This is a genomic window from Nonlabens xylanidelens, assembly GCF_002934445.1.
Classification (GTDB): Bacteria; Bacteroidota; Bacteroidia; order Flavobacteriales; family Flavobacteriaceae; genus Nonlabens; species Nonlabens xylanidelens.
This window is the reverse complement of the sequence record NZ_PTJE01000001.1, coordinates 403,699-461,369: the sequence shown is the minus strand read 5'-3', so window position 1 is coordinate 461,369 and position 57,671 is coordinate 403,699. Positions and strand designations below refer to the sequence as shown.

Genomic DNA, 57,671 nt, shown 5'->3' with positions numbered 1-57,671 from the left:
TCTAATGTGCCTGCGTGACCTACTTTTATTTTCTTAATCTTATATTCTTTTCTTATCAACCAGCGCAACTTGTTGACCACCTGAAAAGAAGACCATTCTAGTGGTTTATCGATTAATAATACTTGGCCTTTTAAATATGGATTATCTAGATCTTGCATAGGTTGCAAAGGAAAGAAATTTGTAATGAAAAAGGATTAGACCAGGCATTTGATTTATGATTTAAGTAAATTTTAAACTTAAACTTAAACTTAAACTTAAACTTAAACTTAACTCATGCCACGCTCTTTACGTATGGTTTCATAAGCATCTTGCACCTTGCGAAATTTTTCTCCAGCGCCTTTGCGATAAGCCTCATCCATATCCATTAATTTATCTGGATGGTATTTTTTTGCCATAGTCCTGTAGGCTTTTTTTACCTCATGATCTGGTACGGATTTATCTATTTCTAGAATCTTGTACGCGTTATCTTGATCTTGAACAAACATGGCTTTTATAGAAATAAAATCACGCTCTGTAAGTCTTAAATGACCAGCTATTTGTTGTATAACACGTATCTCGTCTGTACTTACATGACCATCGGCCTTTGCAATACCGAATAAGAAATGAAGAATTTGCAACCTAGACTCGTATCTAGTTCTTGCGTTGAGGTAATTACATATTCTAGCAGCACTTACTTCTCGTTTTTTAACAACGTCGTTAAATACTCTAAAAATGGCATTTGCCTTTTCTTTACCATAAGAACTCACAAAGTACTGTCTTACATAATCTAGCTCAGTTTGTGTCACTTTACCATCTGCCTTAATGACTAGTGAGGTTAAAGAAAGTAAGTTCAATTCAAAATCTTGCGGACTTACTGTAGTGCTTCTTTGATATGGATTACCTGAGTAAGTTGTTCTTCTTTGTTGAGACCTTCCATCACTTAAAAAAGTGTTGTAAAGCCATCTAAGAACAAAAAATATAGCGATATAGCTTAAAAATTGCATATGGTAGGGTGCTGGTTGTAATTACGAGAATACTCTCGTTTCTAGCATATTCTTTTCAAGGAATGTGCCATTAACAAATGTCTATTATAGCGTGACAAAATGGCGATCGCAGTTATTTTTTACGTTTATAAACTGGTACAGAAGAGCAGGCCTCACCATACATAATAGAACGAGCAACGGTCTGTAACTTTTCAGTAATCATACCATAGGCAGCAACAGGAACAGGTTTATTAGAGCAACCTTTTACTATAACCGGTGCGTCTTTAAACTCGCTTACATCTAGGTTTTGAATCACCTCTCTGTAAATTTCAGTTTCTAACTGTTCTAGAGAACCGTAAACTACTTTATTTGCGATTCCTTGTAAATGACTTTGCACTAACATCCATGCCCATTGTGGTACAATAGCGTCTGTGCTACATATTATAGCAACGTAATGTTCATTATAAACTGTAAAGTCTGTTGTGTTTAAGCTTTCGCGAAAGCGGGATTCTATCAAAACCATTCCTTCTAATAGCCATTGAGATATATCAATAACTGTACGAGAACCTGGCGCGTAGAAATCTTCTAAGTCAAAGTTCTTTAACTTAGAGTTTGCTACGCGATTAATGATTTCTTCTTGCATTTTAAAGCATTCCTAGTTCAAGTTTTGCCTCTTCACTCATCAATTCTTTGCTCCATGGTGGGTCAAAAGTGATCTCTACCTCAGCATCAGTTACCTCTTTAAGTGACTTTACTTTTTCTTCTATTTCTACTGGTAGCGTTTCGGCAACTGGGCAGTTAGGAGATGTTAGAGTCATGAGTATTTTTACTTCGGCATCGCTGCTTACCATAACATCATAGATCAAACCTAGTTCATAGATATCTACAGGTATTTCTGGATCATATATAGTTTTAAGTACTTTTACTACTTTCTCTCCTAGTTCTTGTCCGTTTACTTCTTCCATCTTAATTTACTTGAGTTTGATATGCAACCGCATACATTTTTAATTGTTTAATCATAGACACGAGACCATTTGCACGTGTAGGAGAAAGGTGTTCTTTAAGGCCTATCTCATCTATGAAATCTGTGTTTGCAGTAATAATATCTGCAGGTTTCTGTCCCGACCATGCTCTTATAAGAATGGCGATTATACCTTTTGTGATAATAGCATCACTGTCTGCAGTAAAAGCGATTTTACTATCTACAAGCTCTGCATTTACCCATACTTTAGACTGGCAGCCTTTAATGATACGGTCTTCAGTCTTAAGACTCTCATCTATTAATGGAAGACTTTTTCCTAAATCGATCATATATTCATAACGCTGCATCCAGTCGTCAAACATAGAAAAGTCCTCTACGATTTCTTCTTGTATTTCTTGAATACTTGCCATTACTTAGTTTCTTTTTTTACTGCAACTATGATTACCTCACCATCTTTGTTAAGTAAGTCTAGTCCAGTCTTAGTTTTATTTACAGCAGTTACTAGAGATAGATGATTTAAATAATCTTTTTCTACGGCTGCAGTTTCTTTACAGTACATTTTTGTGCCTGCCATCATTCCTATTTCTACTTGATTATCTTCAGGGTTTTTAAAAGTACCGAAGTATCCATTACAAGCAGATTTACCAGAAATCTTATTTTCTTTTCCCATTTCTATAGTCATGGTAATATCGTGAGCAGAGTAGTCGTTGCTACCTACCATTGTGATATCATAATCACCATTAATAGCATCTATATCTTTACAGCTGGTAACCATAAGGGTCATTAAAACGAGTATTGCAGTAGTTAGTTTCATATAATTTGTTTTAAATTATCTTAAAAGTTAAGATAACATATTTACAGCACGTTGCAAAGCTTGTACCATAACATCTATTTCTTCTTTAGTATTATAAAATGCAAAACTAGCTCTTATGGTTCCAGGTATTTGATAACGCTCCATAACTGGTTGTGCACAGTGGTGTCCAGTTCTTACAGCAACACCTAGTTTATCTACTATGGTACCTATGTCATAAGGATGTAGACTAGCAACGTTAAAACTTATTACGGCAGCTTTGTCAGTCACATCTCCAAAGATCTTTGCTCCTGGAATGGTTTTAATTTGCTCTGTTCCATAAATAAGCAACTCATTTTCATAGGCAGCGATGTCATCCATGCCTATTTCATTTAAGTAATCTATAGCTGCGCCTAAGGCAATACCACCAGCTATGTTAGGTGTTCCTGCTTCAAATTTATGTGGTAAACCAGCATAGGTAGTTTTTTCAAAACTTACCTGGTCTATCATCTCACCACCGCCTTGATAAGGAGGCAATGCGTTTAATGCTTCTTCTTTACCGTATAAGATCCCTATTCCTGTAGGACCACACATTTTGTGACCAGCCATGGTATAGAAATCTGCATTGAGAGCTTGTACATCTATCTTCATGTGTCCACAAGATTGTGCACCGTCAATAAGTGTCATTGCTCCATGCTCGTGTGCTGCATCTATAATTTCTTTAACTGGATTAGTAACTCCTAGCGCATTAGAAATGTGATTTACAACTACAAAAGCTGTTTTAGAATTAAGTAATTGATGATAAGTTGCCATGTCCAGCTCTCCATTATCTAGTACAGGTATAACTTTTATAGTTGCTCCTACACGTTCACATAACATTTGCCATGGAACGATATTAGAATGATGTTCTACAGCACTAAGGATTACTTCATCCCCTTTTTTTACAAAGGCATGAGCGCCGTTTGCTACAGCATTTATAGAATGTGTGTTACCTGAAGTAAAGATGACTTGCTTAGTATGAGCAATATTAAAAAAGGCTCTTACTTTCTCGCGGCTTTCTTCAAATAAATCTGTTGCTTCCTGACTTAATGCGTGTACACCACGGTGTATGTTTGCATTATATAATGTATAATACTCAACGATTTTATCAATAACCTGTTGTGGTTTTTGAGAAGTCGCAGCATTATCAAAATAGATTAATGAATGTCCATTTACCTTGCGGTTTAGGATAGGAAAGTCAGCTCTTATTTTCTTGATGTCTAGCATACCTGCAAAGGTACGATCTAGTCGTGAAGGCATTGTTAAATTGGAGGAAGATATTCTGTTGTACTCGAGTAAAATCTCTCTATAAAAAATGCCTCATCAAAAGATGAGGCATTTTTTAATATATAAGTAATTAGTCTCTCTTACAAATCAAAACCGATCTCTACGCCTAGTTTAGTGGCAATAAGTTTAGTGATGCGAGATTTAATCTCTGGTATTTTTACTGTTTCTAATACACTATTTGCAAAAGCAAACATCAATAGCGCACGAGCTTCCTTTTTAGGAATACCACGAGCTTGCATGTAGAACAATGCTTCGTCATCTAGTTGACCTATAGTACAACCATGAGAACATCTTACATCGTCTGCAAAGATCTCTAATTGAGGTTTTGCATTAATAGTAGAAGTATCGCTTACTAATATGTTATTGTTTTGTTGATAAGCGTTGATCTTTTGAGCAATCTTATCTACAAGAACTTTACCATTAAAAACTCCTACAGCACGCTCGTCAAAGATTTGCTTGTACTCTTGGAAACTCTCACAATTAGGCGCTGTGTGGTGTACTAGTGTAGAGTGATCTACATGTTGTTTACCTTCTATAATAGTAACACCGTTAAGTACAGAGTTACAGTGCTCACCACGCTGATAAAAACTCAAGTTATTACGAGTTATTTTACCACCGAATGAGAACGTGTGAATACGCACCTCAGAGTTGTCTTTTTGCTCTGCAAATGTGTGATCTATTAAAGATGCACTCAATTTATCATTCTGGATTTTGTACCAGTCTACAAGAGCACGCTTTGCAGCATATATTTCTGTAACACAGTTAGTAAGTACAGCATTATCGCTTAGACTTTGATGTCTCTCTATAACTTGTACTTGAGAATTTTCTCCTACTACTACTAGATTACGAGGTTGCGTCATCATCTCTGCCTCGTTACCTGTAGAGAAATAAACGATCTCGATAGGCTTTTCTACCGCTATGTTTTTTCCTATGTGTATGTAAGCACCTTCTTTTGCAAACGCTGCATTTAAAGAGGTAAGTCCATCCTTAGTCGCTAGTTTGTTATAATAATTCTCAATTACAGATGCATATTTAGGATTATTTAATGCGCTAGACATTAAACAAACGTCAAATTTATCATGCGTAGTTTGAGAAAGATGCGAACTATAAATACCGTCTATAAATATAATGCGGTAAGCATCAATTTGATGGATAAGGTATTTTTTAATATCTCCATAATCGATAGATGTTTCCTTTTTAGGAAACAGACTATAGTCTTTATTAAATAAAGATTTTAATGAAGTGTATTTGTATGCTTCTTCTTTACGTTGTGGAATTCCTAGATTTTCAAAATCTTTCAATGCCTCACCACGTAGTTTATGCACGTAGTTATTAGTTTCTACCTCATTTTCTAAGGCGATAAAAGAAGAAAGAATATGGTCTTTAAAACTCATAATTGTTGTTGTTTAAAGAGTTGGATGTTGTTTCCGCTTTCGCGAAAGCGAGATCATCACAATCCTATTAAATTTATGCTTCTACTTCTTCTTTGATCCAGTCATAACCACGCTTCTCTAATTCTAAAGCTAGTTCCTTACCACCAGATTTTACAATACGTCCATTATATAGTACGTGTACAAAATCAGGAACGATATAGTCTAGAAGTCTCTGGTAGTGTGTGATAACTATAGTTGCGTTATCCTTGTTTTTCAACTTATTTACACCGTTTGCAACGATGCGTAGTGCGTCGATGTCTAGTCCAGAATCAGTCTCATCAAGAATAGCAAGTTTAGGCTCTAGCATGGCCATTTGAAAAATCTCGTTACGCTTTTTCTCTCCACCAGAAAACCCTTCATTCAATGAACGAGAAAGGAATTTACGGTCTATTTCTAAAAGCTCTGACTTCTCACGTATCATCTTTAACATGTCCTTTGCAGTCATGTCATCTTTACCTTGAGCCTTGCGAGTCTCGTTGATAGCGGTTTTCATAAAGTTAGTTACAGAAACACCAGGAATCTCTACTGGATACTGAAAGGAAAGAAAAACACCTCTGTGAGCTCTTTCTTCAGGATCTAAATCTGCAATGTCTTCACCTTCTAGAGATATTTCTCCACCAATAACTTCGTATTCTTCACGACCAGCGATAATATTTGCTAGTGTAGATTTACCAGCACCATTAGGTCCCATTATTGCGTGAACTTCTCCTGGGTTTACCTCTAGGTTGATTCCATTAAGGATTTCTTTTCCCTCTATAGTTGCTTTAAGGTCTTTAATCTTTAACATATCTGTTATTTAACTTCTTTAATATCTAACGTTTTTCCAGTCTTAATCACGTTTGCACTTGTTGCTGGAGTTACTTCTATAATCTTTGTGATGGACACCATTTGATCCCATCCTTCACCTATTTCAGCTTTTACTGGATTAGGTTGTATTGTTCCATGTATAACGACATTTACCATGTCAAATTCCGTTTTTTTCAATGCTTTTGCCACCTCATTGAGTTCGTGCATTTTATCATTGATCTTTACGGCATAGATCTCGTTTCTTGTAGTAAGAACAGCAGCGTCTTTTAGGTAAATAAATTCACCTCTATAGAGTTGTTCTCCTTCTGGAAGTGCGTTTTCTGTCACTTCTTTTGTTACTACAGTTTCTTCAGTAGACTGGCTCTCATTTTTACAAGAGGCAATACTTAATGCTAAAAAACTAAAAACGATTAATCGTTTCATATTTAATAAATTAATTGGTTATCGGTTTTTATCCTACAGATCCTTCTAGACTTATTTCTAGTAGTTTTTGCGCTTCAACCGCAAATTCCATAGGTAACTTATTTAATACTTCTTTAGAAAAACCATTTACGATAAGCGCAATTGCTTTTTCTGTATCAATACCACGCTGGTTGCAATAGAAAATCTGGTCTTCACCTATTTTACTAGTTGTAGCCTCGTGTTCTACCTTAGAAGTACTGTTACTATTTTCTATGTATGGAAATGTATGTGCACCACACTCATTACCCATTAATAAACTATCGCACTGCGAGAAGTTACGAGCATTAGTCGCACGAGGACCTATCTTAACAAGGCCACGATATGAGTTTTGAGATTTCCCAGCACTTATTCCTTTAGAGATAATAGTACTTTTAGTATTCTTACCTAGGTGAATCATCTTAGTACCGGTGTCTGCCTGCTGGTAATTATTAGTTACCGCGATAGAATAAAACTCTCCTACAGAGTTGTCACCTTTAAGAATACAACTTGGGTATTTCCAGGTTACAGCACTACCAGTTTCTACTTGTGTCCAAGATATTTTTGCGTTTTTCTCGCAAATACCACGTTTAGTAACAAAGTTAAATACACCACCTTTTCCTTCGGCATTACCAGGGTACCAGTTTTGCACTGTAGAATATTTAATCTCTGCATCATCCATAGCGATTAATTCTACTACAGCAGCGTGCAGTTGATTTTCATCACGTGATGGTGCCGTACAACCTTCTAGGTAAGAGACAAAGCTGCCCTCGTCTGCAACAACTAGTGTTCTCTCGAACTGTCCAGTACCACCTTCGTTAATACGGAAGTATGTAGAAAGTTCCATAGGACATTTTACACCTTTAGGAATGTAACAAAAAGAACCGTCAGAAAATACCGCGCTGTTAAGAGCTGCATAATAGTTGTCTTTTTGAGGAACTACGGTACCGAGATGTTTTTTAACTAATTCTGGGTGATCTTGTATCGCTTCAGAAATAGGACAGAAAATAATTCCTTTTTCGGCTAGAGTTTCTTTAAATGTAGTCGCTACAGAAACTGAATCTATCACAATATCCATCGCTACACCAGCAAGTTTCTTTTGCTCGTCGATAGATATCCCTAATTTTTTAAATGTCTCTAGTAATTCTGGATCTACTTCGTCTAGGCTGTCGTATTTAGGTTTAGAATTAGGAGCAGAGTAATAAGAGATAGCTTGTAAATCTGGTTTATCATAATTTACGTTTGCCCATTCTGGCTCTTCCATCTCGATAAATACACGATAGGCTTGTAATCTCCAGTCTAGCATCCATTGTGGTTCATTTTTCTTTGCAGAAATAATGCGTATGACATCTTCACTTAAACCTATAGGAATAGTATCTGATTCCATTTCGGTATAGAATCCGTACTCATATTCCTTATTCTGAAGCTCTTTTTCTAATTGTTCTTCTGTATACTTTGACATATATTTTCTTTTAATTCCGCTTTCGCGAAAGCGTCACTACCTACTGTTTTTTATAGAGAAAACGATTCTCCACAACCACAAGTTCTTTGTGCATTTGGGTTGTTAAATACAAAACCTTTACCATTAAGACCGCCACTAAATTCTAGTGTAGTACCTACTAGGTAAAGAAAACTCTTCTTATCTACGACTATCTTTACATCGTTTGCTTCAAAAACCTTATCGGTTTCTGTAGTTGCCTTATCAAAATTTAAATCATAAGAAAGTCCACTACATCCACCACTCTTAACACCTACGCGTACAAAGTCCTGACCTATAGTAAAACCTTCTTCACTCATTAATTGAGTAAGTTTAATCTTTGCAGTTTCTGATACACTTATCATATAAATTGCTTGTTTAAAATGCATACAAATATACGACACTAAGAACGGTAAACATTGGAGAGTCATGATATTCTCATATAGTGATATACAATCTGTTTATTGCTAGCTATATTTTAAAGATTAGGTTCTTTTTATGCTGTCATTGTGGGCTATATCGTAATTTTGCAACATGATAGAAGATAAAAATCCACAACGTACTCCTGTAGAGAACCTAGGCGAGTTTGGCCTTATTGATTTTATAACTAAGAATTTTGAGATCACTCATTCTTCTACGGTTACAGGTATAGGTGATGATGCCGCTGTATTAAATCATGCTAAATCTACTGTAGTTACTACAGACATGCTGGTAGAAGGTGTTCATTTTGACCTAAGTTATGCTCCTTTAAAGCATTTAGGGTATAAAGCGATTATGGTAAATTTATCTGATGTTTATGCCATGAATGCAGTTGCTACTCAGGTGACTGTTTCTATTGCTATTTCTAACAGATTCCCTGTAGAGGCTGTAAAAGAACTGTATGAAGGTATAGAAATGGCATGTAAAACTTATAATGTAGATTTAATAGGTGGTGACACAACAGCTTCTAGAAGTGGGCTTGTTATATCGGTAACGGCTATAGGTGAGCAAGATGCAGATAAGATAGTGCGTAGAAAAGGAGCTGCTGATGGTGATTTATTAGTGGTTTCTGGTGATATAGGTGCTGCTTATATGGGACTTCAAATTCTTGAAAGAGAAAAAGCTGTTTTTAAAGCAAATCCACAAAACCAGCCAGATATCGATGCGTATAGCTATTTATTAGAACGCCAGTTAAAACCTGAGGCAAGAAAGGATATTCCTAAATTGTTAGAAGAGTTAGATGTTCTACCTACTAGTATGATAGACCTGTCTGATGGTTTAAGTTCTGAAATTATACATTTATGTAAACATAGTGATGTAGGAATTACTATCTATGAGGATAAAATACCTCTAGATCCTACAGTAATTACTGCTTGTGAGGAGTTTAATCTAGATAGTACAACTATTGCTTTAAGCGGTGGTGAAGACTATGAGTTATTGTTCACTGTAAAGCAGGAAGATTTTCCTAAAATTAAAGCAAATCCTAGTCTGTCTATAATCGGGCATGTGGTAGATGCATCTCTAGGCAGTAATCTAGTGACGCGTGGTGGTGAGCAAATCCCAATAAGAGCTATGGGATGGAATAGTTTTCAAGAATAAGAAACGACTAACCCTGCTTTTTGTCTTTTACGAGCCATGTCGTTTAACGCTTCATTTATTTGTGAATGTAAGTCGTTAAGCGGCACGACTTCTCCATAAATAGTATTAGTGATTTGTTTACCGCACTTTGAACAACACATTTCTTGTACGCGTTCATTAACTACATGAGAAACTTGGTAGTTGTGCTTTGTAATGGAGCATCTTGCGGCCTTAATTGGGGAATATTTTTTACGCATCGATAGGGAGAATTAGAGTAATAGTATTCTGGTTAGAATTAAGCCAACTAATATAAGTCAAATTGTTAATAAAATTTGTCTAAACGCATAATTATTCGATAAAATGCATTTTTTTAAGGATGTCTTCAGCATTTGTCAACAATGACATGTGACCACAATCCATCTTTGATGCTTTACAATTAAGGTAGTTAGCTTCTTTTTCTATGCGATCAGTTGTGATTATCTGGTCTTTTGTGCCGTAAACGTAATTCACTGCTACTAGAGCGTTTTGTAAATCGATAAGATGGTCTTTTCTATCACGCATACATACCAGTGCATGTACAATACTCTTAATAGTAATGGAATGTGCTTGCTCTTTCATGAGTTCTATGCGATCACTATATAATTCTCTTTCTGTAGTAGTGAAAAGATTGCCTATTGCCATGTTTACATAAGCTTCTTGGTGTTTTTCTATGAGATTAATAGATCGGTCTCTCATTATCTTCCTCTCTTTTAAATCTTCTCCAGCTATACTATTTAATAAGGTAAGAGAAGATGTTTTTTGAGGTCTCGCTTTCGCGAAAGCGGAACCCAAATATCCTCCCATACTATGACCTAGAATAGCTACTTTTTCAATTTTTTCTTTTATCAGTATGTGGTCTATTAATAAGGTAAGCGATTCTAAAGTGTATGGAGATGTGAACTCTGGGCTATTACCATGACCTGGGAGATCGATTTTTAAAAGGGAATAATGTTTAGATAGTCCATTTTCAAGATAATCCCATTGTTCCATACTGCCTAAAAAGCCATGTATTAAAAGTAAAACAGGTCTCTGGTTCTTTATATATTCATAGTGTAATCTATCCATGTGGCAAAGGTAGTCTCTGGAGCGAGTCTTAAATATCACAAAAATATCACGACTGTGAAATTTTAGTTAAATTAGCCGTCAAAACCAGCCTACAATGAAGAATTTTTATCTATTAAGTATAATATTTCTACTTCTTATATCTTGTGATGATACGGACGATTATGAAATAGCTAGGTCAGAATTAGATATACGATTAGATGATTTATTAGAAGAACGTGCAAATGGTGAGGGAAAAGGATTTTTTATTTTACCAGAAAGTGATGATTTTAACGCCATACCTCAAGATCCTTTAAATCCATTAAATACGTATAAGGTTGCATTGGGGCAATTTTTAGTTCATGAAACAGCTGCTGGAGGTGTTCCTAAAATGGAGCAAATGGAAGGAACTTATTCTTGTGCGTCCTGTCATCCTGTGGCTTCTAGTTTTTATGCAGGTGTGAGACAAGGTGTGGGAGAATCAGGTATTGGTTTTGGATTTGCAGGAGAAGGTAGACGTATAGATCTAACTATGCCGCTAGATTCTGTAGACTTACAACCGGTGCGACCACCGACTTTGTTAAATGTAGCTTATCAAGAAACAGCTTTATGGAATGGTATGCTGGGTGCAACAGGACCTAATGTAGGTACAGAATCTAGATGGACAGCTGCAGGTATACCAGAAAATAACTTAGGTTTTCAAGGGGTAGAAATGCAAGGTTTAATAGGGCAAACAACACACAGACTTAAAATAGACGAAGAGTTCATTAATAATAATGGTTATAGATGGTTGTTTAATAAGGCATTTGAAGATGTTGCAGAGGTAGATAGATACACACCGCAAAATGCAGCGCTTGCTATTGCAGCATTTAATAGAACCCTGCTAGCTAGTCGTTCTAGATGGCAGTTTTATTTAAAAGGTGATTATACAGCACTTACTGATAAAGAGAAAAGAGGTGCGATAGTATTTGCAGATAAAGGGCAATGTATGAACTGTCATACTGGTCCTGCTTTAAAAGACCAGGAATTCCATGCATTCGGTTTTGGTCATTTTGATGATTCTATTGATGCTGTTGTGTTAGATGACGCTGGTTTTGATGATGTAAAGAAAGGAAGAGGCGGTTTTACTGGTAACAGTGCCGATGATTATAAATTTAAAACACCAACATTATATAATTTAAAAGATGCAGGATTCTATGGACATGGCTCTACATTTAGTACTATAGAAGAAGTAATCCGTTATAAGAATGGTGCTTCACTTCAAGATAATAATGCGATTAACAACATAGCTGTAGAAAAAGGTACGCTTAATTTAACTGAAGAAGAGATTTCTGACCTAGTATTCTTTGTAGAGAATAGTCTTTATGATCCAGAGTTATCGCGTTATGTGCCGGAGTCTGTTAAGTCAGGAAATTGTTTTCCTAATGCAGACGACCAGAGTAAATTAGATCTAGGCTGTGATTAAATAACCTAAGAAAAGCTAGTTGCATATTAAAATACCAAGCGGTATCTTTATGCCATGAGAAATCCAAAGCATACTAAAGCAACGATTTTAAAAGAAAGCGCAAACCTATTTAATGTGCAAGGTTATAAAGCCACATCTTTAAGTGATATCACTACAGCGACTGGTTTAACTAAAGGTGCTATTTACAAACACTTTAAGAACAAAGAAGACCTTGAGCAGCAAGCGTTGAGGAGTTTAGGGCGTCAAATGTTTGATATTCTTAATAAAGAAATTAAAGACGCGACTAGTTATGAGTCTAAGATAGAGGTGTTTTTTACTTTTTTTAAAAATTATCTAGTGAATCCGCCATATGCTGGTGGCTGTCCTTTACTTAATAGCGCAGTAGAAAGTGATGATGCAAACCCAGTTTTAAGGCAGCAATCCTTCGGCATGCTGGTTACTTTTAAATCTACATTGCGCAGGATAATGGAAAGTGCAAAAAAACGAAATCACATTAAAGAAAATACAGATGTGGATCAAATGGTCCACGTTTATATTGCCACGCTAGAAGGTGCTATGATGATGAGCAAATTAGAGCGCAATAATGATGCAATTACTACATGTATAGATTTTTTAAGAAATTTAAATCAAAGCATTTTAGTTGCTGTAAAGTAACCAGAGAATAGAATAAACTCAATAATTTAATTAACTCTCAAAGTAATACACTAGCTTAATGATCAAGTAATTGATGAGGTAAAATATGTAGTTTTCATTGTGTTGAAAATATATACTTAGTTATCGGTATTATTTTTTTAAGAACATAGTATCCTTTAAATTACTTTATGAATCATTTTAAAAGCTTGTTAGATAGATTACATTTGAAAACTAAAATATCTTCAGTTGTCCATACCATCACAGTCATTTGAACAGTACACGATTGCTTTTTATAACGTAGAAAACCTATTTGATGTAATTAACGATCCTTCTATTATGGATCAAGAATTCACAGAATTTGGTCGCAAGCAATGGACAGAAAGTAGGTATCAAAAAAAACTAGTAAGAATAAGTGATGCTATTAGTAGAATAGGTTATGAACAAACCGGTAAACTACCTGCGATAGTAGGACTGGCAGAGGTGGAGAATAAAAAGGTGCTTAACGATCTAGTCTCGCAACCCAAACTGGCCAATCATAATTACGATTACATACACTATAACAGTCCAGATGAGCGAGGTATCGATGTAGCTTTATTGTATGATACTACTGTTTTTAAGCCCACACATTCAGAACCAGTAAATATTCATCTAGAAGATGAGCAAGGTGTCATAGATACTACTAGAGATATACTTTATATAGAAGGTGTTCTAGCTGGTACACCTGTGCGTATCTATGTGAATCACTGGCCGTCCAGACGTGACGGTGCAGAAACTACCGACCATAAAAGAGTAGAAGTAGCAAAACAATTAATGCATCACATAACAACTAAGGATGTGGAGTCTAAAAGACTTAAAAGCGATCTAAAAATAGAGGCGTCTCATCATGTCATTATTATGGGAGATTTTAATGATGACCCTGAGAATAATAGTATTAGAGAAGGGATATTACCTAACGGATTTGATAACGTCACTGCGCCATTAAAGAAATTTCATCGCGGTTCTTTAAATCATCAATTTAAGTGGAATCTTTTTGATCAGATTATGGTTAGTGATAGTTTACATAACGACGTACCAGATTCCCTTTACTTTTATAAGGCAGATATTTTTGATGATATCATGTTAAGACAGTGGAAAGGAAAATACCGTGGACAGCCTGCAAGAACATTTGTAGGTCGCAATTATAAAGGTGGATATAGTGACCATTTTCCTGTTTTTGCGATATTCAGACGTAATTAAACGTTATTTGACTATGAAATGCAACCCTTAATCTATTATGAAATTGTTAAATAGAACTAGGCTTAGATTTTTTATATATTCACCATTCTAGATATATGACTGGTATCTTTTAAACAGAATTTTATTGTTAGATTGTAGTTTCGCTTTCGCGAAAGCAAAAATAAGAACAGTAGAAGTCCTTTAATTGGAATAATTCAGACTATATTTAGCCAGACAAAACTATAACACAACCTTAAAACTAACTTTGTGAGAATGAAAAAATTACTTGCAATGGGGCTCTTTTTCTCTATCGCTGCTACAAGCGTAGTGCACGCACAACAAGATCCTCAGTACACACAGTACATGTACAATCAGAATGTTATCAATCCAGCCTATGCTGGTACACAAGATGGCCTAAATATAACCGCATTATACAGGCAGCAATGGTCTGGTGTTAATGGAGCGCCAGAGACTATTACAGTGTCAGGTAGTTCACCTATAGGTGAGCGCACAGGTTTAGGTCTATCTGTAATTTCTGATAATGTAGGCCCGGTTCACGAGACTAATGCCTATGGAGACTTTTCATACAGACTTCAAGTTGGTAAAGAAACTACTCTAGCCTTAGGTCTTAAAGCAGGACTTACCTTTTTTGATGTGAATTTAAATACCGTACAGACTACGGTACCAGGTGATCCACTTTTTGCCGAAGAACTTAATGAGACTTATCTTAATTTAGGTGCAGGTGCATTTTTATATGGATCTAACTGGTATGCTGGTTTTTCTGTTCCTAACATGTTAAAAAGTACTCACTTAGATGAGGACGGTTTAGAATTCGGAAGTGAAACACAACATTACTTTGTAACAGGTGGATATGTATTTGATGTTGCAGACAATATTAAATTAAAGCCACACGTATTAGTAAAAGGTGCATTTGACTCTCCAGTTAGTTTTGATTTAAACACAAACGTGTTATTCAATGAAAAATTTGAAGTAGGTGTTTCTTATCGTCTGGAAGATTCATTTAGTGGTTTAATAGGAATGAATGTTACTGATAATGTAAAAGTAGGATATGCTTATGACCGTGTAGTGTCAGATATCTCTGTGGTATCTAACAGTTCTCACGAGGTGTTTGTAACCTTCGGTTTAGCTTTCCCTCGTAAAGTGATGCAGTCTCCACGTTTCTTCTAATTCAAACAGCAAAGAATACAACCATGAAAAAACTATATATACTCTTAATTTTATGCGTTGGTTTTGCGATGAGCGCGCAAGCCCAAAGTGATAAAACTGCAAAAGCAGATAAATTATACGAGCAACTACGTTATGTAGATGCTGCCAAAGCTTATGAAAAGCTTTTAAGCAACGGTGTAAGAACACAGCATGTTTATACTAAACTAGCAGATTCTTACTATTTCAATAGTGATTTTAAAAATGCAGAGAAGAACTATGCAAGAGCTATAAAGCGTGATCCTAAAGCAGAGTCGCTTTACAGATATGCACAGTCTTTAAAAGCATCTCAAAAATACGACCTTTCTAACACGATTATGAATCAGTTTGCAAGTCTTGCACCTGGTGATGACCGTGCAAAAGAATACAAGTCTAATCCTAACTATATTCAAGATATACAAGGGATGAAAGATGCATTTACTACTCAGGCTCATAAATTTAATACAGAAGCAAGTGACTTCTCAGCACTTCAAATAGGTAACAAATTATATTTCTCTAGTGCTCGTAATGAGAGTAGAGGTAAATATGGATGGAACAAAGAACCTTATTTAGATATCTATGAGGCTACTATCGATGACGCTGGTGTTGTTGGTAAACCAGCGCTTTTAGAAGGTGACGTAAATACAAAGTATCATGAAGGTACTATGGATATCACACCAGATGATAAATACATGTTCTTTACTAGAGTAGATTACTTAAAAGGCGATTATGAAAAAGCTACAGATGGTGAGAGTAAATTAAATATTTACCGTGCTATTAAAGCTGGCGGTGAGTGGAGAGATGTAGCAACTACTTCTTTAGAATCACAAGAATATGGTGTAGGTCACCCTTCTATTACTAAAGATGGTTCAACTATTTACTTTGCTAGTGAAGCACCAGGTGGATTAGGTGGAACTGATATCTATAAAGCAGATCTTAAAAATGGAAAAATTTCTAACCCAGTAAATTTAGGTCCTACAGTTAATACATCTGGAGATGATTCTTTCCCACATGTTGCAGACGATGGTACTCTATACTTCTCAAGTAATGGTCACTTAGGTCTAGGTGGACTAGATGTATTTAAATTTATGGATGGTAAAGTAACTAACATGGGTGCGCCTATCAATAGTTCTTTAGACGATTTTGGATTTACTTATTCTGATGAAACAGGTAAAGGTTATGTATCTTCTAACCGCGCAGGTGGTAAAGGTGGTGATGATATCTACGGTGTAGAAAGAATCGAAATCTGTGAAGTTGCTGTAACAGTTAAAGCAGTAGACAAAGAAACAGGAAAAGCTATTCCAGGTGCTATAGTATCTTTACAAGATGCTGCAGGAAACAGTATGCCAGGACAGACTACAGATGCTAACGGTGTTGCTGTATTTACTACAGACTGTAACCTAGAGCTTACTGCACGTGGTGCAAAAGATAAATATGAAAGTGGTGAAGCTACTCTAACAGTTGCTGAAGAAGAAGCTGCTATGGTAGAAGTAATGATGGCTCCAGAACCAGAAATTGTTGAGGATAAAATTATCTTGAATAAGATATACTTTGATCTTGCAAAATCTAACATACGTCCAGATGCTGCACTTGAGTTAGATAGACTAGTAGGTCTTATGAAAAAATACCCTACTCTAGAAGTTCTTGCAGAAACATATGCAGATATTAGAGGTTCTGACTCTTATAACCTTGCTCTTACAGAAAGACGTGCAAATAGCATTATCAAGTATGTAGAGTCTCAAGGAATTGACGGTTCTAGATTAACTGCTGCAGGTCGTGGAGAAGCTAATCCAGTTGTGGATTGTGGATCTAAAAAATGTACGGCAGACGAATATGAATTATCTCGTAGATCTGAATTTACGATCACAAAAAGATAAAAAGTATTACTAACCAGCCAATGCTTTTAAAAGTCCATTTGCAATTGCAAATGGACTTTTTTTATTTCTAAAAGCTATGCAAATTTGTTCTCTAAAATGAGCATATTAATTATCTTAACCAGATGAATTCATTTTTAGAAAAAGTCCTTGCAGACTTAGAGAATAACAATATAGATGTCATAACAGCAACTTATGTCGTGCCGTCTAGACGTGTCGGTATTTTTTTGAGTAGGTATCTTGCACAACGCATAGAACAGCCTGTTTTTTTACCTAAAATCTATAGCGTTACAGAGTATATTGAACAATTAGGTCAGGTAGAAATAGTTAATGATCTAGATTTATTACCACTTTTTTATAAGGCTTATAAAAGTGTAGAAACAGAAGGGAATGTAGATAGCTTTGATGAATTCATAGGTTGGGCAACAACTATACTCAAAGATTTTAATGAAATGGATCGTTATCTCGTAGATCCAGAACAGTTTTTTAATTACCTAGGTAGTGTAAAAGAGATGGATCACTGGGCTTTAAATCAAAACCCAACTTTGATGGTGTCTAAGTATTTGAGGTTTTGGAAAAAACTCCACTTGTACTATAATGCTTTCCAACAATTATGTCTAGAAAATGAAACGGTGTATCAAGGGATGGCTTATAGGTTAGCTTTCGCGAAAGCGGAACAATTATCCAATAATTCTACCACTAAAAATAAGACCATTTTCTTAGGGCTCAACGCACTCAACACTGCCGAGTCTAATATTATACAAAAACTCCTTGAGGAAGATCAGGCGTGTATTTACTGGGATATAGATCAATACCTTATGGAATTGTCTTATCATGAATCTGGTAAATTTATACGCAAGTTTAAAAAAGACTGGAAGTATTATGATAAGAACGAACTTAAAATATATGGTAATGAATACCAGTCCAATAAGAAAATAGATATTCATGGCGCAGCTGGTAATTTAAGTATGATCCAGGTTGCGGTAAAGTTAATGGAGCAAATACCTCAAGAAGAGCTAGAAGATACTGCAATTATTCTCGCAGACGAGAGATTGCTTTTGCCATTACTAGACGCTATACCTGATAATATTGCACACTTTAATGTGACTATGGGACTGTCTCTAGACCAGTTACCACTATCTGCATTTGTATATGATATTATTAAAATGCATACCGAGGCTACTGAAGATGGCTATTATTATAAAGGAGTAGTAAATATTCTAGAGTCTTCATTTGCATTTGTTTTAATAGACAGCGACTCTCGTAAATTAGTGAAATATATTAAAGAGAATAACTTAATCTATGTGACTCCATCTAGTTTTGATGAGGTGATAGAAGGTACTATTCTCAATAAAATCATGACACCTATTCAAAACGTAGGTGAGCTTATCAAGTTAATAGAAAACGTTCTTCTAGAGCTTAAAACTAAGTTGTTGCAAGAGGAGAATAGAAGGTTAGAAATAGAGCAGTTATTAGGTATTACAGAGGTAGTACAGAATTTGTCTACCATAGTAGATAATAATGAAGAGATAAAGGATCTTAAAACAGTGGCTTATTTATACAAGCAACTTGTTCCTTTTAAAAATCTGGATTTTATAGGAGAACCTGTACGTGGCTTGCAAATAATGGGGCTTTTAGAGACTAGAGCATTAGATTATAAAAATACCATAATGTTATCGGTAAATGAGGGGATTTTACCAGCTGGAAAATCTACAGCCTCTTATATCTCTAACGATATGAAGTATCAGTTTGCACTGCCTACCTATTCAGAGAAAGATAGTGTCTATGCTTACCACTTCTATAGATTATTGCACAGAGTAAATCATGCAGCATTTATTTACAATACAGAAGGTGATACACTAGGCGGTGGTGAGAAAAGTAGGTTCTTAACACAACTAGAAACAGATCCTAATTCTAAACATATAGTCTCTCACCAGCATTATATTTTTAAAAATAGTGCGGTAAAAGAAGAATTAATGGTGGTCGAGAAAGAGCCATCTTATTTTGAAAGATTGCAACAAATAGCGAGCAGCGGTTTCAGCCCGTCTGCCTTAACGAGTTATGTGCGCAATCCTATAGATTTTTATGCGAGTAAGATTTTGCGCATTTCTCAAATGGAAGACGTAGAAGAAAATATAGCAGCAAATACCATGGGTTCTATCATACATGAGGCGCTGGATAAACTCTATCAGCCCTATGTAAATAAGATTTTAATCAACGAAGATTTTGATAAAATTAAAAAACAGATAAAACCAGAGTTAGATGTAGCCTATCAAGAATGTTATAAGTCAGATTCTACACCGCTAGGAAAGAATAAAATCATTTATGAAGTATCACTACATTATATAAAAATGATGGTGCAAAGCGATTTAGATCTAGTTGCTAGCGGTAGCGAACTAATTATTAAAAGTGTAGAGCGCAAACTAGAAGCTGTAATTGATGTTCCTGAAATAGGAAAGGTGAAAATACATGGTATGGTAGACCGTATCGATCAGTTAGATGGTAAGTTGCGTATTATAGACTATAAATCTGGTGCAACGGCTAAGGGTAATGTAGGTATCGATCCAGAGAACTTTGATATCATAATCGATGATTATGGAAAAGCTAAGGCATTTCAAGTACTCATGTACACATACTTATACAGCCATAATGAGCCTTTTACAGAAGCAAGTGCTGGTATAATAAGTTTTAAGAATTTTGATCAGGGCTACATACCTTTTGGTTTTAAAGCCGGTAGATCTTATAAAGAAAAAATGATCGATGTCGCAGTACTTCAGGATTTTGAACAAGTACTTTTTGTGTTGATCAAAGAACTATTTAATAAAAATATTCCTCTAACAGAAAAGCCCGTATGATAACTAGTAATAATAACATAGTAAAAGGAGAGAACAACCGTGATATACTGTTAGACTATGAATATTTAGAATCTGGTACGCCTTTGCCTGTCGTAGTTTTTTGTCATGGATATAAAGGATATAAAGATTGGGGTGCATGGAGTTTGATGGGTTCGGCTTTCGCCAAAGCGGGATTTCTATTCATAAAATTCAACTATTCACACAATGGCGGCACGGTAAAGCAACCTATAGATTTTCCAGATCTCGATGCCTTCGGAAATAATAATTATAGTAAAGAAGTACGTGATACTGTTACAGTACTGGACTGGATAGAGAACTCTCAGTTGCCTATAGATAGCACTCAAATCAATTTATTAGGACACTCTAGAGCTGGAGGAATCACCACAATTGTCACCGCAAAAGACAATAGGGTTTCAAAACTGATTACACTTGCTGCAGTAGCTAATTATGCAGAGCGTTTTCCTAGCGGTAAAGCACTAGAAGACTGGAAAGAAAATGAAGTGATGTACATCAAAAATGGCCGTACAAAGCAAGAAATGCCACTTTTCTATCAGTTTTATGAAGATTTTGTCCAAAATGAAGAAGCATTAACCATTCTCAAACAAGCCGAAAAAATAAAGCAGCCGCACCTTATTTTACATGGTGAGAATGATGAAACCGTTCTAGTAAAAGACGCTTTGGCTATCCATAAAGCCAGTCCTAACTCTCAATTAAAGTTAATAAGAGAGGCTAACCATACTCTAGGAGCATCGCATCCTTGGGAATCTAGTTTGTTGCCTGCTCATTTAAGAGAAGCAGTGCAGTGCATGATAAACTTTTTGAGATGATTTCTAACATAATTCTATAAAACAAAAAAGCCAAGGATGGAGCTCCTCAGCTTTTTCTAGTAGTCCAACATAACAATATAAAGGACTCTTTTCTATAAATGTCTTTTCTCTCTATTTATCGTTAGAGAAATGCAGCAAGTAAAAGTTAATTTAACTAGTTTAATATTGCTGGGGCGCAAATATAGTTCTTAAAGTTACTAGTTATAGCTATTTTGTAGAGATATTTAATAGGTGGTTGTAATAATTGCGATCCCACTTAGAAACTGCTTCTTAATTTAAGAACAAGGTGTAATCAATATCGGTAATAGCGAGTGTCTCCATAGGTTTAACCGTTTCTTCATTAAGAAGTGATTTAAGCAGCACGATTTCATGTTTATCAAACATCATAGTAAGATTTTGTTGAGTAGAAGGTATTGGTATTTTACGTTTCATAGGCATGCGATCATGCTTTATTTCCCAGTATTCTACCTCTATCTCGTTTACATAAGCTCTTAAATTTCTAAACTGTTTAGGATACAACTCAAAATTTAGATTATTAAAGATAAGTTTATAGACTTTGCATCCAGTGCAGTAGGACAGCTGTCCTTGTTTGTTTTTGGCAAGTGTTTTTACTTTATTACACATAAGTCTATCGTTTTAATAACAGTCGGTAAGTACTTGTCCTCTTTGTTCAAAAACACTTAAAGGTTTACCCAGTTGTTCTATGGTTATTTTTTCTATTGTTGCTAGCACATCATTCATCATTGCAAGAGATCCACAAATCATAATGGGACTACCGTTAGATAGTAGAATTGCTATTTCTACCCTTTGATCCCATATTTTGTGTTGTATATACCTTTTATCCATTTCTCTAGAATAGGCCAGTCGTAGACTAGATAAAGATGTCTGTTTGAGATAAGGCTGGTATAAATCAAAACTACCTGTACTACGACCACCCCAATATAGATGTAGTTCTCTTTTTTTACTTTTCTTCTCATTAATCATTCCTAAGAATGGTGCAATACCAGTACCATTAGAAATCATAATAACTGATCGTTCTTTTTTAGGAAGATGGAATCTTTCATTCTGTTTTATGTAAGCCTCTATTTGATCACCAATTTTTAATTCATTGAGATAAGTAGAGCATACACCGCGATCGTGCTTTTTAATACTTAATAGTATGTAATTATCTATTCTAGCGATAGAATAAGCACGTGGCTTAGTTTCATCTGGTGGCAAAATGTATAATATATCTCCAGACTTATATTTTAATTTTTTATGAGGCTGGATGCACAATAAAAAGGTGTCGTCTAGATTTAATACGGAGCATTCTAATACCTTGAATGTAGAATATGTAGGTTCTTTAAAATCGGCGTTTTTTAATGTTATACCAGTCTGTCTTTTATATTTTTCTAACCACTTTTCAATTTCTTGAGCATCGTTACTATTAATTTTATCTAGTGGTAACATAGGTGTGAAACCAGCTCGTTCTTGTAAAGCTGTGTCTACCTCTACGGCATATTTACAAAAGTGATCATAATCTCTAGAGCCAAATCCTAAGACTGCAAATCGTATAGGATTAGGTTGTTCTATAACAGTTAATTTTTGTAGAAAATGCCTCGCATTAGTAGGTGCATCACCATCGCCATAGGTGGCTGTGAATATGATAAATTGGGTAGCTTTCTCATAGATGCTGTATTCGTTCAGAGAGCTTAAGTAAACTTTTTTCCCTTGTTGAGATAATTGATTTGATATCGCTTTCGCGAAAGCGAACGTACTACCACCTTCTGATCCTACAAGAATTACTATTTCTGCATCTTCTTTATTTGCTAGAGCTATAGTTTTTACAGCTTTTTTGCGTCTTTTTAGGTACATCGCAATACCAGAGAAGATGAAGAATAAAATACTAGCACTAGAGATAAGTAAAATTACAGACCAGATGACGCTGCCGCTTCCTGTGTGCAATGTCATACTCCACGAGGATAGAACATGTGCAAAAGGATGCGATACTTCACTTATGATCTCACCAGAATATTGATCTACTAAAAGATCGCGATCATGTAAGGTAATCTCAAAATAATCCAACTGGTCCTCAGAAAAAGGGAAACTAAGTTGGTCTATTTGCGACATTTTTAATTCCTGAAAAAACGGAATGTCGATTAACTCTCCACTAGATAGTTCTATAGAAGGTTCTTTACTCCAGTTATGTTCTATGGAGAAACTAGGCGTTAGATCAAACTTCTCTGCAGACAGGTAGACGCCTGTTACTGCTATTATTAGAATAGGGAATAACAACCACCTACCTAATATGATATGATAACGCTGATTAAAATCACGTTCTTTAATCTTTCCATATAATTTAAGAAAACCGCCCTGACGTTGTATTAATAATAAAATACCAGTGAAGGCGATAAAGCAAAGAAGTAAAGAGACGATACCTACAAAAATGCGCCCTATACTTTTTAAGAACAAAGATCTATGTAGATTAGTGGTCCATCTATAGATAGGCGCTCTCCCTATTACTAACCCTAATGATGTTCCAGTTTCTGGATGTATATAAACATCTTGACTCGTCCCATCTAGTGTAATAACTGACGCTATCACATAGGAATCTGCAGTTACTTTTATAGATAATACCTCTTCATTGTTTTTTTTTAATTGTGTAAGAGTTCTTGCTAGAGAAACATCTTCTAGATCTACAACATGATAATTTTGCGTAGCATTAGAAATAGGTTCCAGGGCAAGTACCACACCAGTAACTGATGCGACTATTAAAAACAAAGAAGAAAATAATGCGAGGAGTAAGTGACTATATCTCCATAAAGAAAGCGTCATAAAATATAGGTTACTGTGGCAATAGTCGTATGTAACGTATAAAACCGGTTCCTTCTTTTTTACCTTTTAAGTTTGCTGTAGTAAGTTCAAATTGAAGATCTTGAGCATAGTATTCTTGATCTTCTACTGCAGTTTCAAAACGGATGCTGTATCCTTTATCTATTTTATCCTTAGGCAAGTTAATAACACTTATTGTGCGCTCTCCACCACTTATAGTGGCACCAGATATAGCATCTATATCTGGACGGTGTTTACCATAGAATTTCCACCACTGTCCTAGCTCGCTGTACCACTCACTATCTTTACCTTGTACATAGATGGTCTCTTCATATTCTCCTGCTGGATTAAGAAGAGAGATAACTACATAAGCACCTTCTCCAGTATAATTCTTTAACTGGATCATACATTTATAGCTGGCTTTTTCTACTGGTGATATAAAACTGATTAATAAAAAAGAGCTTAATATAAAAACTGGTAATACTTTGAAAAGTGTCTTCATTATTTAAGGAAGTTTAAAGAGGTGTTATTCTTTTGAAGAATTTCATTTTCCATTGCTAGATCATAAACAGATTCTTCAAAATCTGTAGTAAGTTTTGTGTCTGCGCCTTTATCGATAAGGTATTTAATGACCTTATCATCTTTTGCTTTCATTGCTGCGATGTGTAAGGCAGTTAGACCTTCTTCATTCTTTTTATTAATGTCTATTTTGAGACCTTCAAGCAACTGTATTAACTTTAAATCATTCTCACCTGCAGCAATATGATATAAAGTATTACCGCCAGATTGTGTTGCAGTCATAGACACTTTTTTACTTTGCAATAATTTCATTTTTGTTTTAAAGTCTTCTACGTTTCTAGAATTATAAGAATGGACTAAATAATAAGCCAGGTTATTTCCTTTATTATCTGTTACCTGTGCATTTGCTTTATGAGCTAATAAAAACTCAACAACGGCTGCTTTATTTCTACTTACCGCCATAGAAAGTGCCGTGTTACCAGCGCTATTATGCGCGTTTATATCGGTTACTTTTTCAGATAAAAACTGTACAACCTTTAAGTTATTACTTGCTGCAGCATTCATAAAAGGAGAATTTCCGTTATCATCTTTTAGGTTAACATCTACACCGTGGTCTAAGAAATAAGTAAAAAGATCTAGATCTTTGTTTCTATAAGCGATACTGTGCAATGGATTGCGACCGTTATCACCAACTACATTTACCTTAATTCCTAGATTTTCTAAAAAGGCATACACATCTTGAGTATTTTGATAGTTACGTGCACCACGACTAGCCATAAGAATAGCATTACCACCATTCTTATTAGTTGCTTTAAAGTCTACACCTTTATCTATAAGCACTTGTAAAAAAGAAAGGGTTCCTTTTTTTGCAGCATAATGAAAGACATTATTACCATCATTATCTACTGTTTCTAGTTTTAAACCGTATGATAAAAAACTAGACAGTTCTTTCTCATTTTCTAAATGTGGTGCAATAGCTAGTAAGATAGTGGCTCCTTGTTCATTTTTCTCATTTACTAAGTCTACTCCATGATTTTTAAAAGCGTCATAGATAGCAGGATCCTTAGTGCCGGCATTTGCGGCAAACATAAGAGGTGTGTTTCCGTGACTGTCTGGCTGTGTTACAGAAGATCCTAGCTTTAATAATTGCTTTACGATAGTTACATTACCAGAATAGGCAGCCCAATGTAAATAATTACGGCTGTCATGAGTTTTCTTATTAGGTATGTTTCCTTCTATAGAAAGAAGGTGTTCTATAACATCATTATTTGCATGACGTATAATCGCATATACTGTTGCGTCAAAACCGTTCTGATTCATCGACACTGGATCATTTCCTTTTTCTATTAGCGATTTCACCTCATTGAGGCTAGGATTTGTTTTCCAGAAATCACCGGAATAGAAAGTATTTTGTTGAGCAATTGAGCTATAGCCTATCAGCAAGAAGGCTAGTTTCATAAAAATATTTTTCATGGTGATTTATTTTTTTACAAATGATTCAATAATTGGGTCTATTTGTTCCTTTTCAGTTACCTCGTCATTAAAGAGATGTTTGTAAAGAACTTTGTTATCCACTTTTTCTTCCAGAGTTAGGTCTTTATTGCGAGCATAGACATTATCCCATTTAGCTCTTACCAGTTCCCACTTTGCTGTGTTTTCTTTCCACCAGTTTGCAGCAGCTTTACAACGGCTGTCATCTACTTTTACATAAGTGTTATAACCTTTTTCTTTAGCTAGAAGTACATCTTCTTTTCCTTCTTCTTTGATTATTTTATGGTTATCCTGATCGTGTAACCAGCCATAATCTGTAATTTCTTGTCTGTTACCTCTTAAAAGAACATTATAGTCACTACGTGTGGTGTATTCTCTTCTTGCCAGTGGTGCTGGAGTTGTGTTTTCCCAATAACTCTTGCCATCTACATGCACCCACGTAGAACTTCCCTCATATCTCGGGCTGTCATCTACTTGATATACCTTTTGTGTCCACTGTCCTGCAACATCATTTTTTGCTTTATGCTCATAAACCCATTTGTTATTTACATCAAACGTGTATAGATCTTGATTTTCAAACAACCAGTCCTGTCTCCAGTGTTTGATAATCATAGGCTCTGCAGGGTTACCTACTTGTAATAAATGCTGTATTTGAATTTTATCCTCTTCATCAGTTACTAACTGCGCCCATTCTAGTGCCTTATCCACTTTAGTTGCAGACGGTTTATAAAGAGAGTCGTTAGAATAATTAAAGGTCTCTGTAAAATTAAAAGTTACTTCATAGCAACCACACATGTCTTTAATGGCTGTTTGGTCTTGTTGTTTCTTGTCTTGTGCAGTCGCAAACAAGACGGTAATAAAAGTTATTAAGGTAAGATAGCTAGTTTTCATTTTGGATTTTTTTGAAAATTATTCTTCTGCAAAAATACTTATATTTATTTATTCTAAATAATAATAAACTATATATTTGCACTTTATTAAGAATGATTCTAAGTAGTGATATGTGTAAATATTTGTTTATAAGTGTATTGAGTTTTATCGCTTTCGCGAAAGCGGTAGCCCAACAAACTGTAATCGACTCTACAGCAACAGAAAAGCTAGAAGAAATAGTCCTTACAGCAACACGTACAGAAAGACAATTATCTTCACTACCATTACCAGTGACTCTTATTTCTAAAAAGAACATTTTACAGTCAGGAACTATACGACTAGATGAAATTCTTAACGAGCAAACAGGTATCATAACGGTGTCTGATGAGAGTGGTTTTGAAGGTGTACAAATACAAGGAATATCGTCAGACTATATTCTTATTCTAGTAGACGGTGTACCACTAGTAGGACGCAGTGCAGGTAATTTTGACCTTAGTAGAATTACAGTAGGTAATATCAAACAAATAGAAGTGGTTAAAGGTCCGGCGAGTAGTCTTTATGGTAGTGAAGCGCTGGGTGGAGTCATCAATATTATTACTGAAAAGCCTAAAACTGAAAAACTAAATGGAAACGTTTCTTATAGATTGGGCAGTTTTACACAACAAGACATTAATCTAGATGTAAAAAAACGTTTTGATAAACTGAGAATAGGCTTTTTTGCAAATCGTTTTTCTAGCAATGGTTATGATTTGAGTCCAGAAACTGGCGGGCAAACCGTTAATCCTTTTGAGAATTACACTTTTAACACTCGTTTATATTATGATTTTAACGAGAGTATATCTCTATTTACCTCGGCTCGATATTATGACCAGACTCAAGATGCTGGATTTACTTTTGAAGATATAGAATACAAAGGCGATAGCAATGAAAAGGAATGGAACGCGCACGCACGATTAGATCATAAATGGGATGAGAAGCTCTCTACTTCTTATGAGTTTTATTATACTAATTATCGTGCAAACGAGCGACTAGAAGATCCTATAGAAGAAGATGCTTTTACCGATAGTGATTTTAACCAGACCTTGATACGTCCTGAGATTAGAGCAAATTATAAGTTAGAATCGGCTGGTACTATAACGGCTGGTGTAGGATATCAACTAGAATCGCTGGATAGAACATATTTTGACGAGCGTGTAGATTTTAACTCGCAATACGTTTATGGACAGTATGATGTGAATCCTACAGAAAAATTAAATGTTATAGCAGGTGCTAGATTTGATAACCATTCAGAGTACAGTAATCAATTCAGTCCTAAGCTGGCTGCGAGATACCAACTTAGTGAATCTATAGCCATAAAGGCATCTGTAGGTTATGGGTTTAAAGCTCCAGATTTTAGACAGTTGTATTTTGATTTTACAAACTCGGCGGTAGGATATACGGTTTTAGGATATAATGTTGCGGTAGATAAATTAAATGACTTGCAAGCGCAAGGTCAGATTCTAGATGTGGTTGTGCCGCTTAATGAGTTAGATGATCCACTAGAGGCAGAAAGTAGTATAGGTTATAATCTAGGCATGACCTTTAAGAAAGGAAAATGGAATTCAGAACTTAATTTTTTCCGTAATGATTTTAAAAACTTAATTGATACTAGAATTATAGCGCGCAAGAATAATGGACAGAATGTTTTTAGTTACGTGAATTTTGATGAGATATATACTACTGGGTTAGAAGTAAATACTAGCTATAAAGTATCAGATGCTATTAAATTAAGTGCTGGTTATCAATTACTCTACGCATTTGATAAAACTCAAGAAAAAGCTGTTGAAGATGGTAATGTATTTGTGCGCGATGCACAGACTAATCAGACCGTTGCGATTGATCGATCAGAATATTTTGGTCTTGTTAATCGCTCGAGACACAACGGTAATTTTAAAATCTTTTATGATTTAAAAAAATATAAGGCAAACGTGAACCTGCGATTGCTATACCGTAGTAAATATGCCCAATTTGATACCAATGGAAACGGACTCATAGATAGCTATGATACAAGTTTTATAGGCGGTTATGTAACTGCTAACATTGCTGCAAATAAAACTTTTTACCAAGACTTTAATCTTCAAGTAGGAGCAAATAACCTACTGGATTATACAGATAATAACATCCCTACACAGCCAGGGATTCAAGGATACATAAAACTTAACTATCAATTTTAACTATAAACAATTACCCAAAATGAAAACAGTCAACACACTTAAAACTATTGCCATCGCCATTCTTTTTTTAGGATTTGGATCTTGTAGCAGCGATGACGATGTATCACAAGCAGCTATAGAATCTAACACAGTTTCTAATTTACCAGCACCACAAACTGGTGGTCAGGGACAAGAAATAGGAGGTGACTTTACCAAATTTGATTTTTCAACAGGATTAGAAACTACTAGTGATACAGAATGGGATATTGCTTTTAGAGGTACTACCATTGCTATTAATGGTGGAGTATCTACTGGTACTGCAGACGAGCCTGAAAGAAATGGCGACGCAGCAGCAGCTATTGCTACAGGAACATTTGCTAGTGTTGTTACAGCAGAAGGGTTGGTCTTTACTCAAGACGCCAGTGCGGGCTACGCGATTCCAGCAGGTAGCGATAATGGATGGTACAATTATAACTTCATGACTAACGTAATTTCTGCTATTCCAGGAAAAGTATTAGTTATAAGAACTAGAGATGGTAGGTATGCTAAAGTAGAAATCTTAAGTTATTATGAAAACCAAGACACTACAGCTAGCAGTCGTTTTTACACTTTTAATTATGTGTATAATCCTAATTTAGGAGATACCTCTTTATAGATTTTAGTTTGATTAGTTCTTTAAAAGGCTCTTCTATGTAATGTTTGAGGAGTCTTTTAATTAAAATCTGATCATTCCTATTGTTTTAATACCTATTAGCTTCCTAAATTCTCACCCTTCTCAATAAATCAACATGGCTTGTATTAGTAGTTTTAATATTATTAAAGATAGATTTACCGTCTTTCTAGAAGAAAACGGTCATCGCAAAACACCAGAACGATATGCTATTCTCGAACAGATATATAAATCTGAAGAGCACTTAAATGTGGATACACTTTTCTCAAAAATGATAGAGGAGAATTATAGAGTAAGTAGAGCAACACTTTATAATACCCTAGATATCTTAATAGAATCTCGTTTAGTACGCAGGCATCAATTCGGTGATAATGTGGCCTATTATGAGAAATCTTTTTTTGACGGTAAACACGATCATATTATCATGACAGATACTGGCGAGGTATTAGAATTTTCTGACCCTATGGTTCAAGAAATTAAAAAAACTATAGAAGAGGTTTTTGATGTTTCCATAGATACTCACTCTTTATATTTCTATGCTACAAAAAATGAGAAATCTGATAATGAATAGTATCTTAGAAGTAAATAGTTCATTTTATTTTTAAGTGGTCTAAATATAAACTCTTTTATATCAAGTATTTATATTGTTTCTAATCCTGCCTGAGATTATATTTGGTTAACTTAAAATCGAATATTATGTCTATAAGAATAGGAAACAGTTGTGTGAATTGTGAGAATTTAATGGAGAATGAAAATTGTAAAATTCACGGTGTTAAGGTAAGTACGAGTTACACCTGCGATAGTTTTGAAATGAAAGCAGCATTAAAAAACGATCCTAATTGTACATCATGTGCTAGGTATGAAGGACCTACTTGTGCAAACCCACAGAAAGCAGCTCCAGGAATGTTATGTTCTCACTGGGCTCCACAAAATGCGCAAGCATAAAAATAAAATTCAATACTTATAAAAACAGTAGCTGGTTCATTCAGTTGCTGTTTTTATTTGTTTCCATTTTTTAAGTTTCATAAGAGTATGAACAACTTAGGGCAGAAACCGGATAAATTTAAAAAGCCATCTAGTCATATTTAAGAGATTATCTTTGCAATCTCGATGGCTATTCAAATCAATACTTCTCAAATACTTAAACTAGCAATACCAGCTATAATTGCAGGTATAGCAGAGCCTCTTATAAGCATCACCGATCTTGCAATTATCGGTAAGATGGATGGCGATACTACAAATGCACTTGCTGCCATAGGACTGGTAGGTACATTTTTAAGTGCCATAATCTGGACACTGGCACAAACTAAAACCTCTATCTCTTCTATAGTTTCTAATACGCTAGGAGCAAATCAGCTAGAAAAAATCAATGATTTGATACCACAAGTGGTGTGGTTAAATATTGTTCTAGGTACTTGTATCTATCTAGTCACCGCACCTATGGCTAGTTATATATTCACACTTTATAAAGCTCAGGACGAGGTGCTTTCTATAGCGTCTAGTTATTACCAAATAAGAGCAATAGGTTTTCCCATGACGTTGTGTGCTTTTGCTATTTTCGGAATATTTAGAGGGCTTCAAAACACCTCTTGGGCCATGATAGCAAGTCTGTCTGGCGCAGTAGTAAACATAGGTTTAAACTTTATACTTGTTTACGGTATTAAGGGTTTTGTCCCAGCTTATGGTATTATGGGTGCTGCATATGCTAGTCTCGCCGCACAGTTAGTCATGTTATTGATAGCTATCTTCTTTTTGTATAAAAAGACCATTTTCAGCATGAAGTTAACGCTATGGCAACCTCATGAAAAACTGAAGAAACATATAGGTCTTACTGCAAATTTCTTTTTGCGTACCGTAGCCATTAATGTAGCGATTTACTTTTCTTATCAATTTGCAAATAGTTATGGGGTAGAAGAGGCGGCAGCACACGCTGTTCTTATGAATGTATGGTTGTTCTTCTCATTTCTAGTAGATGGGTTTGCAAATGCTGGTAACGCAATAGGTGGTAAGTTATTTGGGTCTAAAGATGCCGATTCTCTCAAATATCTAGCAAATAAAACTTCTCTTTATGGTGTTGTTATGGCGGCTATTCTAGCTGTTATTTGCACCATATTATATCCTTATCTGGGAACACGTTTTACAGACGATCCTGAGGTGCTAGAGATTATTGCAAACTCCTTCTGGATCGTGCTACTCATGCAACCTATAAATGCAGTCGCTTTTGTTTATGATGGCATTTTTAAAGGTTGGGGAGAGGCTTCTTACCTGCGCAATCTATTGTGGCTTCTTACAGCATTAGTGTTTTTACCTGTTTTATTTATTCTAGACTATTTTAATGATAACCTTCATGCCGTCTGGTTTGCTTTCTTTGCTTGGATGATAGGACGTGCGGCCGTTTTGTACTTTAAATTTAAAAGTAAGGTGGCTGCCATGGTAATAGAATAGATTCTTTTTAAAGGAAATATAGTTGGTGTTAATTCCGCTTTCGCGAAAGCGTACACCACACAATCCTCACATAATCTCATTATCTTTGCGCCTTAATTATAGCATATGCAAGCGTTACTTATAGAGGACAATACGTTCTTAGATATCATAGGATTTTTAGGCGGCTCAGGACTTTTCCTAGTATTGGGTGTACTTCTCATTATTGTAGTGATTTACAATAGATACAAACGCAAAGGATGAGAAAAGTACGTATAACAAAAGAATTTACATTTGAAACTGGTCATGCACTTTATGGGTATGACGGTAAGTGTCGCAATGTACACGGCCATAGTTATAAACTAGCCGTTACGGTAATCGGGACACCTATAGATGAGTTAGGTCATGTGAAGCATGGAATGGTGATCGATTTTGGTGATCTAAAGAAGATTATCAAAGAAGAGATTGTAGATCCATTTGATCACGCGACAGTGTTTAATAAAAACACACCGCATGTGGAACTAGCCAAAGAACTTTCTGACCGTGGTCACGATGTAATTCTAGTAGATTATCAACCGACTAGCGAGATGATGATTATAGACTTTGCAGATAAGATCAAAAGACGTTTACCTAGTAATATCGCCTTGCACACATTACGATTAAGAGAAACAGAAACCAGCTATGCCGAGTGGCATGCCGCAGATCAGGTTTAACTACTGGATAAAGAAGCTTTTAAAAAGAAAAGAAAGTCTTAGCAATTAGTTTTATTAATCCAGTGATTAATTTATAAGTTGCAACTATGGTATTATGCTTTTTTTCTTCTAAGTAATTTGCTTCCATAATACTGTTTTTTAAGAGGATTGCGAATATGTAAATTATTCTCTTATCACAGCTGAAAAGCGTTAATTATTCGACAAAATACATCTATTGATGTGTTTTACTAAATGTCAAGTATAAAAAAAGCTCCTTAAATTTAATCGATTTAAGGAGCTTTTTGTTGATGTTTTATTAAATCTTACTTCTTCATTTTAGGTAACATTTTTTCAATACCGTCATTTTCTCCTACGGTTACTTTACTGCTTCCTAGTATGGTTACTTGACCTACTGTAAAATCACTTTCTGTTGCTTCAAAGATGTTGTCCACATACTTCTGTGGGTTGCGATCTATGTAAGGAAACCAGGTGCTGTGAATTTGTATCATTACTCTATGTCCTTTTTTAAAGGTATGTAAGATGTCTTGTAAAGGGAAATTCACTTTAGTTTTCTTTCCTTCTTTAAAAGGTTCTGGTTTAGAAAAGTCATTTCTAAATCTACCTCTGAAGGTTTCTGCACGCACCAGTTGCTGGTAACCTGCTAGAGATATATCTTTAGGAGTATACGCACCGTTAGCCTCGTCATCTGGATATACGTCTATTATTTTTACTATAAAGTCTGCGTCTGTAATGTTATTTAAGATCACCTCTAGATTTGCCTCTATCTCTCCTGCAAGAAGCATGTCATTTTCTAACACTTCTGTCTGAAAAGTAAGTACGTCTTGTCTTCTAGATGCATGACGCTGGTCGTCTGTCATGTAAGCTCTAGGTGTAAATGTTACTGGTGTTATCTCGCTTCTAAAAGGTACTGGTTTCATAGGATCACTCGTATAAGTGAATTCCTGTTTTTTATCGCCAGCCTTGTTGATCAATAACTCACCATTATTTCCAAATCCAAAAGAAACTTGTTCTTGTTGTGGTGGCCAGTGTGTAAATTGTTCCCATTTTTTTGCGCCAGTATCAAACATGTATGCCTCTGGTAATTGTGGGTTTTTCTTTCCTTTTAAATGATGCTCAAAGAAAGGTGTTTCAATGTTTTTCTGGTAAAAAGTAGAAATGCTATCACCGAAGTGAATGTGATTTACCATTTGCTTACCACGCTCTCTTGCCCAGTTTCCATGACTCCATGGTCCCATAACAATCATGTTATTCTTATTGTTAGGGTTTTTGCTTTCTACACTTTTATAGATATTAAGTGGTCCATAAAGATCTTCTGCATCAAACCAGCCACCTACGGTCATTACGGCATGGTTTACGTCATCAAAATGATTGATTATAGCACGTTTTTGCCAGAATTCGTCATAATTAGGGTGCTCTGCAACTTGCTTCCAGAAGAAGTTATCTGGAAAAATATTTTTAGTTACATTTTTAAGCGGTCCTATTTTCATGTTGAAATCATAACCATCCTTCATGTTTCCTGCTGCACGCAGTTTATCCCATTTATCATTGTACCAGCTTTCTGAGGTAGGCTCTGACTGATAGCCGAATAAAGGGTATGCCATTAAATAACTTTGTAATGTCGCTCCCATGTGATGAAAGTCATCAAAGAAAAAATCTGCAATGGGTGCTTGTGGTGAAGATGCTGTTAGTGATGGGTGCGCTTCTGGTAATGCAGCTGCGGTGTAGTGTCCTGGATAAGAAATTCCCCATTGACCTACTTTTTTATTGTTGTTAGGGAGATTATTTACTAACCATTCTATAGTATCATAAGTATCACTACTCTCGTCTATATCTTCTTTATTATTTACGTCGTTACCAGGTATGTGAGGTCTCATGTTATCATAATCTCCTTCACTCATCCATCTACCGCGCACATCTTGATATACAAAGATGTAACCTTCTTGCATCATGAATTTGTTGGGTCCTAGTGATCTTTTATACTCACCTTCTCCATAAGGCCTTACACTGTATGGTGTACGTTGCATCATGATAGGATATTCCTTTGAGGTATCCTTAGGTGCATAGATTACGGTATATAATTTAACACCATCTCTCATAGAGATATATTCTACCGTTTTTGTGTAATTTTCTTTTACGTAGTTGGATTTAGATTGCGCTTTGGCGAAAGCGAAACTAAAAACAGCCACAACAATAAGAATGTAATTTTTCATGTTTTATATTTAAGAAGATTATTCTAATTCTATGTAAATAGAATTAATGAAGCAAAATATCAAAATTATTTCTTCTAATTGTTAAGTATTTGGTAATGAATTAAGGTGGTTGTTGTTCTCGCTTTCGCGAAAGCGGAAACAAAAAAAGACTCTTCTTAAAAAGAAAAGTCTTTTTAAATGAAAGTATTTTTATTCCTTACTTTACTATTAGTTTTTTAGTTACTGAGCCTGATGTGGTGGTGATTTTGATAAAGTACATACCTATGGCCACACCTGATAAATCTACATTATGTGATGTGCCAGTATTGTTTTTTCGCGAGGTTATTTTTTTACCGCTTACATCGTACACATCATAATCAAAATCTTGTGTAGCATTCCAGTTGATGTTAAACATGCCTGAAGACGGATTAGGATATATGGTGAACATGTCTTCTATAGATGTAGCGTCGTTACTTAAAATACCATTGATTACAAAATTATCAATTACCGCACCTTCTCCAGTTACAGACTGATCTGTTCTAAGTACATATCTAAATACTACTTGAGGAAAACGGCGTAAGAAGTTAAGTGATATATCATAATTATTTAATGTTGCTGAGGTGCCTGTCCATTGTGCACCTACACAGTTAAAGCAGTCATTTCCATCAGGAAATCTACTCGAGTTATACCAGTTAGGACTACTGGCAGTACCTAGGGTATTCCAGTTGTTACCACTATCTGTAGAGTATTCCATGTAAAGTAAATCCCAATTATTTTCTAGATCATAAGCCATGTCAAAGGATAACACAGGGTTTTGAATATCAGTTAGATCATAACATCCAGAATATAAATAGCTAGTAGAATTATTACCGTATTGCCCAGAAAGGTTGGTTCCATAAACATTTGAAGTACCTGCTGTCGCGCTGCTTAATAGCGCTCCACTCGCGGTACCACGTTCCCATAAAGAAGAAGCGCTGCCAGAATTAGAAACCAGAAACTCTCTGTTTTCAAACTGATGTAGGTCGTTTATTACACCACTAGAGTTACTTAGAATATCAATAGATTGATTATTGTTATTGATGAAATAGTCGTTAGGGGTATTTACAGTAATATTAATAGCATGCGTGCCTGGACTTAGGTTAATACCGGATAAGGCTATAGAAGTCTGTCCTTGAGGAGCAATAGAGACCGTCATTTGTTGTGAAACAGTAGTTCCGCGATCTATGATATAGCTTATATCTACGGAGCTAATATCATTGAGACCTGTGTTTTTTACAACCACCATAAGGTCATCTATACCACAAGAAATATCACCTCCATTATTTTGTATTTCTACTAATTGTATGTCAGAATTAGGTGCAGCCTGCTGTACTGAAGACTGCCAGATACCTCTACCATAGGTTGCTGCGGTAAGCGTGTTATCGTTTGTATTGATCTCTAGATCTCTTATGTTTACATTAGGTAAGTTATTTGAATAAATCTCCCATGTGCTTAATGACTCATCATATTTATAAACACCTACTGTGGTCCCTACATATAAAGGCTCGTCTATACTAGAGCCTTGATGTGCAAGAGTATTTTTACCTAGGTTGGGTAGATTACCAGTAATATCTAGGAAAGTACGACCTTGATTATTACTTTTAAAAACACCACCGTTAGAAAAACTAGTGGCTGCATAAACAATAGAACTGTCGTTTGCATTTACCTCAATAGCAGTAATATTATTGTTAAAACTAGAGACTAAGGTAAAAGTAGCACCTGCAGTGGTACTCAAATATAGATTTTGATCTATACCTACAAAAATGTTATTATCATTATTAGGATCTATCTCTAATACATCAATATTGCTGCCGAATGATGGAGAAACTGCAGTAAAAGCTCCGCCTGATACTTTATATAAACTAGTATAGCCAGCATAAATAGTTCCTCTACTATCTGTTTTTAAAGGAGTAATCCAGTTGCCTTGTTCTGGGCCGTTTACACTATTTGTTAAACTCGCACCACCGTTAGTAGATATGTATAAACCACCACCACGTTGTGTGAACCCATATCGTATTTGAGGATTATTAGGATCTATACCTGCCTCCATACCATCTGCCCCATAGTAGTTAGTCCACGCATTTGCACTTCTAGTAAAACCACCATTATCTTGTAATCCACCAGCGATGTCAGCACTAGACTGGTTGCCTACTGCGACTCTATAAAACTGTCCTATTTGAGCACCAGAAGTTAAATCACTAAAGCTACCACCATCATTTGTGCTTCTATAAATTCCTCCATCAGATAGTACAAATAGCTCATTGTTAAACTGTCTTATTTGGTGTATGTCTGCATGCGTATAACTTGCTTGAGCGCTATTATTCCAGCTATTTACTTTAAAAAAAGAAGAACCTCCTGAGGTAGATTTCCATACGTTAAGACATCCCGTGTAAATAGTTTCTGCATTAGTGGGAGAAACTTCTAATGCTAGATCGAACCATCCCTGATTGTTTTCTAGAATATCTATATTGCTTGTATCTCTTTTAGTAAATGAGCTACCGCTATTTCCAGATCTGTAGACACCTACTAGGTCTGCATTATTATCAATTATAAGTAGGTATACATAATTAGGATTTGCCTGTGTTACACCTATAACAGATCTACCTTGATTAAATGGAAGTCCAGAGGTTATTTGTGTCCAGGTATCACCACCGTTGATAGATTTATGAAATGAACTTGTTGTAGAAAGGTAAATGGTATCTGGACTACCAGGTTTAAGTTTAATATCCTTTACATTTTCATTTAACGTTCTAGTAAAATTTGCTCCAGCATCTGTAGATTTATAAAATCCATTACTAGAAGAGACGTAAATAGTATTACTGTTAGTAGGGTCTATATAAACCTCACTTATATTACCACCTCTAGTAAATACTAAATCCGTTGGATTAAAAGTAGCACCTGCATCTGTAGATTTAAGAAGTCCTATACTTTCTGTATCGCCGCCGTCGTCATCTCCGGTTCCTACATAAACTATATTAGAATTGTTAGGATCTATGGCAATTGCGCTAGCGCCTATTTCAGTTAAAAAGTCTGTAATAGGATTCCAAGTAGCCCCAGCATCTATAGATTTCCAGGCACCACCACCAGGTGAACCGAGATAATAAACGTCTGGATTATTAGGATCTACAGCAACGGTATTTACTCGACCCTGACCAGGTGACCACGAGCCAGCTTCTGTATATGTAAATGGACCAGCAGGAACCCAATTTGAATTATCTACCAGACTATTTTTAAGTATATTCTTGTTTATCTCGTTCTGTAAATCTATGGGTGATTGTAGTGTCCCATCTGCTTTTACAAAAGCTTCAGATTTATTTACCCAACGCATGAAGGGTTTATAACCACTACCTTTTGCATCTTTATCATGTACGGACCAATAAGCGTCTCCTGCAGCTTTTATTTCTTGATATGTAGGTTGTGATCCATTTTTACGCAACATTAAATCTTGCATCCATGGAGCATCTGTTCCTAATTGAGCAGCAGTAAATGAACCGATTGTAAGTACTAATAAGGCAATGAAATATTTCATATAGGTATAATTGGGGATAATGCAATATAATGCCTGAATGTCACGAATTCATAACCTATCAGGTCAAAACCCTTGAATTATAAAGTTTTATAGCCTTTTATGGTCATTATAGTCAACAAAACATGTTTTTTATCGATCTTATTAATAGAAGCTGAGTATTATATTAGTACTGTTGTACAAGGTTAATTGTGAGTTTAGTACGAGAAGCATTGTCGGTTAGTCCTGGATTACGAGCATAAAGTGATGTGTCTAGGCCAAAATAAGTAAAACCACCTACTGCTGGATTTACATTAGACCAATCCCATAACCTACCTATAACATTAAAATTATAATTCTGGCCTGCAATAAGCTCTACATCTTTATGAAATACAGCCTGTCTAGATAAAGCAAAGAAGTTTATAGATCCATTACCTCCAGTAGCTGTATCGTCTACAAATTTTGAAAACGTAGGAATAAGCTTTTCAGCAATAGTTGCACCGTCTATATCTAATCGTATAGAAGCAGTTGCAACATTCTCATCAAATTGATTTGTATTTCGTACTTGGGCAGCGCCAAAATAGGAAGTAACAGAAACTCTATAGATTCCAGATGATGGAACAGTTATATTCTGGTCTAACCCATTAATTGGTATGTCTCCTAAAGTATTTACTACATTTTGTGAGGTTTGAGTAAACTGTCTGCTCCATCCTTGTGTAAATATGCGAGTCCATTTAGCACCATCCCAATAATAAAGTCCTGGAGTTACTGATGTATCATTACCATTTATTGTTACGGTACTGGTATTATATATCATGAGTCCTACAGCAGGATTTGCTATAGTAACTTGGTCTATTGTAGAAGTTAAATTAATACGTGGAATTAATACCCCTTTGTCATTGCTTTCCACCTGAAAAATAGCTCCTGCATCTAATGTAGAGGTAGCTATGCCTACTTGCGCTTTAGATATAAATGAGAATAAAATGATAAAAACACAAGAGTATATATAATTTGATTTCATAATTTAAATTTTTAAGGTGATTACTTTTGTTCTACTAGAGATATGGTTAGTTCTCCATACTGACCTTCACTTATTCCATTTGAACCTTCATAATTACTCGTGTCTTTTCCAAAATAACTCACATTTGTATTGTGACATAACCACTGACTGCCGGCTACTAAGAATTGATAACTAGTATTTGCTTCTAGATCAATATTATGAATTAAAGTAAATTGATTACCTAGATTATTAAATTCACCAGGTCTTTGAGGAATAAATTTAGATTCTGACATGGAATATGCCATTTCCAAAAAAGTACGACTATTATCGTCTTCTACTTGGTAGAGTCTAAAATCTCCTTGACACGCTGCATCAGAATTATTTATAGGATCACCTGCTGTATAATAACATGTAACACTGATTTGATAAGTTCCTTTAAATGGCGCTGTAAATCTTCCAGTATCGAGACCAGGAACAGGTAGCGCTTGTGAACTTACTAACCCCATAAGCTCTGCTGTTTGTTTAAATTCTAGAGTAAATCCATTATTAAAAATACGTTTCCATCTAATACCATTAAAATAATAATAACCTGGTGAGACACTGTTTGAACTAGGTGTGTTAGATGTTGCAGTATTAAAAACAAAAAGTCCCGCTGCAGGATTAGTTATTGGGGTGACAACATTATCTGAGGCGATTAATGCTACTCTGGGTATAAGAATACCTTTATCTGTTGACGTAACTTCTAATACTGCACTTGGATCTACATTAGCAGTATTCACTCCTACCTGAGCATTTAAGTAAGTGCTATTTATAAGAATAGTGATAAGACAGGAGGTGATAAGTAGTACTTTATTCATAACTTTAAAATTGTTCTATTAAGGTGATTATTAGAGAGCCTCTAAATGCTTCATTCTGTTGATTAGACCTTGTAAACCCATCAGAATCTCTACCAAAATAACCTGCTGTAGATGTGTTGTGAGCATTCCATTCCCTACCTTTTGCAGTGAATCGATAACTATCAGAAGTATTTGCTTCAAAATTAAAAGTGTACGAGACTTGCTGCCCTAAAGTGTCAAAACGAGTATTGTTTCCTAAATCAAGTGATACAGCAGATACAAAACGTTCCTTAACTATTGTAGGTGTTCCATTTACTTCCATTTCTAATGCAAGTGAGCCTATAGAAACCCCATCTCCATTACCAGTTTGTGGACCTGCAGAATAATATCCATTACCTGAAATCTTATAAATACCTGCATAAGGAAATTTAATAGTTCCTGTATCTAGGCCAGGTATGGCAATAAAAGTGTTCGGATTATTGTCGGTAAGAATCTCTGCAGTTTGTTTAAATTCTAGACGGTAGCCTTCGTCATGTAATCGAGCCCATTTTGTACCTTCATAGTAATAGAAGCCCGGAGAAACATTATCTAAGCCATTGGTTGTGGTAGCAGTATTGTATATTAATAAGCCAGTTGCGGGCTTAGTTTCACCTACTTTGAGAGTAATAGTAGTAAGATCTTGAGAGCCAGTGAGAGAAATCCTAGGAATAAGGACTCCTTTATTTAAAGAGGTAATATCTAGTATAGAACTTTCGTCTGGGGTATTTGTATTGATACCCACTTGAGCATGGAGTGTGGAAATAGAAGCATAGGAAAGAAACAGAAATAATATAAAATAGATACGCTGCATAAAGTTATGTTTTAGATTCATGTCTATGACATGATCTTGTTTTTCTTCATGACAGGTGGTTTTCTAGGGTTATAAATAATAACCATCACCTTAATCATGGCAATTCAAATTGCTGTTAGCGCAATGTAATTACCATGTATCACGATTTTATAACCAAACATTAAAAACACATGACATAAGTATCACGTACACTGATTGTTCAAATGCAATATTTATTTTTAATTGATCTATTAATACCCAGTCTGCTTACCTTTTTTATCTCTAGAAAGGCCTTCTTGCATCCATGTAGGTTGTACCGCGCCTTTAAGATAATGATCAAAGAACTGCATCATTCTTACCGAGAGATCTCTCTTGTTTTTCATCTTACGTAGATTGTGAGCCTCGTTATTATAAACCAGTAACCATGACGGTTTTCCTAACCTGCGCATTCCCATAAACATTTCTATACCTTGATAATACGGCACGGCACCGTCTGCATCATTATGCATCATTAATAAGGGTGTTTCTATTTTAGGGATATGAAATAATGGAGAGTTTTCAATATAGAGGTCTAATCCATCCCACAGGTTTTTTCCTATTCTAGTTTGTGTTTTTTCATATTGAAATGCTCTACTTAAACCGCTTCCCCATCGTATACCTCCATAAGCACTAGTCATATTTGAAACAGGTGCGCCAGCCATAGCTGCAGCATATTTATTAGTTCTAGTAACTAGATATGCGGTTTGATAACCACCCCAACTTTGTCCTTGTAAGGCCATTTTGTTAGAATCTACATAGCCTAATCTCTCCACAGCTTCAGTTCCAGAAACTATACAGTTATAAGCACTTTGTCCTGGGTGTCCATCTTTGTAAACTATGTCAGGCACAAAAACGATGTAATCATTACTCGTTAGATAAGAAAAATTAACGGTGCTTGCACTAGGTAATGGAGATTTATAATCGTGTAATCTTTCAGAATATTTCTCGTAGAAATAAACGATCATAGGATATTTCTTCTTTGGGTCAAAATCTTCTGGCTTATAGATCAAACCTTCTAATGGCACGCCATCATATGCATTCCACTTAAATAATTCTACAGTTCCCCATTTAAAACCATCCTGTTGCGGATTTATATCTGTGAGTGTTTTTTTAACTTGAGTGTTTACGTATTCTACATCTGGATAATCTGTAAAATTGCCAGATCTTACTAATAAGGTGTTTGAGTTTTCCGCTTTCGCGAAAGCGGTAACATTACGATCACTTACCTCGTAAAGAGGCTCGATACCATTTGCACCTAGTGTCATTATAGAATTTGCCTTTGTGCGATGATCAAATGATGTGAGTAATAATTTGTTATTAAAATAGGTAGCCAGCTCGCGATGCTCTCTGTCTAGGTTTTCTGTTCGGTAAGTAATTTTATTTTGACGACCTGATTTAGTTAAGTTTTCTGGTGGCAAAACACCATTTACATCGAGTCTCCAGACGTCGTATTTATCATATACCAGTGCAAAACCGTCCTTATCAAAACCTCCAAAGCCATGAGCATTTGCTAGTGCTGGATGGTCGTCATCTTCGTCTGCAAAGCTTACTTTTAGAAACTTAGTTAGGTTTTTACCTATTTGCGTTTCTAGATTCATCATGTGCCAGTCTTGGGTGTCAAAATTGAAATAAATCACGTGCGTATTTTCTGGATTTCTAATAGGGTAACTACCAGATTTATTGATGATAAACTTTTTGCTACGTGTTTTTAAATTCTCTACGAGGTAGTCAGATCTCCATGGATATTCCCACGATCTAGCTACATCATATTTGTCGTTATTTGCATAAATAATATAAGTGCCATCTAGGTCGTTATCCCAGTCTGTATCACCCATTTCATAATCATTAAGAAATTTTACTGTACCGTTTTCTGTGTCCCATACCACCGTTGCAGATTTATTTTCTAAACTAGAAAAACGTGTTTTTTGCTCTGGTTGTGTCATGCGGTCTTTATAGTTCCATACATCTACCTGTGCTATCTCGTCGTCCATCAATGTGGTGTCAATGGTATATGCTATTTTAGGTTGAACATAAAATAAAAGACGTTTTCCACTTTCTGAGAATATGGCTTTTCTCTTTTCAGTTAATTTCCAGCCTTTTTTAATGTTATCGTCACCATAACCTAACTGTCTGGTATACGATTTAAAGTCTTTATGATAATATAATTCAAATTTTAGTGAGTCTGTAGAGGCGCTATCTAGTGCAACTTTATAAGCCAGTTGCTTTCCATATTTATCTATAGCGAGATCTTTATATCTCCATGCATTTTCTATAAGTGGCGTAGATGTTCTAGTAGAGAGATCATAGTAATAAACTCCATGGTCTTTTTTCTTTTTGCCTTGTTCTCTAGAATAGATAAAACCAGTTCCTTCTCTAGGCATTTCATATTCTTTAAAACTATCGATACTATCTTTTGCTTTAGAAAATGGCTGGTATACGATTAGATAATCTTCTTTAGTAAAGTCTGCTTTTTTCTCTTCAGGCTCTTCTTTCTTGAGTTCCTTAAGCTTTTTTGATAGCTCTTCTTGTTCCTTTTTTAAGCGGCGTTTTTTCTGCCTTTTAGTTTCTTTTAAAGGTGTTTTTTCTTCTTTTACAGCTGCTGTATCCTTTTTCTTTTCTGGTTTAAGATCTTTAAATTTCTCTAAGATTAAAAAGTCATTACGTTTATCACTTGCCTCAAAACTTTTTATCCTTTGAATAGAGTCTACTATAGTTCCTGTAGCAACCTCATAAACCATAAAAGTGTTTTTTGACTGCTCATTTTTATCAACCTCTTTTTTCTTTTCTTTTCTCAGTTTTTGGTATTCTGGTTTTTGAAGGAAATAAATATATTTCTCATCGGCACTTATTTGTGGATCTATACCGTTAAAAAAAGTATGCTTCGTATTTTTTGCGATGTTGTGTATTTCTAGATAACCATCGCCAGCACCTGTTGCAGTAACTACACTTATAGCAACTAGGTTACCGTCAGGCGAGATTTCAGTTTTAGAAGCGTGTTTCCACAGGTCATAATCAGCATGAGTAAGGACCTTTTTTTGAGCTATTGCTGTAATAGAAATAATAAAGGCTAGTAGTAGGAGTAGGTTTTTCATAATAAGAGACTAGTGATAGTAAAGAAGAGTAAGTGTTTTATTGAGCGCGCAGTTTTTTCATATACTCTGCATCCCATTCTTTTTTCAGTTGAGTAAGTGAGGATACATTTTCATTAGGCACAGCGATGGAAAGCACGTAGTGAGCAATTTTCCAGTTGCCATCTTCCATTTTCATAACACCGCTACCACGGCATATTCCCATTTGAGTGTCTAGTAATTCATCAAAATAAACGACACCGTTCTCTGAATAAACATGACGTTCTAATGCTGTAAAGGACCAGGCTTTTCCTTTGTCAAAATAAGGTTTTGAAAACGCTTTGAATTCTGCAATTTGCCAGTTCTCAGTAGCGTCAGTTCCTATAAAAACGCCATCTGTTGTCATTAGGTCAAAATATTTTTTAAAATCGGCTTGTGCTGCAGCCTCATGCCAGGCATCTATAGATGGTTCTACATCATTAGGATTAATGGCTTTTTGAGTTGCACAACTAGAAATTAAAATAACGGATAGAAGTAATAGAAACTGTTTCATAGGTAGTAAAGATAAAGATAGAATCGTTATTCTTAATGCGAACTGTCTAGAATCCCTAAATTTGAATAAATAATATGATGGATCTTCAAAAAGCGTTCTTGTTCGGCTCATTAATCAGTATACTGTCGTTCTATTTTATACTCGGTATTTGCTTTTTAATATTTAAATTCTTGCTGAAAATGAACAATGCAAAGTCATTACTGTTCACACTAATTGTGGGACCTTTATTGTATTTTGGATCTCAATTATTCTTTCAATTATCTCAACTCAATTAAAATGGAAAAACACAAATGTGGCTGGTGCCTGGGCGATGATCTTTATGAATCTTATCATGATAAGGAATGGGGTAAACCAGTTTATGACGACCAGACGCTATTTGAATTCTTGATTCTAGAAACCATGCAGGCAGGTTTAAGTTGGATAACGATTCTTAAAAAGCGAGATAATTATTTTGATGCCCTAGATCAATTTGATATAGAAAAAATAGCTGCTTATGACCAGGCAAAACAGGATGAGTTACTTCAAAATGCTGGAATTATACGCAATAAACTAAAGGTGAAATCCATTATTAATAACGCGCAGCTGTTTATAGAAATCCAAAAAGAGTACGGTAGTTTTTCTAAATACATTTGGGCCTATGTGGATGGTAAACCTATTAAAAATACGGTGCAAAATTATAGAGAATCACCTGCTAACACACCCCTGTCAGACCAGATTTCTAAAGATTTAAAAAAGCGTGGTTTCAAATTTGTGGGCTCTACCATAATGTACGCATTCATGCAGGCGACTGGTATGGTAAACGATCACGAGGTAAATTGTTTTAGGTATGATGAGGTGTAAATACGTATGGATTTTTATGGTTCTCGCTTTCGCGAAAGCGGAATAATTACAAGCCTATTTTCTATTAAAATTCAAGTGGTCATATAATGAGTAATTATCTCAAATAACTCAAAAACACTTCTCGATCCATCTCTATGCCACCTAGACTATCTAAATGATCGTTATAAACCTGAGCATCAATAAGCTTGTAATTAAGAGTTTGTAGCTTTTCTACGAGATACATGAAGGCAATTTTACTAGCATCGGTAGCTAGTGCAAACATACTCTCGCCACAAAAAACACCTTTTTCTGGCAAGTCCATACCATAGAGTCCGCCCACGAGCTGGTTGTCTTTAAAAACTTCTATGCTTTTTGCATGTCCTAGTTCATGAAGATTTTGATAAGCCTGTAGCATGTCATCGTTAATCCATGTGCCATCTTGGTCATTGCGTTTTATTTTACCACAATGTTGCATGACTTCTTTAAAACAAGTGTTTTCTCTTATCTCATAGCCTCGGTTGCGCTTGCTCTGTCGCATAGATTTAGTAATGCGCATAGGTGTGTCAGAGGTCAGATCAAATACCATTCTAGGATCAGGACTCCACCAGCAAATAGGTTCTCCATCATTGTACCATGGAAAAAAACCAGAATTATAAGCAAGTAGCAATCGTTCTATACTTAAATCACCACCTATAGCAGCAAGTCCATGATCTGGAGCATCACTAGGATTAGGAAAAATTAAAGAATCGTCAAGTAAATGCAAGATAAATAGTAGTTTAAGTTTGGAAAAGCCCTCAAAATTAACAATATTTGAATGGTCTTCAAATTTAAATTTATTTTCATCATTGCTTTTTTTTGAGTTTGTTTGAAGACTAACCTATTAAATTAGGAAATCCCGATCTTGAGAAAGTCGGGATTTTATATTTTTATTGCTTTATGGATCAGCAGGCTATAGGGTTTTCTCAAAACACAAACTATTCTCAACATTCAAATACTGTCCATAGCAAGGAATCTGTTGGTAACCGTTTTTCTTATAAAGAGCAATTGCTTCTTGTTGCCTTGTTCCTGTCTCTAGAATACATTTTTTATAACCTAATTCTTTTGTCAATTTTTCCAGTTCTTTTAAAACTTGAGAGGCAATGCCGTTACCGCGACTTTGAGCAGTGGTAAACATCCTTTTTACTTCCATAGTTTGCTCGTCATATTTTCTAATAGCACCACAACCTACAGCCGTATCATCTAGATATGCAATTAGTACATGTTGTAAACCTTTGGTACTGTTGAATTGGTTGTAGAAATCATGCTCATCACCATCAGTTATAGCAAGAAAAGCATCGAGTTGTTTTACTAAGGACTGGAAATCTTTATTTTCTGAAGTGGTGCGTTTGAGGTGGAGCATTTTGTTTAATCTTCAATTATTTTATGAGCTTGATAATAATTAGAAGAATATAAATCATCAAATTTTATTTCACTTAGTCTAATAGTATGAGTTTGATAAATAGCTAAACTATTATTAAGTATTTCAACGTTGATACAATCTTTTCCTAATGATATATCATGACTTGACATAAAGTTTAAATTATCTATAAATTTAATTTCTTTAGAATTTTTAACTATTGTAATAGAGTTATTACATATCAGAACAACAAAGCTGTCAACCTGAATAGCCTTTTGAAACAAACCTTTAAATGCCAAAACTGGTGATTCCACATTTCTATCTATGAGATATGCAGTTTCATTTATTATTACAATAACCTCTTTGTAATTTGATAATTCAGAAATGAAACTGATCGATTCTTTATCATTGCTAATTTCAAAATTAGCGACCCAAGTGTTACCATTATCTTTAGTGAACTCTACCACTAAACCTTCTGAGAGATTTCTTTTTGGAATAGGAATATACATTTTACCATAAGCTGGTAAATAACTTAGTATTTCAAAAGATGGATTTTTACTCAGGCTTTCCATGGCACAAATTTAGCAGATTTATCAAACAAAAAAAGCAGCAAGTAAACCTGCTGCTTTTTTAAGTATTCTAATATGGTAATTACCTAGAATGGTAAATCATCATGATCTTCATTCTTTGAGTTTTGAACTGGCTCATACTCATCAAATGGTGGTACTTCTGGTGCTCCAGCTGGTGCTTGTGCTCCTACTTTTTCAATTCTCCATCCTGCGATAGAGTTAAAGTACTTAGTCTCTCCTTGTGGAGACTGCCACTCACGACCTCTTAAATTGATACCTACTTTTACTGGCTCACCTACATTAAATGCGTCTAATAAGTTTGTTTTATCCTGTACAAACTCGATCATCAAGTGTTGTGGGTATTGCTCTTCAGTAGTTACTACTAATTCACGTTTCTGGAAACCATTTGCACCGAATGTCTTAGTTTCTCCTATTATTTTAATTTTTCCTTGTACTTCCATGTTCTCTCTATTGTAATAAATATTTCCACGCTGTAAGAATTTCTCCTTTAGCGATAAGCTCTTTTGCTTTGTTATGTTTTTCTGTTGTAGAAAGGTTGAATAGTTGTTCTGCTTTTGCAAAAGCTACCACCTCTTCCTGCTCTGGTATCAATTCAATATTTCCTAGTTTCCCTAGATCGTTTCCTGTTAGAATATCACTATTCCTAGCATGATCAGGTAATGCGTCAACACCTACACCTAATTTAGACAACGGTTTTGCCACCTCAAACATTGCGTCCTTAGAACGGCAGTACCAGTTACCACCCATTCTTGCTACCGTATCGATTTTAAAAGGGTCTATCTTATTATCTCCATCTAGAACCTTGTCATTTACATGCACCATAACCACCTCACATATGATAAGGTTACCAGCGCCACCTTCTTGACCTAGCTCTACGATTTCTTTTACTTTACACTCAAATTGTACCGGACTTTCTGCCACGCGTGGTGGAGCTACCAGATCACTTTTTAGTTCAGTAAGACCAGATTTTTCAAACTCATTTACACCTTCAGCATACTCAGTGCTAGATAATGACATTTGTTGTACGATGTCATAATTTACAATGTTAATCACCACCTCGCCAGTAGCTTTTGCGTTAAGTAATGTATGTTTTACCGTATTGTTTCTCACACGTCTCGCAGGAGAAAATATCATCACCGGCGGATTTGCACTAAACACATTAAAAAACGAATAGGGTGATAAATTTACCTTTCCATTTTCATCCACAGTACTTGCAAATGCAATAGGTCGTGGTTGTACAGCTCCCAGCATAATGCCATGAAGTTGAGACGTTTCTATATCTTTAGGGTTAAGTTTCAAGTCTTGATTTTGATAAGATACAAAGTTACTATTTTAATTGAGAATATCATTCTTAAAATTTGAGTACAACTAGGGTTAAAACAAATGATGTCATTACACTGCATGACAGAATTCCATATAATCGTAGAGATGTTTTTTTTGATAAATTTTCCTTTTAGGGAAATGTCTTCATAATAAAGAGTATTTGCGGTTGAGTAATAACACTTTTCTTCGCTTTCGGCTGTTGTTACTTTTTCACATTGCTCCAAAAAGTAACCAAAAAGATCTAGGCTGTGGAAGACCTGTCTAAAAACTTCAATCGTTACGTTAAAGAAAAATAAAGCCATGAAGTTTATTAAATAAGTAATAGGAAGATCTACTATTATTTAGAAAACTTAAGCTATTTGTGCACTCAACAATTTTTCTTTTTTACACTACACTCTTTTCATTTTTCACGACAGACTTTCCAATGCCAAAAGAAACAAATTTGATTAGATATTTATTTTATATTAAAATGATTTTCCCTTAGAGGGAAATGCCGATAGGCAAAGGGTGTTTGCACAAGAGTAAACTTTCCACAAAATTGGATAGCATAAGGTTTCTAGTTCTAGTTCAAATTTAATTTCAAAACAAACCTACCCTTTAGGGCTAGGGAAAGGTTTCTGAATTTTCCTTAACTTTCCATTTCCCAAAAAAAATAAAACATGAGAGCCAAGTCTCACCTTACCTCTGCCGCATCATTTGTAGTCATTATTTTAATGATTTGGTATGCTTTTCACAGTCAGACACCATCTGCGCAGGTAGAAGAAAATTTACCAGCGACTGAATGGTCTACGGCTAGAGCACTAGAACATGTAAAAGCGATTTCTTTAAAACCACATTATGTAGGGAGCAATGGACACAATGAAGTAAGAGATTATATAAAAGATGAGTTTACAAAACTAGGACTTAATGTTACTACTCAAAAAGGGTACGATATCAGTTGGAATGGTAACATGTCGCAACCAGAAAATATCATTGCGCGTATAAAAGGTTCTCAACCAGATAACAAAGCATTGGTTTTACTAACTCATTATGATAGTGATCCACATTCCAGTAAAGGTGCGAGTGATGCCGGTAGTGGAGTAGCCACTATTCTAGAAGGTGTACGAGCTTTTCTGGCACAAAATAAGCAACCTAAAAATGACATTATTATTTGTATCACAGATGGTGAAGAACTAGGACTTAATGGAGCAAGTCTATTTGTAAATCAACATCCATGGGCAAAAGATGTAGGTTTTGTACTCAACTTTGAAGCACGTGGTAGTGGTGGACCTAGTTATATGCTGGTAGAAACTAATGGTGGTAACCGCAAGATTATAGAAGAATTTATGGCTGCAGGTACCGATTATCCAGTAGCTAACTCGCTTGCATACAGCATCTATCAAATGATACCTAACGATACCGATCTTACCATTTTTAGAGAAGACAGAGATATTAATGGTTTAAACTTTGCTTTTATAGGAGATCATTTTGATTACCATACAGAGCTAGATACTTATGAAAGACTAGACCGCAATACACTCGCGCATCAAGGTTCTTATTTAATGCCTTTACTATCTCATTTCAGTAATCTAGACATGACAGACCGTGTTATGGTGGATAAAGGAGAAGATCTAGTTTACTTTCCGTTGCCATTATTTAAAATGGTTACGTTTCCATTCAGCTGGCTAGCTGCTTTAATAATAGGTAGTGGTATTTTATTATTACTTTTAATAGTACATGGAATACGTAAAAGACGCATTACTTTAAAACATCTTTTTGGTGGTTTTGTACCCTTCTTAGGTAGTTTAGTAATTGGTTATTTATTAAGTAATTATGGCTGGGCTGCAGTTAAAACAAACGAGATTTATGTAGACATGAATACCGTTTTTCCATATAACGGTTATTGGATGATTGCCACAGCAGCATTTGCAGCGATTACTGTTTCATTTTTCTTGTATCATAAATTTTACCATCGCGATCGCATCGCTAGTTTAAGTGTCGCGCCACTGGTATTGCTATGGATTATCTCGCTAGCTATTGCATTTCCTGTAGGCGATGGCGGTCTTATCCCTAATGTCTATTTAGGTGGTGCAGGTTTCTTTCTAGTACCATTACTCGCAGGATTAGTCATGTTATGGCTCAATATTCACCAAAAAGGACCTAGCTATATCTTGTTGTTAATCTTAGCCGTTCCAGCTATTTTTGTCTTCGCACCGTTTATCAAAGCATTTCCAGTAGCTCTAGGAATGAGTATTCTTTTCGTTGCAGCTGTTTTAAGTGCGCTTTTATTTGGTTTATTGATTCCTATTTTAGGACATTATCGCAAGAAAGGTTTGCTTGCTTTTGGCTCATTGATAGCTACCGTAGTTTGTTTATGTTTCGCTTTCGCGAAAGCGGAATTCTCACAAACACAGCCCAAACCTACCAGCTTAGTTTATGTTCACAATCAAGACGATAATACAGCACAATGGGCAACATACGATAAAGTACTTTCTGACTGGACTAAAGAAAAACTGGGTACAGAACCGCAACGCGCAAAAGAATTAAATGCAAATTCCATAGATTCTAAATATGGGACAGGATTCTCCTATGCTGCAAAAACGGATTATAAAAACTTGCCAAAAATAGAACTAGAAATCACGGCAGACTCTACCGTAAATAATTTACGTACGGTTAAGTTTAAAGTAACGAGTGAAAGTGTTGTACACAGATATGAGGCCTTTGCAGACGATAAATATTCTTTTGAAAAAGCCACCGTGAATGGTTTAGAGATTAGAAAAAGTGGTGATGATCAACGACCATTCAGCAATCGATGGGGAAATAGATTCTTAAGTTATTATGTAACCGATAATGCAGCACTAGAAATGGAGCTCACTTTTGATGCTAGTACTGAGCCAGAAATTATTGTTTATGCTGCGTCTTTTGATTTATTAGAACAAGAACAATTTAATGTAAGCCAGCGACCGCTAGATCATATGTCTATGCCGTTTGTTTTAAATGATGCGGTGTTGAGAAAAAGAACTATTAAACTTTCCAAAAATGTGAAGTCAGAAGAGTTACCACCAGTTGAAGATGTAACTCATGGTTAAGAAAATAATTGGTATCCTAGGTTGTGGCTGGTTAGGTTATGACCTTGCTTTAAAACTAAAAAGCCAAAAGTATAATGTAAGAGGAACTTCCAGAAACTCTGAAAAGCTTAAAAAACTTACAGAAAAAGGAATTGAATCATTTCATGTAGACCTACAAGAAAATAAAATCTATGGAGATATTCAAGGATTCTTAGAAGGTTTAGATATTTTAGTAATTGATATACCTCCAGGATTGCGCAAGAATCAAGAAAGTGATTTTGCTTACAGAATCAAGATGTTTTTAAGATTTGTACAAGTGTATGAAATAGGTAAAGTCATTTTTATATCGTCCACATCAGTCTTTGAAGATCGGGAAGATATACCTAGTTATGATGAGAATTCTCTACCTAATGCAACTGATAACAATGGTATAAAAATCACAGCTGCAGAACAGGTCGTTCAAGAAATGATAGATAAACCTGTCATTATAAGACCATGCGGTTTAATAGGAGAAGATCGTCATCCTATCAAATATCTCGCAGGTAGAAAAGAGGTAAAAAATCCTGATGCGCCAGTAAATCTAGTCACTAGAGATCATGTAAATTCTTTAATTTTTAAAGTAATTACAGGAGAACTCAATGTTTTTGTAATTCATGCGGTTAGTGAACCACATGAAAGTCGTGAAGAATATTATCAAAAAGCAGCTAAGGATTTTGGGTTAGAAAGTCCTCGTTTTGAATTGAATAGTAGGAGTTTAGGTAAGAAGATTGTTTCTGGTTTATAATTTTCCCTTGAGGGAAATGTCCGCAGGACAAAGGGTGTTTGCGATATGGAAAATTTTCTATAAATCATATTTTACAGAAAACACCAGCACCGCTCAACCTTTCCTTGAAATTAAGGAAAGAAGTTTTAGTTGTGTTCATTTTAAAAGATTTGACATGCCAACTATTTGTGTTGGCATTGTTTAAACCTGCTCTCTACGTTTGTATTAACCCTACTCTTTCATAAGGGTAGAATTAATTCCACCCTTATGGTACATCAAGCAAATATTTTCACGTTCTTTAATCTTAAAAAACACTGCTGTTATGTGAACGGCATTGGAAAGTCTGTCGTAAAAAATGAAAAGAATGTAGCGTTAAAAAGAAAAATTGTTGATGTCTATATAAGGTTGACACTTTTTAAATATTCTTTTAAATTTCACAAGAATTTATAATTTCGAAAGAGTTTTATTTTTCTTTAGCGCAAGGAATGAAATTTTTAGACAGGTGTTCCACAGCCTAGATCTTTTTGGTTACTTTTTGGAGCAATGCGAAAAAGTAACAGAAACTAGAAGTTGTCAATAAAGACAATTATTATTGCAATCAGCTGTTTTAAACAAACAAAACATCCTTAGAAATCACATTGAAAAAATACCTCTATAAACATAAAATCAAACTCAGTATACTGACGGTATTACTGGTTTGGTATGCATTGTGTTTACCAGATAAATTATTTGATGTTCCTTACTCTACGGTAATAGAAAGTAAAGACGGCAGGTTGCTAGACGCACACATCGCTAGAGATGAGCAGTGGCGATTTCCTGCGGTAGATAGCGTCCCGTATCGGTATAAACAAAGTCTTTTACAATATGAAGATGCGCACTTTTATGACCATCCAGGATTTAATCCAGTTTCTATAGCAAAAGCGATGGTCGATAACATATCGGCAGGTAAAGTAGTCCGAGGTGGTAGTACCATAACCCAACAAGTAATACGATTATCGCGTAAACAAGAACGCAAATATTACGAGAAGTTTATCGAGCTTATCTGGGCAACGCGATTAGAATTGCGCCATTCTAAAGAAGAGATTATAGAACTCTATGCATCTCATGCGCCTTATGGTGGTAATGTAATCGGTCTGGATATGGCAGCGTGGCGTTATTTTGGGAGAAAACCACACGAACTCAATTGGGCAGAAAGTGCTACACTGGCAGTTTTACCCAACGCGCCAGGATTAGTCTACCCTGGTAAAAGAGAGAGCTTGCTCAAAGAAAAACGTGATCAGGTATTGCTTAAATTAAAAGAAGAAAATATCATTTCTGAAACGGATTATGAACTCGCTATTTCAGAAAATGTACCTATTCATGATTTTAGAGTACCACAACTTGCACCACATTTGTTGCAACGAGCTAATAAAGAATATGGAACTCAAAAATTGCGTACCAGCATAGATTATGAGATGCAGGAAACGGTAAATCGCATTGTAAAGAATCATCATAATATTTTAAAGCAAAATGGCGTGAATAACCTTGCTATGCTGGTTCTAGATGTAGAAACACAAACCGTAGCGGCCTACGTAGGTAATGCGCCTACCACTCGAGAACACAGTAAAGATGTAGATATTATAACCGCGCCTCGATCTACCGGTAGTGTGTTAAAACCTTTTTTATATGCTGCTATGCTCGATGACGGCGAGTTGTTGCCACACAGTCTGGTAAAAGACACACCTACTATTATCGATGGGTTTTCTACAGAAAATTATGATAAGAGATATACTGGTGCAATACCAGCCTCTCGTGCACTATCTCGTTCTTTAAATGTGCCTGCTGTACTTATGTTACGAGAACATACCGTGCCTAGATTTTATAATAAACTGCAGCAATTAAAATTATCTCACTTAAATCGCTGCGCTGGTACTTATGGGTTAAGTCTTATTATAGGTGGTGGCGAGAGCAGTCTTTGGGACATGAGTCGTGCCTATTTGGGTATGGCCAAAACTCTAGAACTCTATACAGAAAATAGCAGCCAGTACGATCCTGAGATTATGAATCGATTGAGTTATTTAGATGGTAATTCCGCTTTCGCGAAAGCGGAACAAAAATCAACATCAGAGCAAATAAACTGGTCCTTAGAGCCATCTATCTATGGTGCAGGAAGCATTTACCACACTTTTGAAGCCATGAAAAAGGTAAATAGACCGCAAGGTGAAGAGATCTGGCACTTTTTTAATCCAGATAGAGAGATCGCATGGAAAACAGGAACGAGTTTTGGTAATCGTGATGCCTGGGCGATAGGTGTAACGCCCAAATATGTGATAGGTGTCTGGACAGGTAATGCAGACGGAGAAGGACGTGCCCAAATGACCGGAATAGACAGTGCTGCACCAGTACTGTTTGATCTGTTTAACAGATTGCCCACACAACAATGGTTTGCACCACCTTATGATGACATGATAGAGGTGCAAACTTGTGAGCAATCTGGTTATCTAGCAACGCCGTTATGTGAGTCGATCAATCAGTACATTCCGGCTGTAGGAGAAAAATTTGACTCATGTCCATATCACAAAACAGTACATCTAGACGCAACGAGAACCTATCAAGTAAATGCAGATTGTGAACCTGCATCACAAATTGTAACGCAACCTTGGTTCTCATTGCCGCCGGTTATGTCTTATTATTATGCTAGGTCTAACCCTAGCTATAGAACATTGCCAGATTACCGAGAGGACTGTATTCCTGCTAGTGAAGATGTTATGCGTTTCATAATGCCTAAGCATAATACTACAATCACACTAACTAAAAACGTAGATGGCGAGCTGAATAGTGCCATTTTTGAAATTGCTCATAAAAAGAATGATGTTGAGGTATTCTGGTACATGGATAATGAGTTTTTAGGAGCTACTAAAAACTTTCATGAAATAGCTATAGAAGGAAAAAAGGGCAAGCGATTAATTACCGCAGTAGATGAAGATGGTAATGATACTAAGATCTATGTGATGTTTGAGTAAACGCATAATTATTCAAATCTACCACTCACAAAAAGGCTTCTCACTTATATAAGAATTGTAATAACGCACATCTCCAGTCACTTCTTTATCGATCCATTCTGGTTTTGAAAAGGATTCTGTTTCAGATTGTAGTTCGATTTCGGCTAGAGTGAGTCCGTTATTTTCTCCGTGAAAGATATCTATTTCCCAAACGTGTTTTTCTATAGCAATCTCATATCTGGTTTTATCAATCACGCCTGGCAAACAAAGAAGTAATAATTGTTGTGCTTCTTCTAGATCTATTTCTTTTTCCCATTCATATCGAGATAGACCACTATCGTTAGATTTCCCTTTTATAGTTAGAAAGGCTTTTTCTCCTTTTATTCTTACACGCACGGTACGTTCTTTATCTGTAGTAAGATAGCCTTGAGTAATGCGTTTTCCAGTTTTTTCTTTTAGAAAATCGGTGTTTTTAAGTAGGAATTTGCGTTCTATTTCGGTCATGATAGCAATATATGATTTGTAAGGATGGTTATCCCAAGAAATTTGGTTATTGATATTTTTAATAAGGATAAATGGCTTATTTCAAATTTATCTGGGATTTGTTGATTTTAACGTAAAACAATTTTGATGTATTTCTAGAACTTTTTCAAATCCTTTGCGTTTACAGCAAAGTTGCTCATTTTTTTTCCTTTGATATAATGTTAAGGCTAGATCGCGAATAAAAATAGTTTTTAGTCAAATTCTAGCCTTGTTCAACCTTTCCGACCAAAGCTCGCTATCGCTTACTTTGCCCACCTTTCCTTTTCTAAGGAAAGGAGTTTTTAAATTTTCAAATATCCAGGCCAAGATGACTATCGACTAAAGTTTTAATCTTGCGAAAAACTAATCTTGCTCACTGCCTACTTAAAACTGTGACTAAAAACTGCGACTGACTACTGTTTTAAGTTCATCACTCTCTATTCTTACTTTATCATAACCATTTATGGCAACATAAATCATTGCACTGGCAATCGTTTCTGGTTCTATAGTACGGTATTTTTTAAGAAAACCGAATAGTAATGGATCAATGAGTTTTTGGATTTTTTTCATAGCACTTTCAAATAGTCTTTTTTCATCTCGTTTACCGCCTATTAATGCAGGTTGTACAAAATAAGATTCTTGAAAACCCAGAGCTTCTATATCTCTTTCCATGTCACCTTTCCCACGATTATAGATAAACTTACTATCTGGACTTGCACCTAGTGCAGATATTGCTACGACTTTAGAAACACCATTTTTTAAAGCCACTTGTGCAACTTGAATAGGTAGATCATGCTCAATTCGGTAATATTCTTCCTTGTCTGGTGTTTTTGATTGCGTGGTGCCTGTGCATATAAATAGATGGTCTCCTTTTAATTGCTCTTGATAAGTTTGGGGATCAAATAAATCTGCTATGTGATTTTCATGTTTTGGGTGGTTGTTGGTAATTTGCTTTCGCGAAAGCGTAATTATTCTATCATACTTCTCATCTTCTAAAAGCTGAGATACTAATGCAGTTCCGGTTAATCCTGTTGCTCCTATAATAATGCCTGTGTATCCCATGGTGAAGTATGTTAATGTTTAAGGTTATGTATTTTAAAGGTAGTAATTTTGATGCATGCACGAACTGGCAGATAGAAAAATTATTCATGTAGATATGGATGCGTTTTATGCATCTGTAGAGCAATATGATAATCCAGAATTGCGAGGTAAACCTATAGCTGTAGGTGGTGGTAGTGATCGCGGTGTTGTGGCCGCAGCTAGTTATGAAGCACGTAAATATGGTGTACGCAGTGCTATGCCTAGTGTTACTGCAAAAAGATTGTGCCCAGATCTTATTTTTGTAAAGCATAGATTTGATAGATACCGAGAGGTTTCTACACAAATACGAGAGATTTTTCATGATTATACAGATCTAGTGGAGCCTCTATCTCTTGATGAAGCTTATCTAGATGTAACTGAGAATAAATACAACTTCCCGAGTGCTACTATTATCGCATACGAGATAAGAAGGCGTATTTATGAAGTTACAGGTATTACTGCTAGTGCAGGGATTTCTGTG

General features: G+C 35.5%; 53 protein-coding genes (2 of these 53 only partly in view). 20 read left to right on the top strand and 33 right to left on the bottom strand.

Annotated elements, in window-relative coordinates:
- The 12 genes from truB to LY01_RS02020 all read right to left on the bottom strand — a co-directional run.
- A protein-coding gene (gene truB, locus LY01_RS02075) for a tRNA pseudouridine(55) synthase TruB (RefSeq protein ID WP_104514145.1) crosses the window boundary here: on the bottom strand, positions 1–158 show its 5' end (the start). 550 nt of this gene lie to the left of the window's left edge; only the first 158 of its 708 coding nucleotides appear in the window; the start codon lies at positions 156–158; its stop codon lies off the left edge, out of view.
- A 108-nt stretch (positions 159–266) separates the two neighbouring features.
- Positions 267–983 (bottom strand): molecular chaperone DjiA, encoded by a 717-nt coding sequence (locus tag LY01_RS02070; RefSeq protein WP_104514144.1) that lies wholly within the window; start codon positions 981–983, stop codon positions 267–269.
- A 112-nt stretch (positions 984–1,095) separates the two neighbouring features.
- Positions 1,096–1,605 (bottom strand): DUF2480 family protein, encoded by a 510-nt coding sequence (locus LY01_RS02065; protein ID WP_104514143.1) that lies wholly within the window; start codon positions 1,603–1,605, stop codon positions 1,096–1,098.
- A gap of 1 nt (position 1,606) precedes the next feature.
- Positions 1,607–1,927: an iron-sulfur cluster assembly protein gene (locus LY01_RS02060; protein WP_104514142.1), complete on the bottom strand. Its 321-nt coding sequence runs from the start codon at positions 1,925–1,927 to the stop codon at positions 1,607–1,609.
- A 1-nt stretch (position 1,928) separates the two neighbouring features.
- Positions 1,929–2,354, bottom strand: a complete 426-nt coding sequence (locus tag LY01_RS02055) for a SufE family protein (protein ID WP_104514141.1) — start codon at positions 2,352–2,354, stop codon at positions 1,929–1,931.
- Positions 2,354–2,758: an META domain-containing protein gene (locus tag LY01_RS02050; protein WP_104514140.1), complete on the bottom strand. Its 405-nt coding sequence runs from the start codon at positions 2,756–2,758 to the stop codon at positions 2,354–2,356. The genes LY01_RS02055 and LY01_RS02050 overlap by 1 nt, the downstream gene beginning before the upstream one ends.
- 27 nt (positions 2,759–2,785) lie before the next feature.
- On the bottom strand, positions 2,786–4,033 hold the full coding sequence (locus LY01_RS02045) for an aminotransferase class V-fold PLP-dependent enzyme (protein WP_282957305.1): 1,248 nt from the start codon (positions 4,031–4,033) through the stop codon (positions 2,786–2,788).
- A 107-nt stretch (positions 4,034–4,140) separates the two neighbouring features.
- Positions 4,141–5,454, bottom strand: coding sequence for a Fe-S cluster assembly protein SufD (gene sufD, locus LY01_RS02040; RefSeq protein WP_104514139.1), 1,314 nt, complete (start codon positions 5,452–5,454; stop codon positions 4,141–4,143).
- A gap of 73 nt (positions 5,455–5,527) precedes the next feature.
- Positions 5,528–6,280, bottom strand: coding sequence for a Fe-S cluster assembly ATPase SufC (gene sufC / locus LY01_RS02035; RefSeq protein ID WP_104514138.1), 753 nt, complete (start codon positions 6,278–6,280; stop codon positions 5,528–5,530).
- Positions 6,281–6,285: 5 nt separating this feature from the next.
- Positions 6,286–6,723, bottom strand: coding sequence for a component of SufBCD complex (locus tag LY01_RS02030; protein WP_104514137.1), 438 nt, complete (start codon positions 6,721–6,723; stop codon positions 6,286–6,288).
- 28 nt (positions 6,724–6,751) lie between these two features.
- Complete coding sequence (gene sufB, locus LY01_RS02025) at positions 6,752–8,200, bottom strand: Fe-S cluster assembly protein SufB (protein WP_104514136.1); 1,449 nt, start codon at positions 8,198–8,200, stop codon at positions 6,752–6,754.
- A gap of 50 nt (positions 8,201–8,250) precedes the next feature.
- Complete coding sequence (locus tag LY01_RS02020; RefSeq protein WP_104514713.1) at positions 8,251–8,580, bottom strand: HesB/IscA family protein; 330 nt, start codon at positions 8,578–8,580, stop codon at positions 8,251–8,253.
- Positions 8,581–8,749: 169 nt separating this feature from the next.
- On the opposite strand from LY01_RS02020, the gene thiL reads away from it, so the two are divergent.
- Positions 8,750–9,793 (top strand): thiamine-phosphate kinase, encoded by a 1,044-nt coding sequence (gene thiL, locus LY01_RS02015; protein WP_104514135.1) that lies wholly within the window; start codon positions 8,750–8,752, stop codon positions 9,791–9,793.
- Here the strand turns inward: thiL and LY01_RS02010 are convergent.
- Both LY01_RS02010 and LY01_RS02005 read right to left on the bottom strand, forming a co-directional pair.
- Entirely contained in the window at positions 9,784–10,029 is a 246-nt protein-coding gene (locus LY01_RS02010; protein WP_104514134.1) for a hypothetical protein, read from the bottom strand. The two genes, thiL and LY01_RS02010, sit on opposite strands and share 10 nt — an antisense overlap.
- Before the next feature lie 91 nt (positions 10,030–10,120).
- Positions 10,121–10,876 carry an alpha/beta hydrolase gene (locus tag LY01_RS02005; RefSeq protein WP_104514133.1) on the bottom strand — a complete coding sequence of 252 codons (756 nt, stop codon included), beginning with the start codon at positions 10,874–10,876 and terminating at the stop codon, positions 10,121–10,123.
- 94 nt (positions 10,877–10,970) lie between these two features.
- Between LY01_RS02005 and LY01_RS02000 the strand changes: the two genes are divergently transcribed.
- From LY01_RS02000 to LY01_RS01970, 7 genes are all read left to right on the top strand, one after another.
- Entirely contained in the window at positions 10,971–12,317 is a 1,347-nt protein-coding gene (locus tag LY01_RS02000; RefSeq protein ID WP_104514132.1) for a cytochrome-c peroxidase, read from the top strand.
- Between the two features lie 54 nt (positions 12,318–12,371).
- Positions 12,372–12,971, top strand: coding sequence for a TetR/AcrR family transcriptional regulator (locus LY01_RS01995; RefSeq protein WP_104514131.1), 600 nt, complete (start codon positions 12,372–12,374; stop codon positions 12,969–12,971).
- 225 nt (positions 12,972–13,196) lie between these two features.
- Positions 13,197–14,186 (top strand): endonuclease/exonuclease/phosphatase family protein, encoded by a 990-nt coding sequence (locus LY01_RS01990; RefSeq protein WP_104514130.1) that lies wholly within the window; start codon positions 13,197–13,199, stop codon positions 14,184–14,186.
- A 252-nt stretch (positions 14,187–14,438) separates the two neighbouring features.
- Complete coding sequence (locus LY01_RS01985; protein ID WP_170034476.1) at positions 14,439–15,353, top strand: PorP/SprF family type IX secretion system membrane protein; 915 nt, start codon at positions 14,439–14,441, stop codon at positions 15,351–15,353.
- 23 nt (positions 15,354–15,376) lie between these two features.
- Positions 15,377–17,245, top strand: a complete 1,869-nt coding sequence (locus tag LY01_RS01980; RefSeq protein WP_245890607.1) for an OmpA family protein — start codon at positions 15,377–15,379, stop codon at positions 17,243–17,245.
- 122 nt (positions 17,246–17,367) lie between these two features.
- Positions 17,368–20,097 (top strand): PD-(D/E)XK nuclease family protein, encoded by a 2,730-nt coding sequence (locus tag LY01_RS01975; RefSeq protein WP_104514127.1) that lies wholly within the window; start codon positions 17,368–17,370, stop codon positions 20,095–20,097.
- Positions 20,094–20,924: an alpha/beta hydrolase family protein gene (locus tag LY01_RS01970; protein WP_104514126.1), complete on the top strand. Its 831-nt coding sequence runs from the start codon at positions 20,094–20,096 to the stop codon at positions 20,922–20,924. The genes LY01_RS01975 and LY01_RS01970 overlap by 4 nt, the downstream gene beginning before the upstream one ends.
- A gap of 270 nt (positions 20,925–21,194) precedes the next feature.
- On the opposite strand, the gene LY01_RS01965 is transcribed toward LY01_RS01970, so the two are convergent.
- From LY01_RS01965 to LY01_RS01945, 5 genes are read right to left on the bottom strand one after another with little or no spacing between them, the layout of a single operon-like run.
- A complete protein-coding gene (locus LY01_RS01965) occupies positions 21,195–21,548 on the bottom strand; it encodes a DUF6686 family protein (protein ID WP_104514125.1) in 354 nt (117 codons plus the stop codon).
- 12 nt (positions 21,549–21,560) lie between these two features.
- A complete protein-coding gene (locus tag LY01_RS01960) occupies positions 21,561–23,738 on the bottom strand; it encodes a PepSY domain-containing protein (protein WP_104514124.1) in 2,178 nt (725 codons plus the stop codon).
- A gap of 10 nt (positions 23,739–23,748) precedes the next feature.
- Positions 23,749–24,237 (bottom strand): DUF2271 domain-containing protein, encoded by a 489-nt coding sequence (locus tag LY01_RS01955; RefSeq protein WP_104514123.1) that lies wholly within the window; start codon positions 24,235–24,237, stop codon positions 23,749–23,751.
- Complete coding sequence (locus LY01_RS01950; protein ID WP_104514122.1) at positions 24,237–25,727, bottom strand: ankyrin repeat domain-containing protein; 1,491 nt, start codon at positions 25,725–25,727, stop codon at positions 24,237–24,239. The genes LY01_RS01955 and LY01_RS01950 overlap by 1 nt, the downstream gene beginning before the upstream one ends.
- A 6-nt stretch (positions 25,728–25,733) precedes the next feature.
- A complete protein-coding gene (locus tag LY01_RS01945; RefSeq protein ID WP_104514121.1) occupies positions 25,734–26,636 on the bottom strand; it encodes a DUF6607 family protein in 903 nt (300 codons plus the stop codon).
- Between the two features lie 110 nt (positions 26,637–26,746).
- On the opposite strand from LY01_RS01945, the gene LY01_RS01940 reads away from it, so the two are divergent.
- From LY01_RS01940 to LY01_RS01915, 7 genes are all read left to right on the top strand, one after another.
- On the top strand, positions 26,747–28,828 hold the full coding sequence (locus LY01_RS01940; protein WP_104514712.1) for a TonB-dependent receptor plug domain-containing protein: 2,082 nt from the start codon (positions 26,747–26,749) through the stop codon (positions 28,826–28,828).
- Between the two features lie 19 nt (positions 28,829–28,847).
- The gene (locus tag LY01_RS01935) at positions 28,848–29,462 is read left to right on the top strand and encodes an HmuY family protein (protein WP_104514120.1); all 615 of its coding nucleotides are present in this window, start codon (positions 28,848–28,850) and stop codon (positions 29,460–29,462) included.
- Between the two features lie 133 nt (positions 29,463–29,595).
- Entirely contained in the window at positions 29,596–30,048 is a 453-nt protein-coding gene (locus LY01_RS01930; RefSeq protein ID WP_104514119.1) for a Fur family transcriptional regulator, read from the top strand.
- Between the two features lie 125 nt (positions 30,049–30,173).
- Complete coding sequence (locus tag LY01_RS01925; RefSeq protein WP_104514118.1) at positions 30,174–30,422, top strand: hypothetical protein; 249 nt, start codon at positions 30,174–30,176, stop codon at positions 30,420–30,422.
- 165 nt (positions 30,423–30,587) lie between these two features.
- Entirely contained in the window at positions 30,588–31,922 is a 1,335-nt protein-coding gene (locus tag LY01_RS01920) for an MATE family efflux transporter (protein ID WP_104514117.1), read from the top strand.
- 105 nt (positions 31,923–32,027) lie between these two features.
- Complete coding sequence (locus LY01_RS15340) at positions 32,028–32,162, top strand: hypothetical protein (protein ID WP_262497502.1); 135 nt, start codon at positions 32,028–32,030, stop codon at positions 32,160–32,162.
- Positions 32,159–32,611 (top strand): 6-pyruvoyl trahydropterin synthase family protein, encoded by a 453-nt coding sequence (locus LY01_RS01915; RefSeq protein WP_104514116.1) that lies wholly within the window; start codon positions 32,159–32,161, stop codon positions 32,609–32,611. The genes LY01_RS15340 and LY01_RS01915 overlap by 4 nt, the downstream gene beginning before the upstream one ends.
- A 302-nt stretch (positions 32,612–32,913) precedes the next feature.
- Here LY01_RS01915 and LY01_RS01910 read toward each other — a convergent pair whose 3' ends face one another.
- From LY01_RS01910 to LY01_RS01880, 7 genes are all read right to left on the bottom strand, one after another.
- Positions 32,914–34,821 (bottom strand): CocE/NonD family hydrolase, encoded by a 1,908-nt coding sequence (locus tag LY01_RS01910; protein WP_104514115.1) that lies wholly within the window; start codon positions 34,819–34,821, stop codon positions 32,914–32,916.
- 196 nt (positions 34,822–35,017) lie between these two features.
- The gene (locus tag LY01_RS01905) at positions 35,018–38,368 is read right to left on the bottom strand and encodes a T9SS type A sorting domain-containing protein (RefSeq protein ID WP_104514114.1); all 3,351 of its coding nucleotides are present in this window, start codon (positions 38,366–38,368) and stop codon (positions 35,018–35,020) included.
- A gap of 163 nt (positions 38,369–38,531) precedes the next feature.
- Positions 38,532–39,365, bottom strand: a complete 834-nt coding sequence (locus LY01_RS01900) for a hypothetical protein (protein ID WP_104514113.1) — start codon at positions 39,363–39,365, stop codon at positions 38,532–38,534.
- A gap of 20 nt (positions 39,366–39,385) precedes the next feature.
- The gene (locus LY01_RS01895) at positions 39,386–40,201 is read right to left on the bottom strand and encodes a hypothetical protein (protein ID WP_104514112.1); all 816 of its coding nucleotides are present in this window, start codon (positions 40,199–40,201) and stop codon (positions 39,386–39,388) included.
- Positions 40,202–40,205: 4 nt separating this feature from the next.
- On the bottom strand, positions 40,206–41,030 hold the full coding sequence (locus tag LY01_RS01890; protein ID WP_104514111.1) for a hypothetical protein: 825 nt from the start codon (positions 41,028–41,030) through the stop codon (positions 40,206–40,208).
- A 230-nt stretch (positions 41,031–41,260) separates the two neighbouring features.
- Positions 41,261–44,140: an alpha/beta hydrolase family protein gene (locus LY01_RS01885; RefSeq protein WP_104514110.1), complete on the bottom strand. Its 2,880-nt coding sequence runs from the start codon at positions 44,138–44,140 to the stop codon at positions 41,261–41,263.
- A gap of 37 nt (positions 44,141–44,177) precedes the next feature.
- Entirely contained in the window at positions 44,178–44,669 is a 492-nt protein-coding gene (locus tag LY01_RS01880; protein ID WP_104514109.1) for a nuclear transport factor 2 family protein, read from the bottom strand.
- A 276-nt stretch (positions 44,670–44,945) separates the two neighbouring features.
- Here LY01_RS01880 and LY01_RS01875 point away from each other — a divergent pair, with 276 nt between their 5' ends.
- The gene (locus LY01_RS01875) at positions 44,946–45,509 is read left to right on the top strand and encodes a DNA-3-methyladenine glycosylase I (RefSeq protein ID WP_104514108.1); all 564 of its coding nucleotides are present in this window, start codon (positions 44,946–44,948) and stop codon (positions 45,507–45,509) included.
- 94 nt (positions 45,510–45,603) lie between these two features.
- On the opposite strand, the gene aat is transcribed toward LY01_RS01875, so the two are convergent.
- From aat to LY01_RS01850, 5 genes are all read right to left on the bottom strand, one after another.
- Positions 45,604–46,251: a leucyl/phenylalanyl-tRNA--protein transferase gene (aat, locus tag LY01_RS01870; RefSeq protein ID WP_104514107.1), complete on the bottom strand. Its 648-nt coding sequence runs from the start codon at positions 46,249–46,251 to the stop codon at positions 45,604–45,606.
- 186 nt (positions 46,252–46,437) lie between these two features.
- Positions 46,438–46,887 (bottom strand): GNAT family N-acetyltransferase, encoded by a 450-nt coding sequence (locus tag LY01_RS01865; RefSeq protein WP_104514106.1) that lies wholly within the window; start codon positions 46,885–46,887, stop codon positions 46,438–46,440.
- Between the two features lie 5 nt (positions 46,888–46,892).
- Positions 46,893–47,456, bottom strand: a complete 564-nt coding sequence (locus tag LY01_RS01860) for a hypothetical protein (RefSeq protein ID WP_104514105.1) — start codon at positions 47,454–47,456, stop codon at positions 46,893–46,895.
- 83 nt (positions 47,457–47,539) lie between these two features.
- Positions 47,540–47,914: a DUF3127 domain-containing protein gene (locus LY01_RS01855; RefSeq protein WP_104514104.1), complete on the bottom strand. Its 375-nt coding sequence runs from the start codon at positions 47,912–47,914 to the stop codon at positions 47,540–47,542.
- A gap of 7 nt (positions 47,915–47,921) precedes the next feature.
- Positions 47,922–48,773 carry a flavin reductase family protein gene (locus tag LY01_RS01850; RefSeq protein WP_104514103.1) on the bottom strand — a complete coding sequence of 284 codons (852 nt, stop codon included), beginning with the start codon at positions 48,771–48,773 and terminating at the stop codon, positions 47,922–47,924.
- Positions 48,774–49,456: 683 nt separating this feature from the next.
- Between LY01_RS01850 and LY01_RS01840 the strand changes: the two genes are divergently transcribed.
- The 3 genes from LY01_RS01840 (at position 49,457) to pbpC (ending at position 55,609) form a co-directional block, all read left to right on the top strand.
- Positions 49,457–51,865 (top strand): M28 family peptidase, encoded by a 2,409-nt coding sequence (locus tag LY01_RS01840; RefSeq protein WP_104514101.1) that lies wholly within the window; start codon positions 49,457–49,459, stop codon positions 51,863–51,865.
- The gene (locus LY01_RS01835; RefSeq protein WP_104514100.1) at positions 51,858–52,628 is read left to right on the top strand and encodes an NAD(P)H-binding protein; all 771 of its coding nucleotides are present in this window, start codon (positions 51,858–51,860) and stop codon (positions 52,626–52,628) included. Before LY01_RS01840 ends, LY01_RS01835 begins: the two co-directional genes overlap by 8 nt.
- A gap of 617 nt (positions 52,629–53,245) precedes the next feature.
- Positions 53,246–55,609 carry a penicillin-binding protein 1C gene (gene pbpC / locus LY01_RS01830; RefSeq protein WP_104514099.1) on the top strand — a complete coding sequence of 788 codons (2,364 nt, stop codon included), beginning with the start codon at positions 53,246–53,248 and terminating at the stop codon, positions 55,607–55,609.
- 18 nt (positions 55,610–55,627) lie between these two features.
- On the opposite strand, the gene LY01_RS01825 is transcribed toward pbpC, so the two are convergent.
- Both LY01_RS01825 and LY01_RS01820 read right to left on the bottom strand, forming a co-directional pair.
- Positions 55,628–56,092 carry a CYTH domain-containing protein gene (locus tag LY01_RS01825; RefSeq protein ID WP_104514098.1) on the bottom strand — a complete coding sequence of 155 codons (465 nt, stop codon included), beginning with the start codon at positions 56,090–56,092 and terminating at the stop codon, positions 55,628–55,630.
- A 414-nt stretch (positions 56,093–56,506) separates the two neighbouring features.
- Positions 56,507–57,172: an NAD-dependent epimerase/dehydratase family protein gene (locus tag LY01_RS01820; protein WP_104514097.1), complete on the bottom strand. Its 666-nt coding sequence runs from the start codon at positions 57,170–57,172 to the stop codon at positions 56,507–56,509.
- Positions 57,173–57,227: 55 nt separating this feature from the next.
- On the opposite strand from LY01_RS01820, the gene dinB reads away from it, so the two are divergent.
- Positions 57,228–57,671, top strand: the 5' end (the start) of a protein-coding gene (gene dinB, locus LY01_RS01815) for a DNA polymerase IV (protein ID WP_104514096.1). It continues 660 nt past the right edge of the window; the window shows 444 of its 1,104 coding nt (coding positions 1–444); its start codon is at positions 57,228–57,230; its stop codon lies off the right edge, out of view.

Coding starts and splice junctions, on each gene's coding strand:
- LY01_RS02070 (WP_104514144.1), bottom strand. CDS start 983: ATGCAATTTTTAAGCTATATCGCTATATTTTTTGTTCTTAGATGGCTT.
- LY01_RS02065 (WP_104514143.1), bottom strand. CDS start 1,605: ATGCAAGAAGAAATCATTAATCGCGTAGCAAACTCTAAGTTAAAGAAC.
- LY01_RS02060 (WP_104514142.1), bottom strand. CDS start 1,927: ATGGAAGAAGTAAACGGACAAGAACTAGGAGAGAAAGTAGTAAAAGTA.
- LY01_RS02055 (WP_104514141.1), bottom strand. CDS start 2,354: ATGGCAAGTATTCAAGAAATACAAGAAGAAATCGTAGAGGACTTTTCT.
- LY01_RS02050 (WP_104514140.1), bottom strand. CDS start 2,758: ATGAAACTAACTACTGCAATACTCGTTTTAATGACCCTTATGGTTACC.
- LY01_RS02045 (WP_282957305.1), bottom strand. CDS start 4,033: ATGCCTTCACGACTAGATCGTACCTTTGCAGGTATGCTAGACATCAAG.
- sufD (WP_104514139.1), bottom strand. CDS start 5,454: ATGAGTTTTAAAGACCATATTCTTTCTTCTTTTATCGCCTTAGAAAAT.
- sufC (WP_104514138.1), bottom strand. CDS start 6,280: ATGTTAAAGATTAAAGACCTTAAAGCAACTATAGAGGGAAAAGAAATC.
- LY01_RS02030 (WP_104514137.1), bottom strand. CDS start 6,723: ATGAAACGATTAATCGTTTTTAGTTTTTTAGCATTAAGTATTGCCTCT.
- sufB (WP_104514136.1), bottom strand. CDS start 8,200: ATGTCAAAGTATACAGAAGAACAATTAGAAAAAGAGCTTCAGAATAAG.
- LY01_RS02020 (WP_104514713.1), bottom strand. CDS start 8,580: ATGATAAGTGTATCAGAAACTGCAAAGATTAAACTTACTCAATTAATG.
- thiL (WP_104514135.1), top strand. CDS start 8,750: ATGATAGAAGATAAAAATCCACAACGTACTCCTGTAGAGAACCTAGGC.
- LY01_RS02010 (WP_104514134.1), bottom strand. CDS start 10,029: ATGCGTAAAAAATATTCCCCAATTAAGGCCGCAAGATGCTCCATTACA.
- LY01_RS02005 (WP_104514133.1), bottom strand. CDS start 10,876: ATGGATAGATTACACTATGAATATATAAAGAACCAGAGACCTGTTTTA.
- LY01_RS02000 (WP_104514132.1), top strand. CDS start 10,971: ATGAAGAATTTTTATCTATTAAGTATAATATTTCTACTTCTTATATCT.
- LY01_RS01995 (WP_104514131.1), top strand. CDS start 12,372: ATGAGAAATCCAAAGCATACTAAAGCAACGATTTTAAAAGAAAGCGCA.
- LY01_RS01985 (WP_170034476.1), top strand. CDS start 14,439: ATGAAAAAATTACTTGCAATGGGGCTCTTTTTCTCTATCGCTGCTACA.
- LY01_RS01980 (WP_245890607.1), top strand. CDS start 15,377: ATGAAAAAACTATATATACTCTTAATTTTATGCGTTGGTTTTGCGATG.
- LY01_RS01975 (WP_104514127.1), top strand. CDS start 17,368: ATGAATTCATTTTTAGAAAAAGTCCTTGCAGACTTAGAGAATAACAAT.
- LY01_RS01970 (WP_104514126.1), top strand. CDS start 20,094: ATGATAACTAGTAATAATAACATAGTAAAAGGAGAGAACAACCGTGAT.
- LY01_RS01965 (WP_104514125.1), bottom strand. CDS start 21,548: ATGTGTAATAAAGTAAAAACACTTGCCAAAAACAAACAAGGACAGCTG.
- LY01_RS01960 (WP_104514124.1), bottom strand. CDS start 23,738: ATGACGCTTTCTTTATGGAGATATAGTCACTTACTCCTCGCATTATTT.
- LY01_RS01955 (WP_104514123.1), bottom strand. CDS start 24,237: ATGAAGACACTTTTCAAAGTATTACCAGTTTTTATATTAAGCTCTTTT.
- LY01_RS01950 (WP_104514122.1), bottom strand. CDS start 25,727: ATGAAAAATATTTTTATGAAACTAGCCTTCTTGCTGATAGGCTATAGC.
- LY01_RS01945 (WP_104514121.1), bottom strand. CDS start 26,636: ATGAAAACTAGCTATCTTACCTTAATAACTTTTATTACCGTCTTGTTT.
- LY01_RS01940 (WP_104514712.1), top strand. CDS start 26,747: ATGTGTAAATATTTGTTTATAAGTGTATTGAGTTTTATCGCTTTCGCG.
- LY01_RS01935 (WP_104514120.1), top strand. CDS start 28,848: ATGAAAACAGTCAACACACTTAAAACTATTGCCATCGCCATTCTTTTT.
- LY01_RS01930 (WP_104514119.1), top strand. CDS start 29,596: ATGGCTTGTATTAGTAGTTTTAATATTATTAAAGATAGATTTACCGTC.
- LY01_RS01925 (WP_104514118.1), top strand. CDS start 30,174: ATGTCTATAAGAATAGGAAACAGTTGTGTGAATTGTGAGAATTTAATG.
- LY01_RS01920 (WP_104514117.1), top strand. CDS start 30,588: ATGGCTATTCAAATCAATACTTCTCAAATACTTAAACTAGCAATACCA.
- LY01_RS15340 (WP_262497502.1), top strand. CDS start 32,028: ATGCAAGCGTTACTTATAGAGGACAATACGTTCTTAGATATCATAGGA.
- LY01_RS01915 (WP_104514116.1), top strand. CDS start 32,159: ATGAGAAAAGTACGTATAACAAAAGAATTTACATTTGAAACTGGTCAT.
- LY01_RS01910 (WP_104514115.1), bottom strand. CDS start 34,821: ATGAAAAATTACATTCTTATTGTTGTGGCTGTTTTTAGTTTCGCTTTC.
- LY01_RS01905 (WP_104514114.1), bottom strand. CDS start 38,368: ATGAAATATTTCATTGCCTTATTAGTACTTACAATCGGTTCATTTACT.
- LY01_RS01900 (WP_104514113.1), bottom strand. CDS start 39,365: ATGAAATCAAATTATATATACTCTTGTGTTTTTATCATTTTATTCTCA.
- LY01_RS01895 (WP_104514112.1), bottom strand. CDS start 40,201: ATGAATAAAGTACTACTTATCACCTCCTGTCTTATCACTATTCTTATA.
- LY01_RS01890 (WP_104514111.1), bottom strand. CDS start 41,030: ATGCAGCGTATCTATTTTATATTATTTCTGTTTCTTTCCTATGCTTCT.
- LY01_RS01885 (WP_104514110.1), bottom strand. CDS start 44,140: ATGAAAAACCTACTCCTACTACTAGCCTTTATTATTTCTATTACAGCA.
- LY01_RS01880 (WP_104514109.1), bottom strand. CDS start 44,669: ATGAAACAGTTTCTATTACTTCTATCCGTTATTTTAATTTCTAGTTGT.
- LY01_RS01875 (WP_104514108.1), top strand. CDS start 44,946: ATGGAAAAACACAAATGTGGCTGGTGCCTGGGCGATGATCTTTATGAA.
- LY01_RS01865 (WP_104514106.1), bottom strand. CDS start 46,887: ATGCTCCACCTCAAACGCACCACTTCAGAAAATAAAGATTTCCAGTCC.
- LY01_RS01860 (WP_104514105.1), bottom strand. CDS start 47,456: ATGGAAAGCCTGAGTAAAAATCCATCTTTTGAAATACTAAGTTATTTA.
- LY01_RS01855 (WP_104514104.1), bottom strand. CDS start 47,914: ATGGAAGTACAAGGAAAAATTAAAATAATAGGAGAAACTAAGACATTC.
- LY01_RS01840 (WP_104514101.1), top strand. CDS start 49,457: ATGAGAGCCAAGTCTCACCTTACCTCTGCCGCATCATTTGTAGTCATT.
- LY01_RS01835 (WP_104514100.1), top strand. CDS start 51,858: ATGGTTAAGAAAATAATTGGTATCCTAGGTTGTGGCTGGTTAGGTTAT.
- LY01_RS01825 (WP_104514098.1), bottom strand. CDS start 56,092: ATGACCGAAATAGAACGCAAATTCCTACTTAAAAACACCGATTTTCTA.
- LY01_RS01820 (WP_104514097.1), bottom strand. CDS start 57,172: ATGGGATACACAGGCATTATTATAGGAGCAACAGGATTAACCGGAACT.